At 63.0% G+C, this 57,671-nt stretch carries 51 protein-coding genes (2 of these 51 cut by a window edge); 32 read left to right on the forward strand and 19 right to left on the reverse strand.

What is annotated here, in order from left to right:
• Together VGH98_24865 and VGH98_24870 are read left to right on the forward strand one after the other, a co-directional pair.
• Nucleotides 1-1,443, forward strand: partial view of a SusC/RagA family TonB-linked outer membrane protein gene (locus VGH98_24865; protein ID HEY2379237.1) — the 3' portion only. The gene continues 1,821 nt to the left of window position 1, outside the view; the window shows 1,443 of its 3,264 coding nt (coding positions 1,822-3,264); its start codon lies beyond the left edge, outside the window; the stop codon is at nucleotides 1,441-1,443.
• Nucleotides 1,444-1,454: 11 nt separating this feature from the next.
• Nucleotides 1,455-3,347: a RagB/SusD family nutrient uptake outer membrane protein gene (locus VGH98_24870; GenBank protein ID HEY2379238.1), complete on the forward strand. Its 1,893-nt coding sequence runs from the start codon at nucleotides 1,455-1,457 to the stop codon at nucleotides 3,345-3,347.
• Nucleotides 3,348-3,368: 21 nt separating this feature from the next.
• On the opposite strand, the gene VGH98_24875 is transcribed toward VGH98_24870, so the two are convergent.
• Nucleotides 3,369-6,674 carry a VCBS repeat-containing protein gene (locus VGH98_24875; GenBank protein HEY2379239.1) on the reverse strand — a complete coding sequence of 1,102 codons (3,306 nt, stop codon included), beginning with the start codon at nucleotides 6,672-6,674 and terminating at the stop codon, nucleotides 3,369-3,371.
• A gap of 250 nt (nucleotides 6,675-6,924) precedes the next feature.
• On the opposite strand from VGH98_24875, the gene VGH98_24880 reads away from it, so the two are divergent.
• From VGH98_24880 to VGH98_24890, 3 genes are read left to right on the forward strand one after another with little or no spacing between them, the layout of a single operon-like run.
• Entirely contained in the window at nucleotides 6,925-8,286 is a 1,362-nt protein-coding gene (locus VGH98_24880; protein HEY2379240.1) for an asparagine synthase-related protein, read from the forward strand.
• Between the two features lie 2 nt (nucleotides 8,287-8,288).
• Nucleotides 8,289-9,254 (forward strand): hypothetical protein, encoded by a 966-nt coding sequence (locus tag VGH98_24885; protein ID HEY2379241.1) that lies wholly within the window; start codon nucleotides 8,289-8,291, stop codon nucleotides 9,252-9,254.
• Nucleotides 9,254-10,888: a tryptophan 7-halogenase gene (locus VGH98_24890; GenBank protein ID HEY2379242.1), complete on the forward strand. Its 1,635-nt coding sequence runs from the start codon at nucleotides 9,254-9,256 to the stop codon at nucleotides 10,886-10,888. Before VGH98_24885 ends, VGH98_24890 begins: the two co-directional genes overlap by 1 nt.
• Nucleotides 10,889-11,106: 218 nt before the next feature.
• On the opposite strand, the gene VGH98_24895 is transcribed toward VGH98_24890, so the two are convergent.
• Genes VGH98_24895 through VGH98_24905 form a run of 3 tightly spaced genes read right to left on the reverse strand, consistent with a single transcriptional unit; the run spans nucleotide 11,107 to nucleotide 15,152 of the window.
• Nucleotides 11,107-12,384, reverse strand: a complete 1,278-nt coding sequence (locus VGH98_24895) for a hypothetical protein (protein ID HEY2379243.1) — start codon at nucleotides 12,382-12,384, stop codon at nucleotides 11,107-11,109.
• A gap of 58 nt (nucleotides 12,385-12,442) precedes the next feature.
• Nucleotides 12,443-13,378 carry an RnfABCDGE type electron transport complex subunit D gene (locus tag VGH98_24900; protein HEY2379244.1) on the reverse strand — a complete coding sequence of 312 codons (936 nt, stop codon included), beginning with the start codon at nucleotides 13,376-13,378 and terminating at the stop codon, nucleotides 12,443-12,445.
• A 7-nt stretch (nucleotides 13,379-13,385) separates the two neighbouring features.
• Entirely contained in the window at nucleotides 13,386-15,152 is a 1,767-nt protein-coding gene (locus tag VGH98_24905) for a CRTAC1 family protein (GenBank protein ID HEY2379245.1), read from the reverse strand.
• A 156-nt stretch (nucleotides 15,153-15,308) separates the two neighbouring features.
• On the opposite strand from VGH98_24905, the gene VGH98_24910 reads away from it, so the two are divergent.
• Nucleotides 15,309-15,527 carry a hypothetical protein gene (locus tag VGH98_24910; GenBank protein ID HEY2379246.1) on the forward strand — a complete coding sequence of 73 codons (219 nt, stop codon included), beginning with the start codon at nucleotides 15,309-15,311 and terminating at the stop codon, nucleotides 15,525-15,527.
• Nucleotides 15,528-16,031: 504 nt separating this feature from the next.
• Here the strand turns inward: VGH98_24910 and VGH98_24915 are convergent.
• Complete coding sequence (locus VGH98_24915) at nucleotides 16,032-19,604, reverse strand: FG-GAP-like repeat-containing protein (protein HEY2379247.1); 3,573 nt, start codon at nucleotides 19,602-19,604, stop codon at nucleotides 16,032-16,034.
• 37 nt (nucleotides 19,605-19,641) lie between these two features.
• Nucleotides 19,642-20,400, reverse strand: coding sequence for an SDR family oxidoreductase (locus VGH98_24920; GenBank protein HEY2379248.1), 759 nt, complete (start codon nucleotides 20,398-20,400; stop codon nucleotides 19,642-19,644).
• A gap of 145 nt (nucleotides 20,401-20,545) precedes the next feature.
• Here VGH98_24920 and VGH98_24925 point away from each other — a divergent pair, with 145 nt between their 5' ends.
• From VGH98_24925 to VGH98_24940, 4 genes are all read left to right on the forward strand, one after another.
• Complete coding sequence (locus tag VGH98_24925; GenBank protein ID HEY2379249.1) at nucleotides 20,546-21,568, forward strand: hypothetical protein; 1,023 nt, start codon at nucleotides 20,546-20,548, stop codon at nucleotides 21,566-21,568.
• A 78-nt stretch (nucleotides 21,569-21,646) separates the two neighbouring features.
• Nucleotides 21,647-21,955 carry a hypothetical protein gene (locus tag VGH98_24930; protein ID HEY2379250.1) on the forward strand — a complete coding sequence of 103 codons (309 nt, stop codon included), beginning with the start codon at nucleotides 21,647-21,649 and terminating at the stop codon, nucleotides 21,953-21,955.
• A complete protein-coding gene (locus VGH98_24935; protein HEY2379251.1) occupies nucleotides 21,952-22,194 on the forward strand; it encodes a hypothetical protein in 243 nt (80 codons plus the stop codon). The genes VGH98_24930 and VGH98_24935 overlap by 4 nt, the downstream gene beginning before the upstream one ends.
• Nucleotides 22,195-22,227: 33 nt before the next feature.
• The gene (locus VGH98_24940) at nucleotides 22,228-22,530 is read left to right on the forward strand and encodes a hypothetical protein (protein HEY2379252.1); all 303 of its coding nucleotides are present in this window, start codon (nucleotides 22,228-22,230) and stop codon (nucleotides 22,528-22,530) included.
• Nucleotides 22,531-22,552: 22 nt separating this feature from the next.
• On the opposite strand, the gene VGH98_24945 is transcribed toward VGH98_24940, so the two are convergent.
• Together VGH98_24945 and VGH98_24950 are read right to left on the reverse strand one after the other, a co-directional pair.
• On the reverse strand, nucleotides 22,553-23,128 hold the full coding sequence (locus VGH98_24945; GenBank protein HEY2379253.1) for an HdeD family acid-resistance protein: 576 nt from the start codon (nucleotides 23,126-23,128) through the stop codon (nucleotides 22,553-22,555).
• A 27-nt stretch (nucleotides 23,129-23,155) separates the two neighbouring features.
• The gene (locus tag VGH98_24950) at nucleotides 23,156-23,551 is read right to left on the reverse strand and encodes a hypothetical protein (protein HEY2379254.1); all 396 of its coding nucleotides are present in this window, start codon (nucleotides 23,549-23,551) and stop codon (nucleotides 23,156-23,158) included.
• 174 nt (nucleotides 23,552-23,725) lie between these two features.
• Here VGH98_24950 and VGH98_24955 point away from each other — a divergent pair, with 174 nt between their 5' ends.
• The 3 genes from VGH98_24955 to VGH98_24965 are packed head-to-tail and all read left to right on the forward strand — an operon-like array spanning nucleotide 23,726 to nucleotide 26,920.
• Nucleotides 23,726-24,196, forward strand: coding sequence for a response regulator (locus tag VGH98_24955; protein HEY2379255.1), 471 nt, complete (start codon nucleotides 23,726-23,728; stop codon nucleotides 24,194-24,196).
• Between the two features lie 38 nt (nucleotides 24,197-24,234).
• A complete protein-coding gene (locus tag VGH98_24960; protein ID HEY2379256.1) occupies nucleotides 24,235-26,472 on the forward strand; it encodes an ATP-binding protein in 2,238 nt (745 codons plus the stop codon).
• 4 nt (nucleotides 26,473-26,476) lie between these two features.
• Nucleotides 26,477-26,920, forward strand: coding sequence for a DUF202 domain-containing protein (locus tag VGH98_24965; protein HEY2379257.1), 444 nt, complete (start codon nucleotides 26,477-26,479; stop codon nucleotides 26,918-26,920).
• An 18-nt stretch (nucleotides 26,921-26,938) separates the two neighbouring features.
• Here VGH98_24965 and VGH98_24970 read toward each other — a convergent pair whose 3' ends face one another.
• Entirely contained in the window at nucleotides 26,939-28,291 is a 1,353-nt protein-coding gene (locus VGH98_24970) for a DUF1254 domain-containing protein (GenBank protein ID HEY2379258.1), read from the reverse strand.
• A 128-nt stretch (nucleotides 28,292-28,419) separates the two neighbouring features.
• Nucleotides 28,420-29,727, reverse strand: a complete 1,308-nt coding sequence (locus VGH98_24975) for a hypothetical protein (GenBank protein HEY2379259.1) — start codon at nucleotides 29,725-29,727, stop codon at nucleotides 28,420-28,422.
• Nucleotides 29,728-30,043: 316 nt separating this feature from the next.
• Between VGH98_24975 and VGH98_24980 the strand changes: the two genes are divergently transcribed.
• Genes VGH98_24980 through glsA form a run of 3 tightly spaced genes read left to right on the forward strand, consistent with a single transcriptional unit; the run spans nucleotide 30,044 to nucleotide 33,518 of the window.
• Nucleotides 30,044-31,168, forward strand: a complete 1,125-nt coding sequence (locus tag VGH98_24980; protein ID HEY2379260.1) for an amidohydrolase family protein — start codon at nucleotides 30,044-30,046, stop codon at nucleotides 31,166-31,168.
• A 42-nt stretch (nucleotides 31,169-31,210) separates the two neighbouring features.
• A complete protein-coding gene (locus VGH98_24985) occupies nucleotides 31,211-32,494 on the forward strand; it encodes a DcaP family trimeric outer membrane transporter (GenBank protein HEY2379261.1) in 1,284 nt (427 codons plus the stop codon).
• Complete coding sequence (glsA, locus tag VGH98_24990; protein HEY2379262.1) at nucleotides 32,469-33,518, forward strand: glutaminase A; 1,050 nt, start codon at nucleotides 32,469-32,471, stop codon at nucleotides 33,516-33,518. The genes VGH98_24985 and glsA overlap by 26 nt, the downstream gene beginning before the upstream one ends.
• Before the next feature lie 72 nt (nucleotides 33,519-33,590).
• On the opposite strand, the gene VGH98_24995 is transcribed toward glsA, so the two are convergent.
• The 4 genes from VGH98_24995 to VGH98_25010 form a co-directional block, all read right to left on the reverse strand.
• Nucleotides 33,591-34,496 (reverse strand): hypothetical protein, encoded by a 906-nt coding sequence (locus VGH98_24995; protein ID HEY2379263.1) that lies wholly within the window; start codon nucleotides 34,494-34,496, stop codon nucleotides 33,591-33,593.
• Between the two features lie 15 nt (nucleotides 34,497-34,511).
• On the reverse strand, nucleotides 34,512-36,539 hold the full coding sequence (locus VGH98_25000; GenBank protein HEY2379264.1) for an ATP-binding protein: 2,028 nt from the start codon (nucleotides 36,537-36,539) through the stop codon (nucleotides 34,512-34,514).
• Between the two features lie 411 nt (nucleotides 36,540-36,950).
• The gene (locus VGH98_25005; GenBank protein HEY2379265.1) at nucleotides 36,951-37,745 is read right to left on the reverse strand and encodes a response regulator; all 795 of its coding nucleotides are present in this window, start codon (nucleotides 37,743-37,745) and stop codon (nucleotides 36,951-36,953) included.
• Nucleotides 37,735-38,559: a hypothetical protein gene (locus VGH98_25010; GenBank protein HEY2379266.1), complete on the reverse strand. Its 825-nt coding sequence runs from the start codon at nucleotides 38,557-38,559 to the stop codon at nucleotides 37,735-37,737. Before VGH98_25010 ends, VGH98_25005 begins: the two co-directional genes overlap by 11 nt.
• A gap of 249 nt (nucleotides 38,560-38,808) precedes the next feature.
• Here VGH98_25010 and VGH98_25015 point away from each other — a divergent pair, with 249 nt between their 5' ends.
• From VGH98_25015 to VGH98_25050, 8 genes are all read left to right on the forward strand, one after another.
• Entirely contained in the window at nucleotides 38,809-39,903 is a 1,095-nt protein-coding gene (locus VGH98_25015) for a GTP-binding protein (GenBank protein HEY2379267.1), read from the forward strand.
• On the forward strand, nucleotides 39,900-40,334 hold the full coding sequence (locus tag VGH98_25020; protein HEY2379268.1) for a DUF202 domain-containing protein: 435 nt from the start codon (nucleotides 39,900-39,902) through the stop codon (nucleotides 40,332-40,334). Before VGH98_25015 ends, VGH98_25020 begins: the two co-directional genes overlap by 4 nt.
• Nucleotides 40,335-40,534: 200 nt before the next feature.
• A complete protein-coding gene (locus VGH98_25025) occupies nucleotides 40,535-42,220 on the forward strand; it encodes an MASE1 domain-containing protein (GenBank protein HEY2379269.1) in 1,686 nt (561 codons plus the stop codon).
• Entirely contained in the window at nucleotides 42,189-42,824 is a 636-nt protein-coding gene (locus VGH98_25030) for a response regulator transcription factor (GenBank protein HEY2379270.1), read from the forward strand. The genes VGH98_25025 and VGH98_25030 overlap by 32 nt, the downstream gene beginning before the upstream one ends.
• 146 nt (nucleotides 42,825-42,970) lie before the next feature.
• The gene (locus VGH98_25035) at nucleotides 42,971-43,381 is read left to right on the forward strand and encodes a response regulator (protein ID HEY2379271.1); all 411 of its coding nucleotides are present in this window, start codon (nucleotides 42,971-42,973) and stop codon (nucleotides 43,379-43,381) included.
• A gap of 78 nt (nucleotides 43,382-43,459) precedes the next feature.
• Nucleotides 43,460-44,455 (forward strand): formylglycine-generating enzyme family protein, encoded by a 996-nt coding sequence (locus tag VGH98_25040; protein ID HEY2379272.1) that lies wholly within the window; start codon nucleotides 43,460-43,462, stop codon nucleotides 44,453-44,455.
• On the forward strand, nucleotides 44,430-45,080 hold the full coding sequence (locus VGH98_25045) for a hypothetical protein (GenBank protein ID HEY2379273.1): 651 nt from the start codon (nucleotides 44,430-44,432) through the stop codon (nucleotides 45,078-45,080). The genes VGH98_25040 and VGH98_25045 overlap by 26 nt, the downstream gene beginning before the upstream one ends.
• Nucleotides 45,081-45,239: 159 nt before the next feature.
• The gene (locus VGH98_25050; GenBank protein ID HEY2379274.1) at nucleotides 45,240-46,769 is read left to right on the forward strand and encodes an alpha/beta hydrolase; all 1,530 of its coding nucleotides are present in this window, start codon (nucleotides 45,240-45,242) and stop codon (nucleotides 46,767-46,769) included.
• Here VGH98_25050 and VGH98_25055 read toward each other — a convergent pair.
• Nucleotides 46,717-47,019: a DUF1622 domain-containing protein gene (locus VGH98_25055; protein ID HEY2379275.1), complete on the reverse strand. Its 303-nt coding sequence runs from the start codon at nucleotides 47,017-47,019 to the stop codon at nucleotides 46,717-46,719. The genes VGH98_25050 and VGH98_25055 overlap by 53 nt on opposite strands.
• A 46-nt stretch (nucleotides 47,020-47,065) precedes the next feature.
• On the opposite strand from VGH98_25055, the gene VGH98_25060 reads away from it, so the two are divergent.
• The gene (locus VGH98_25060; GenBank protein HEY2379276.1) at nucleotides 47,066-47,188 is read left to right on the forward strand and encodes a hypothetical protein; all 123 of its coding nucleotides are present in this window, start codon (nucleotides 47,066-47,068) and stop codon (nucleotides 47,186-47,188) included.
• A gap of 23 nt (nucleotides 47,189-47,211) precedes the next feature.
• Here VGH98_25060 and VGH98_25065 read toward each other — a convergent pair whose 3' ends face one another.
• On the reverse strand, nucleotides 47,212-48,345 hold the full coding sequence (locus tag VGH98_25065; GenBank protein HEY2379277.1) for a BamA/TamA family outer membrane protein: 1,134 nt from the start codon (nucleotides 48,343-48,345) through the stop codon (nucleotides 47,212-47,214).
• Nucleotides 48,346-48,522: 177 nt separating this feature from the next.
• Between VGH98_25065 and VGH98_25070 the strand changes: the two genes are divergently transcribed.
• Complete coding sequence (locus tag VGH98_25070) at nucleotides 48,523-49,449, forward strand: OmpA family protein (protein HEY2379278.1); 927 nt, start codon at nucleotides 48,523-48,525, stop codon at nucleotides 49,447-49,449.
• 65 nt (nucleotides 49,450-49,514) lie between these two features.
• Here the strand turns inward: VGH98_25070 and VGH98_25075 are convergent, their stop codons facing one another.
• Nucleotides 49,515-50,168, reverse strand: coding sequence for a DUF2490 domain-containing protein (locus tag VGH98_25075; GenBank protein HEY2379279.1), 654 nt, complete (start codon nucleotides 50,166-50,168; stop codon nucleotides 49,515-49,517).
• Nucleotides 50,169-50,177: 9 nt separating this feature from the next.
• Nucleotides 50,178-51,056 (reverse strand): hypothetical protein, encoded by an 879-nt coding sequence (locus VGH98_25080; GenBank protein ID HEY2379280.1) that lies wholly within the window; start codon nucleotides 51,054-51,056, stop codon nucleotides 50,178-50,180.
• A gap of 226 nt (nucleotides 51,057-51,282) precedes the next feature.
• On the opposite strand from VGH98_25080, the gene VGH98_25085 reads away from it, so the two are divergent.
• Both VGH98_25085 and VGH98_25090 read left to right on the forward strand, forming a co-directional pair.
• On the forward strand, nucleotides 51,283-51,921 hold the full coding sequence (locus tag VGH98_25085; protein ID HEY2379281.1) for a DUF4136 domain-containing protein: 639 nt from the start codon (nucleotides 51,283-51,285) through the stop codon (nucleotides 51,919-51,921).
• Nucleotides 51,918-52,532, forward strand: coding sequence for a hypothetical protein (locus tag VGH98_25090; protein HEY2379282.1), 615 nt, complete (start codon nucleotides 51,918-51,920; stop codon nucleotides 52,530-52,532). The genes VGH98_25085 and VGH98_25090 overlap by 4 nt, the downstream gene beginning before the upstream one ends.
• Nucleotides 52,533-52,639: 107 nt before the next feature.
• On the opposite strand, the gene VGH98_25095 is transcribed toward VGH98_25090, so the two are convergent.
• Complete coding sequence (locus VGH98_25095; protein ID HEY2379283.1) at nucleotides 52,640-53,209, reverse strand: hypothetical protein; 570 nt, start codon at nucleotides 53,207-53,209, stop codon at nucleotides 52,640-52,642.
• A 223-nt stretch (nucleotides 53,210-53,432) separates the two neighbouring features.
• Between VGH98_25095 and VGH98_25100 the strand changes: the two genes are divergently transcribed.
• The 4 genes from VGH98_25100 to VGH98_25115 all read left to right on the forward strand — a co-directional run.
• Nucleotides 53,433-53,885, forward strand: a complete 453-nt coding sequence (locus VGH98_25100) for a hypothetical protein (GenBank protein ID HEY2379284.1) — start codon at nucleotides 53,433-53,435, stop codon at nucleotides 53,883-53,885.
• A gap of 71 nt (nucleotides 53,886-53,956) precedes the next feature.
• Entirely contained in the window at nucleotides 53,957-55,483 is a 1,527-nt protein-coding gene (locus VGH98_25105; GenBank protein ID HEY2379285.1) for an arylsulfatase, read from the forward strand.
• Nucleotides 55,484-55,615: 132 nt separating this feature from the next.
• Nucleotides 55,616-56,665 carry an HAD family hydrolase gene (locus VGH98_25110; protein HEY2379286.1) on the forward strand — a complete coding sequence of 350 codons (1,050 nt, stop codon included), beginning with the start codon at nucleotides 55,616-55,618 and terminating at the stop codon, nucleotides 56,663-56,665.
• Nucleotides 56,666-56,906: 241 nt separating this feature from the next.
• Nucleotides 56,907-57,671, forward strand: partial view of a DUF2092 domain-containing protein gene (locus tag VGH98_25115; protein ID HEY2379287.1) — the 5' portion only. 54 nt of this gene lie beyond the right edge of the window; only the first 765 of its 819 coding nucleotides appear in the window; its start codon is at nucleotides 56,907-56,909; the stop codon falls past the right edge of the window.

A 57,671-nucleotide genomic window follows, 5' to 3' on the forward strand; every position in this document is an offset into this window, starting at 1 on the left:
AGCAACGGCGGCGAGTACGCGCTGCTTTCGTTCTTCGGCAAGGTCGGCTACAACTTCGCGGACCGCTACGTCGCGAGCGTCACCGTTAGGCGCGATGGTTCGTCCCGACTGGGCCAGCAGTGGGGAACCTTCCCCGCTTTCGGCCTCGGCTGGCACGTCACGAACGAGTCGTGGTTCCCGAAAGGCAACTTTATCTCCGACCTGAACATCCGGTACGGATACGGCGTTACCGGCAACCAGCTGATTCCGCCGGGACGCATCGTATCGCAGTTCGGCGGCAGCACGGGCGCCACGTTCTACGACATCGGCGGCACGAAGAACGGTATTGTGCCTGGCTACCGGATCACGTCGATCGGGGACCCGAACCTGAAGTGGGAAGAGGATCATTCGCGGAACATCGGCGCCGACATGTCGCTCCTCCAGAACAACCTGAATCTCATCGTCGACGTCTACCATCGCATCACGAACAACCTGCTCTTCAACCCGGCGCTCCCGGGCACCGCGGGGACCGCTGACGCCCCGATCGTGAACGTCGGCAGCATGCAGAACAACGGCGTCGAGTTTTCACTCACCCACACTGGTTCGTGGTGGAATGTCGGCTTCAACGGCAGCCATTACGCGAACAAGATCCTCAAGATTGCTGGCGACCAGACCTCCTTCGTCGGCCCGGTCGGCATCCGCTTCGGTAATCCGGTGATCAACGAGGTGGGTCATCCAATCGGCGCCTTCTACGGTTACGTCGCGCAGGGCTACTTCAGCGACGCGGCCGATGCCGCAGCGCACACCGCCGATCCCGTCACCGGAAAGTGCACCGCTTATTGCCAGACTGGAGCTGCGCCGGGGCGCATCAAGTTCGCGGATATCAATCACGACGGGAAAATCGATCTGAACGACCGTCAGGTGATCGGCAGCCCGGATCCTAGCTTCACGGGAGGTCTCGATCTCGGCGCCCACCGCGGCAACTTCGATATAAACGCCACCGTGTTTGGGACGTTCGGCAACAAGATCTTCGACGCACAGAAGCAATTCTACGTGTTCCGCAACTTCGACACGAACGTGCGCAAGGACTTGCTCGCCAACTCGTGGACGCCGACGAATCAGAACGCGAAGTACCCGATTCTCGACGTCAACGACAGCTACAGCTACGCGCTCAGCAGCTACTACGTCGAAAACGGTTCGTACGTCCGGCTGCGCACCTTGCAGATCGGCTACCACATCCCTGGGAACTCGCCGTTCGTCGGACGTATTCTCTCAGGCGGCCGCATCTATCTGCAAGCCGACAATCTGTTCACGATCACGGGCTACGAAGGTCTGGACCCGGCGCTTTCGGCACTGAACGTCACCGGCGCGGCCGGAGACGTACGCGATCAGTTCCGTGGCGTGGATCAGGGCACGTACCCGTCGAACAAGATTTTCTCCATCGGCATCAACACCACCTTCTAAGGCGCTGATACATGAATCTCACACCGAAATACCGACTGCTAGCGGTGGCGGGTTCCATGCTCGCCGGTGCGCTGGTGCTCTATGGTTGTAAGAACTTCCTCACGGACAACTCGACCCCACAGGCGACCGTAAGTGGCGAAACGCTCAAGACCAAGTCGGGCGTCGAGGGTACGCTCATCGCCGCGTACCGCTCCCTGGACTGTAACTATCAGACGGCCGCGTGGGGTTGCGCGGTGAGTAACTGGGTGTTCGGCAGCGTCGCGAGCGATGACGCGTACGAGGGTTCTCAGGCTGGAGACCAGCCGGGCGTCGAACAGATCGAGCTGTTTAACTGGAATGCGCCGGACGCCGAGGGCTACCTCGACGCGAAGTGGGTCTCGATGTACGACGGTATCGCACGCGCCAACGCGACGATTAACCTGCTCAAGGAAGTCACGGCAACGCCGGGCATCATCTCCGCGGCAGATGCGGCCGGGATCCGGGGCGAGGCGATGTTCTTGCGGGCGCACTACCACTTCGAGGCGTACCGCATGTGGGGGAACATTCCCTATTATCGAGACAATGACAACGACTTCCGAAAGCCTAACGAGACAAAGCAGCAAGTCGAAGCAGATTTGCTGAGGGATCTCGACTCGGCGATCGCGCTCCTTCCGGCAACGCCACGCAACGCCCAGATCGGTCGCGCCACGAGCTGGACGGCGATGGCTTACAAGGGTCGAGTCCAGATGTACAAGGGCGATTATGCTGGCGCCGTCACTACGCTCAAGGCCGTGCAAGCGAGCGGCGTATACAAACTCGAGACGAGCTTCGACCACGTCTGGACCGGTTTCAAGCAGTATCAGAACGGACCGGAGACGATCTTCGCCTATCAGGCATCGGCCAATGACGGAAATGGCGATGGCGAAAACTCGAACTTCGGCGAGCGATTGAATTTCCCGAGCGCCGGCAGCCCGTTCGGCTGCTGCGGTTTCCATCAGCCCTCGCAGAACCTGGTGAACTATTTCCAGGTAGACGCGACTGGACTGCCGCTCGCGCTCTCGAGCGCGACCTGGAACGCGAACAGCAACAACTTCAACGGTTCCAACAACACGGTGGCGGTCGATCCACGCATCGATTTCACCGTCGGCCGCGATGCCGTTCCGTTCAAGGATTGGGGCCTTCACGGCGCGGGTTGGGTGCGGTCGATTCCGCACGGCGGCTTCTACTCGGCGAAGAAGAACACACACGAGAACGCGAGCGGCGCGCAGAGCAACGTCGGCTGGACGAACACGCAATTGAACTCCGTCAACATTCATATCTTCCGCTACGGTGACCTGTTGCTGATGCTCGCCGAGGCTGAGGCGCAGACGGGTGACTTGGCTGGAGCGACGGCACTCGTGAATCAGATCCGTACACGTGCGGGCCAGACTGTTCAGGGCTGCGGCTTGCCGGTCGATGCTAAAGCTTCCGCTGCGGAAGTCGCGGCGTATCCGACGTGCGCCGGTCACTCCGAGCTCGTGGTGGCGGGTCCGCTAAGCGGCGGCGGCACGCTCGGTACGACGGTTGAGCCTTGGGCAACGTACCGAATCGGATTGTACCCGACGTTTACGAGCGCAGCGCAGGCGCTGGCAGCGATCCAGGCCGAGCGTCGCCTCGAGTTGGCGATGGAAGGCCAGCGGTTCTTCGATCTTCGCCGCTGGGCCATTGCTGACGTCACATTGAACGCCTACGTGAATGGCGTTGGCGGTGGTGCGGAGAAAAACCGAGTCCAAACGGTCCCGAGCACGCTCCAGTATGTGCAGCAGTTCGGGGGAGCCGTTCCCTACGTCAAAGGCAAGTACGATTTCTATCCGATTCCCGACCAGGAAATTCAGTTGAGCAAGTCGGGTGGGAAGGCTAACCTGACGCAGAATACTGGCTGGTAAGGAACTCAAGTAGGCGTTTACTCAATCGCCCGGCCTCTGCGGCCGGGCGATTGTTTTTTTATTGTTTCTAATCGCGAACGTCTGCAGCGAATCGCCCGTGTTGGCGATGATCAGCGCCTTACCCGTCGGGGTTCTGATCAGCGCCATTCCGGCGACGTCGAGTGGCGCGAGAAGGCCGCTCTGCCGCGTCGTCACCGGCGTGAAATGCCCTTTGCCGTCGCCGCGCAGCCATAACCCATCGCCGGCATCCGCACGGGGCGTGTTCGGCTCGGCGTCGTAGAGATTCCCGGCGAGCACGAGATCGAGCTGCCCGTCGCCATCGACATCGTCGACCACCATCGCCCGGATCGGCGCGATCTGCGCCAGGTTGGGAAGCGGCGCGGCCGTGAAATGCCCCTTGCCGTCGTTATGGAGATACATGCTGGCGAACGTGTCTGCCTCGTAATGCAGCGCCTCTTTGCGCTGATCCGGCGTGAACATCTTCGCGATCGTCGCGTCAGCGAAGGAGGCGTACGTCGGGAAGCGCAATGCAAGCTGATAGATCTCGCGGCCCAGGGGCGTCATTCCATCGAGCGAGTATTCCGCATCGCCGACTCGCTGTGTGAGCACAACCTGGGTCCGCCGGTTGCCCGTGAAATCGCCCGCGTAAACCCCAAAGGTCGTGTCCTTCGAAGTCGTGTACGTATAGTTGAGCCCCAGGTTGCCGGCAACGATGTCCGGTTTGCCATCGTGGTCGAAGTCGCCGACGGCAAGGCTGTACCACCAGCCGCGCGTCGGTGGCAACCCCGTCGATTTCGTGACGTCGGTGAATCGACGCCCATCGTTGTGAAAGAACTGGATCGGCATCCATTCGCCCGCCGTGACGAGGTCGAGTCGTCCGTCGCCGTCGAAGTCGACCCACGCAGCGTCGGTGATCATGCCGCCTGGATGCACGAGCTCGGGCACGAGCTGCTCCGTGACGTCCGTGAAGCGACCGCCATCGTTACGGAGGATGTAGCTTCTCGTCGGGTGCGGATAGTTGCGTGGCGTTAGGCGGCCGGCCACGAACAGATCGGGCTTGCCATCACCGTTGAAATCGCCAACGCGCACGACGCCCTTGCTCGTCAACATCGGCGGTAGCGCCTGCGCGTCGCGCTCGAATCGTCCGCCGCCTTTGTTGATGTAGAGGCGATCTTGGAGTAGCGGAGACTCCGCTGACAGCTGGTATCCGCCGCTCGTGACGTACAGATCGGGGAGCCCGTCGCCGTTGGCGTCGAAGAAGACGGCGCCCCAATCCTCGTAGGCCTTGTCCGCCTCCCACGGCTGCCCTGCGCTCGACTCGACGAAGCTGCCGTCCTTTTGCTGGAGAAAGAGCTTGCCCGGGATACCGGCGGCGCCGCCGATGAACACGTCGTCGAGGCCGTCCCCATTCACGTCCGCCGCGGCGACGGGCGGCCCGTGGTGCGAGAGCATGTACGGGAGCAACGGTTGAATCGTATAATCGATCATCGACACGGTCTGATGCTTGTACGCGATGGCGCGGCCAGAATCGACTGCCTGGAAAACGGTCTTTGATTCACCGCCAGACGTGCTGTGAGATTGACGCGCGCCCGCATCGGACTGCCTAACGACCACTTCGCGATCGACGCCGAGGTTCGTGAGTACCTGGCGCCGCCCGTCCGGCCACGCGACGTCGAGCGTGTCGACCCGTTGCGCCGCGCCGAGGCCGAAATGCGGCCGCGCGTCCACCGTCGACATGAAGCCGCGATACGGCGTCTCGTAGATGTATTGCTTCTGTGCGCCCGCCGACAGCGTCAACGTCGCACCGATACCGCCTCGATTCGGCGGCTCCCCCTCGAGCTTGACTCGGAGATAGTGATGTCGGTCGTCGTTAGGCGCAACGTTCTGATAAATGAAGGCTGGCGAGTCGACGTTGTTGATGACCAGATCGAGCCGGCCGTCGTTGTCCAGATCTGCGTACGCCGCGCCATACGAGAAGCTCGGCTGATCCATTCCCCACGCCTTGCTCTTGTCGGTGAACGTGAGGTCGCCGTTGTTGCGAAAGACGTAGTTTGGAAGATTGTAGCCGGGTAGCTGCGCGAGCAGCTCCAGCGCCTGCCGTGTGTTGCCGCGGCGCTTCGCTGGCACGGCGGCGCCGACATAGTCGAGATCGTTGACCGCCTTCGGGTATCCGTTCCCGATGAAGATGTCCTTGTAACCGTCGTTGTCGAAGTCGGCGAAGAGCGTGCTCCAGCTCCAATCGGTCGCCGAGACGCCAGCCAGGCGTGAGATCTCGCTGAAGAACGGAGCCTGCCCTGGGCGCAGCGAAGGGTCGCCCTTTGGCGTGACGCCGCTATTGAGCTGCAGCGAGTTCTGCGCGTAGTCGTCCCGAAATCCGCGCCCGCGCGAATCGAGCAGATTCCCGTAGCTCATGAAGCCGCTCATGCGCTTGCGGCGCGCGAGATCATGCGGGAGCATGTCCGCCTGCAGGATGTCGGGCCACCCGTCGTTGTTGAAATCGGCGGCGTCGACACCCATTCCGGATTGGCTCGTGTGGCGGAGCGATCGCGAGGCGGTGTTCGTGAACGTCCCGTTGCCATTGTTGATGTACAGCACGTCGTTAGGCATCCCGTCGTTCGACACGTAGATGTCCGGCCAGCCGTCGCCGTTGAAGTCGCTGACGACGACGCCGAGCCCGAATCCCACGTCCTCGAGAATGCCTGCTTCCTTCGAGACGTTGGTGAACGTCCCGTTGCAGTTGTTGCGATAGAGCTCGTTGTAGCTGCCCGGTGTCGTCCCGCGGACGCCGCTCGGCTGGCTACTCACGCCGCGCGTGAAATCCTTGGGCGAGTTGTTGAGGAGAAAGAGATCGAGGCAGCCATCGCCGTTGTAATCCAGCCAGGCCGCCTGCGTCGTGAAGTTCGTATCAGCGATGCCATACTTTGCCGCGGACTCGGTGAAGGTCCGATCGCCGTTATTGATGAAAAGGAGATTCGCGCGATCCGCTCCTTTCGACCACTCGGGCCCCGCGACGGAGACGTAGATATCCAGATAGCCATCGTTGTTGATGTCCACCATGCTGACGCCAGTTGCCCATCGATTGGTCTTCAGCCCGGCATGTTCGGTGATGTCCTCGAAGCGCATGTGACCCTTGTTCAGGTACAGGCGGCTCGAGACCTGGTTTCCGGCGAAGAAGATGTCCGGGAGACCGTCGTTGTCGATGTCGCCGATGGCCACGCCGGCGCCGTTGTAGACGTAGACGTCCGTCTGGACGTTCAGCGAATCGTTCGTCGTGATGGTGTTGGCGAACGTAATGCCGGTTTGGTCCGCCTTCAGGAGCTTGAACACCGGCCGCTCCCTCGGTCCACAATACGTTAGGCAGAGAAAGGCCCATGTGAACCGCAGAGGACGCAACAACCGCAGAAGCCGCAGAGGGAGAGACAAAGACCGAGGAGGCGTGAGCCGGTGCGAGAAGTGTTCCGGCCAAGGCTGGCCGAGCGCAAAGAGAAGCCCCATGCCACACCGCATGTCAAGGGACGAGAGCCGCTGTATTTTGTATGGTGCCTGATCGAGTGCTTGACCTTCGCGAGGGAGACGCATGAACCGACCGTTGCCTATTTCCCGCGTCATCAATCTGATCCCTGAAGCGTCGCAGCGTCTCTGGTCGATCGACGAGGCCGAGGCGCGTCGACGGCTCCTCGCGAGTGACCTCGGCAATGTCCTCGACATCGACGGATCGTTCGCGCTGGTGGCGCAAGACGGAGAGCGCGTCGTGCTCGCGCGAAGCCTCGACCGGCCCATGCGCTACTTCCTCGCGAAGGCGGTAGACGGCCCCGCGCTCATCGTCGCCGAACGGATCGACGAGATCGCGGCGCAGCTCTCGCATCATGGATGGTCCGACCAGTTCCATCCCAGTTACACCCGGATGGTCCCGGCGCACCATGTGACGACGCTACGACTCGTCGGTTGCCCGGATCCCAATCCCGTGCACCGGCGGTTCTTCGATCCGCCGCGCGGCACGCTGCCTAACGATCTCGATCTGATCGGCCGGCACTACGTCGAGGCGGTCTATGGGGAGCTGCGCCGCTGGCTCGCCGTGCAGAAAACCGGGGCGCCGATCGGCGTGCCGTTCTCGGGCGGCATCGACAGCGGCGCCGTGCTGCTGTGTCTCTACAAGCTGTTGCTCAACGAGGGAGAGTCTCCAGCGCGCCTCAAGGCCTTCACGCTCTCGGTAGACGGGGAAGGGCAGGACGCTCGTCAGGCGCGCGAGTTTCTCAGCCGGGCCAACCTCGAGATGCTCGGGGAAACGATCGAGGTCTCGTCGAACGTCCTCGATCCACTCCGCGCGGTGGCGGTGATCGAGGATTACAAGCCGCTCGACGTCGACTGCGCTGCCGTGAATCTCGCGCTGCTCGCTGGTGTTCGCGAGCGATATCCCGACTGGCAGCTACTCGTCGATGGCGATGGCGGCGACGAAAACCTCAAGGATTATCCGATCGAGGCGAATAGCGAGCTCACGATCCGGAGCGTCGTCAATAACCGCATGCTCTATCAGGAAGGGTGGGGAGTCGAATCGATCAAGCATTCGCTCACGTACTCCGGCGGTTATAGTCGTGGCTGCGTGCGGAGCTACGCATGTGCGCGTGCGTGTGGGTTCGAAGGGTTCAGTCCATACACCCGTCCGGCGGTCATTGCGGTTGCCGAAGCGATTCCGTTTGCCGAGTTGACGAAAGGCTCACACGAGCTGCTCTACGCGCTCAAGGGTGAAATCGTCTTTCGCGGCGTGCGGTCGGTGCTAGGGCTCGAGATGCCTGTCTTCGCGAAACGTCGCTTCCAGCATGGCTCGGTTTCGGCCGCACAAGCCGCGCGACTCTTCCCCGAGAACGAGATGCGCTATCGCTCGCATTTCGAGACCCTGCACCTTCACCGGACGACAGCAGCGCCGGTTGCGTCAGTGTGACGGTGCCGGCCACCACGGCGCGCGGCCAGTCTGCCGACGATCGCCGCATTCGAGCCCTTCGTCCGCCCAAGCCATACGTCGACCCCTTCGTCGCCCACGGCACGGCGATCGACGAGGAGCGACGGCCTAACGGCGGCGTCGAACGAGCGCTCACGATCTTTCTCGCGGGCGCCGAGTGCCCGTTCACGTGTTCGTTCTGCGATCTATGGAAGTGGACGACTAACGAGCCGACGCCAGTTGGCGCTCTGCCGACGCAGGTTGAGAGAGTACTCACGAGCCTCTCCCAGCCTCTTCCCGCGCGTCTCAAACTCTACAACGCCAGCAATTTCTTCGATCGTCGGGCCGTACCCCTCGAGGACCTGCCGCGCATTGCGTCGCTCGCGGCGCCGTTCACCGGCGTGACGGTCGAATCGCATGTCAGCACGATTGGCCCGTCGGCCGTTGCCTTTGCGCAGCAGTTGCCCGGCAAACTCGAAGTCGCCGTGGGACTGGAGACGGTTCATCCGCACGCCGCGGCGAAGCTCAACAAGCGTCTCGATCTTGCCCGATTCGACGGCGTCGCACGGTTTCTGATGGAGAACGACATCGATCTGCGCGTGTTCGTGCTCCTCGGTGCGCCGTACGTTCCGGTCGCCGAAAGCGTCGCCTGGACGGTGCGGTCCGTCGAGTACGCCGTGGAACGAGGCGCTGCCGTGGTCTGCATCATTCCCGTCCGCGGGGGCAACGGCGAGATGGAGCGGCTACAGTCGTTAGGCAAATTCACGCCGCCGACACTCTCGCACCTCGAGGACGCGCTCGACGAATGCGCGCGTTTCACCGACTCGGTTGTGACGGTGGACCTCTGGGACGTCGAGCGCTTACCCGCGTGCGCGAGCTGTCGTGCCGCGCGCATCGCTCGGCTCGGGCGAATGAATCTCAGTGGCCGGGCCGCGCCAAGGGTGTCTTGCGAGGTCTGCGGAACAAGCTGATGGACTCGTGCGAGATCGCGATCGTCGGGAGCGGCTTCGCCGGTTCGCTCCTGGCGCGCGTGCTCAGGGTGCTCGGCTACGATGTCGCGCTGTTCGAGCGCGGTGCTCATCCGCGATTCGCGATCGGTGAGTCGTCGACGCCGCTCGCCAATCTTTCACTCGAGCGACTGGGCTTTCGCTATGGCCTCCCCGACTGCCATCACATGGCGACGCACGGCCGCTGGCTCGCTCGCTACCCGGAAGTGCGTCGCGGCCTCAAGCGAGGATTCACGTTCTATCGGCATCATCCGGGCGAGTCGTTCGCAAATCGCGGATTGCAGTCGGAGCGTCTGCTCGTGGCGGCAAGTCCGAGCGACGACCTGTCGGATACTCATTGGCTACGTGCCGACGTCGATCACCACTTCGTGCGAGAGGCGGTTGCTTCCGGCGTCGATTATCGCGATCACGCTGACCTAACGAACGTCGACGTCGGGTTCGATGGCATTCGGCTCAGGGGAGAACGAAATGGTATCCCGTTCTCGTTGCGTGCGAATTTCATCGTCGACGCGTCCGGGCCTGGTGGATTCCTCGCGAGCCAGCTCGCCATTCCGTCCGGACTCGGAAAAACCGAGACGCGCGCGGCGCTCCTCTTCAGCCACTTTGATGACGTGGGTCTCATAGCCGACGCCGTGCCGGGCCTTCCTCGCGGTCCTTACGTGGACGATTGGGCGGCGGTCCATCATGTCATCGACGAAGGGTGGATGTATTCGCTCCGCTTCGATCACGGAACGACGAGTGCGGGCTTTCTCCTGTCGCCGCGCGGAATGGGGACGCTCGAGACGCGAGACGGAGAGACGCTATGGCGGGCGTTGTTGGCGCGCTACCCGACGATCGCCGCGCTCTTCGGCGACGCACGAGCCCTCATGCCAATGGCTTTTCGCCCCTTGATTCAGCATCGACTCACGCGCGCTGCCGGTGCTCGATGGGCACTCATGCCGCATGCGTTCGCCTTCGTCGATCCGCTGTTCTCGACGGGGATTGCCTGGAGCCTGCGCGCCGTCGAGCGACTTGGCGGTTTGTTCGAAGTTGCTAAACGCTCGGCGGGCATGCCCGACGCAACGGCCCTCGCGCGCTACGAGTCACTGCTCGCTGCCGAAGCCGACCAGATAGACCGGCTCGTCGCGGGGGCGTACGAGTCGATGGCGCACTTCGAGCTCTTCACCGCGCAGGCAATGCTCTATTTCGCCGCCGTCTCGTACGCGGAAGTCAGTCAGCGCATCATCCGCGACGACGCCGTTGCCTGGAAGGGTTTCCTCGGTGTCGGCGACACCGTTCTCGATGCGCTGCCATCGGAGAGTCTTCGCCGCCTCCGCGCAATCACGCGTGGCGAGGCGGACACTGGAAGTGTTGACGCACGCCGCGAATTCAGTGAGTGGATCGCGCAGGCCATCTCTCCGCGTAACGTCGCGGGTCTTGCGGATGGGGAGCGGAACAACCTCTATCCGGCCGACTTCGATATACTGCTCGCGCAGCACGCGCTCCTGGGCCTCACTCGGGACGAGCTCGTCGCTGCGCTTCCGGGGTTGCGAGGAACGTCGGGCGCGGCGCAGGGCGTTATGCATGGCGAGAACAGCAGCTGCCTTGCATTCCCCTGAACGCGAGAACTCCATTTGGCACGGCAGCCGTTCGGGATCTAGTCGCGCGATGGCCGTGTGCAGATCTGCACTTGTCCGCGTTGAAAGCAATTGATGCCTATGGTGGAACGGAACCATACCTTGCGCTACGCGCTCGACTTTTCGAAGTCTCGCCGCGAAAAGAGAGAGTCCGCCACCTAACGAAGGCAGCGGACTCACGAACGATTCGATGATGGCGATTAGGGATCGATCGCCTGCACCGGCGTGTTCACGCCGTAGATCGATGCCGACGGCTGACCAAGCTGCCCGTAGTAGTTATCGCCCCAGCAATAGACATGATTGTCGGTCCCGATCCCGCACGAGTGGTTCAGACCGACCGTGAGTGCACGATACGTATGACCGCCGGAGACCGGGACAATGGCCGTCGATCCCTGCGAGCTGCTGTTGCCGAGCTGTCCGAAGTCACCGAGACCCCAGCAAAATGCGGCGTTGGTCGCGTCGAGACCGCATCCGTGGTTCGAGCTCAGTGAGACGCCATGCAGCGGGCCAGTCGTCTGCGGCAGGAAGGTCGCGTTGCCCCAGAAACTCGCATTACCGAGCAAGCCAAACTGCCCCAGGTTGTTTGACAAGAGCACGTTGTGCCCGAAGCATTGTTCGGTCCCGTTCGACTGGTCCGCGCATGTTGTTCCGGCAGTAACCGCGACGTGGCTCGCGCCATCGATTACGTGAACCCAGGTGTAAGGCGTCGAGGACTGGAGGGCTGTCGTGTCCGTACCGAGCTGCCCGTACTTGTTCGAGCCCCAGCACAGCCAGTTGTTGTTGCCGATGTTTCCGCAGGCATGATCGTTTGCGACGGCCATGGCCGAGAAGTAGGAGCCGGTCGCCACTTGTGCCGGCGAGTACGAGCGGCCGGCGGGTCCCGGTGCGAGGGGAAACTGGCCCCAGCACAGCAGGATGCTTCCGTTGGTCGTGCCGCAAGTCGTCTCGCCGCCGGCTGCGAGTGAACCGAAGACGAACCCGCCGGGCACCATCAGCGGACTGGCCTGGTCGCCGCCGGTGCCTTTGCCGATCTGGCCATAGTAGTTGTACCCCCAGCACCACGCGGCGCCATTCGCGTCTGTCGCGCAGGTGTGCTGTGATCCCGCCGTGATGTGTGTCGCGCTGACGAAGCTCGCATTTGCCGGCGCCGTCACGAGCACTGGCTGTTTGGAGCATTGGCCATCACTCGAGAACGTGCCGCACTGCGTGTTCGTCGTCACGCCAAGCTGCCCATACCTGTTCCAGCCCCAACACGACACGGCCCCGCTTCGCTTTCTCACGCACGTGTGCTGATCACCGGCGGCGATTTCCATCAGGTCGCCGGGTCGGGGCAAAATGATATTGATGGGGGGCAGCGGCAGCGGGACGTACATGGCGCTCGGCGCCTTGGGCGCGAACAGATCCTTCTGGTCTTGACAGCCGACGACGGAAATGATGGCGGCTGCGGCGAGGGCGATGTAACAGAACGTCGTGCGCATAGGTGGCTCCGGTTCGGGTTTTCGCGAGCCACGCTATTTCGCTCCCGTCAGACGGAACTCACCGCGGCATCAGCGCCGGATCATGTTGTCGCAACACCTGACTGGTCGGCGCCTTAGCGGCTGTTGGCCGCTTCGGTGGATTTCGCCAGAGGTCGATCCATTTTGCGATTGGCCCGACGATCGCGAGCGCCAGGAACGCGGGTGCGGCGCTGAACGCCGTCGGCAGAGGCAGGCCGCGATCCGCCGCGTAGCGGATCAGCGTTTCCATAACTGCAATCAAGACGGCCACGATCACCTGTCTGCGACGCCCTTTGACCACCGTTCGCGGGTCCGTGATCATGAAGAACACGAATAGCTGATACATCGGCCCCGTGATTGGCGCTATCTCCGGCAGCACCGGCATTCCGAGCGCAGCCGCTCGAATGCTGCCGAGAACCAGGAAGCTTGCCAGGTACGTCAACGTGATGTGCAGGACGCCGACGCGAGCCGCAATGATGAGCCCGAAGGCCCAGATAATCGCGTTGGTCGCGAGATCATTCCCGAACTGGTGGCTCAGCACCGACACCCGATCTGGCGCGGTCAGCAACAGGACGGTGATCGCGAAGTTGGTCGGATTCCAGAGGTGATTGTCTCGATAGCGCAGAACGTACTTCGACGAGATCGCCAGGAATCCGCCGAGCGCGAACGGCCAGAGCGCGACGCCTTGCGGCTTGATGAGCAGCGTGAGACTGATGCCGCTGATGTACGCGCTCTGAAGATTGACGACCTTGCCACGATCGAACCAGGAGAGCACTGCCTCCGTCGCCAAGCACGTCGCGAGTGCGAGCGCGAGACGCTCGTATCCGCCGAACATGTGATATCGGAACTGCGCCGCGAGCAGGACGAGCGTGATGAGAAACGCGATGAGATATCGCGGATCGATCCGCCGTCCCTGCTCCCACGCGCGCGCGAACACGCTGGGCTCGGCCATCGTCGGATGAGTCGTGTCGCTCACGTCGGCGTCAGCGCTGCGGCTCGTTGACGGTGACGAAGCTATCTATAGAAGGGCGGCTCAATACCTGAACCGTCCCTGACGGCCACTGAATGACGACGCGATCGACCCAGTCGTGATGGCCGAGGCCGAAGTGAAGCCGACGATCATTCTGACTCGCGAAGCCCGAGCCGCCGTCAATGACCCGCCGCTGCACAAGCTCGCCCGCATCGAGCGTTACCTCGGCGCCGATCGCGCTGCGGTTGCTGTGGGTGGCGACGAGCTTGAACGCAATCCAATGGTTCGTGCTGTCAGGGTAGTCGCGATAGAGAATTGCCGGCTGATTCTGATTCGCCACGATGACGTCGACCGCGCCGCGATTGGAGAGGTCGGCGAGCGCGACCGCGCGGCCGTCGTATTCGTCGGTCGCGCCGACGGTCTTCGCAACGTCGACCCACCCTGCCACACCGCGATTGAGGTAAACGCGCGAGCGCTCGTACCCCGAAAGGCTGGCGTCGGCAAAGGCGGGCCAGGATTTGGCATCCTCGAACAGCTTGCCGTTCGCACCGGCGATCTTCGACATCGCGTACCAGTAGCTTTTCTGCCGGTCGGCGGAGATGAAACCGTTCGCGACGAACAGCTCGTTCGCGCCGTCGTTGTTCAAATCCCCGAACTGCGCGCCCCACGCCCATCCCGCGTCCGCAAGCTGGCCGTCGGCGACGTTCTTGAAGCGACCCAACTCTGACATCTGATTGAGCCGCAGGTTGTTGTTTTGAAAGAGGTAGCCGCGCTCGGAGATATTTGTTACAAACGCGTCGAGCCGTCCGCGATTGAAGGCGTCGCCTAACGCGACCGCCATCCCACTCTTCGATTCACTCTCCAGTCCCGCGTTGGACAGCACAAAGCGGCGCCCGTGGTCGTTTAGATAGAGCTCCTCCGGTCCGTAGTCGTTTGCAACATAGAGGTCCGGCCAGCCATCGCCATTGAAGTCGGCCGCCGCCGCCGCCAGCGTCCAGCGCGAGCCGCGCACCCCCATCTTGTCCGTCACGTCCTCGAATTTGCCGTTGCCGACGTTGTGAAAGAGGAGATTGCCGCCGCCGTTCGTCGCGAACTCGAAGCTGTTGTGCATGATGCGCGTCGTCGTCAGGTGCCAGAGATCGACGTCGCGCCGGAAGTAGCCGGTGACGAAAAGATCGAGCTTGCCATCGCGATCGTAGTCGATCCAGATCGCGCCGTTGCTGTTCACCCAACGCTTGAGTCCCGCTGCCTCGGTGACGTCCTTGAAATGCTTGCCGTCCAGGTTTTTGAAGAGCGCGAGGTAGCCGTAGCGATAGACGAGGACGTCTTCGCGGCCGTCGTTGTCGTAGTCGCCCCAGACGCTGCCCATCGACACGCCTTCGCCGGGGCGATTGAGATCGGCCAGGCCCGCGCTGGCGGCGACTTCCTCGAAGGTTCCGTCGTGCTTGTTGCGATAGAGCGCGTTCGGCTCGCCGAAGCGGCTGTTGGTGAAGTAGAGATCGGGCCACCCATCGCCGTCGAAGTCGGCGACCGAGACCGAGGCGCCCAGCGCGGCGACGTGGGGCTCGACGTTGGCGATCTGAGGATCGAAGACCGGCCGGTGGTGGACGAAATCGATACCGGCGGCCTTGGTTTCGTCGCGCAGTACGAACCCTGGGTGCGCCGCGTCCGCTGGGATACGCAAAGGCCCACGATCCAGACGCATGGCGAGGAGGATCGCGGCGAAGAAGGGGACGGCGATAATTGCGCGACGCGCGGCGTGGGGTGGGCGGCGGGGCACGTGTAGACGGTAGCTTCGGGGGAGGGTTAGCGAAAGCCGATATTGCCGACTCCCAAACGGCGCTACGTCCCAAACGGCGGCATGGGCGGACGGTGTTCGCGCCCTTCGGGACTTAGGGCGCTTCGATTCTCTCCGTTCCGATCCGCGCGACTCCTGTTGACGCAGGACGCCGACGTGTTCACCGAGGTCGATCGCTCGCTCAGGTGCGATCGCATCGTGGAGCTTCGCGAGCGCGACGCGGCCGCTCGCGTGCGCCGCACCTCCGACAAAAGAGGCGAACGTTTCACCTTTGAAGGTGAACCTTCCAACTTCGAAGGTGAACGTTCCACCTTCGAAGGTGACCGCGGCAAAAACTCCCGAGCCGTCGCCAGATAGGCAGTATCACCTGCCAAATCGTGAGGCGCCCGCGACAACTCGGAACGCGACCGGGACAAAAGCGAAGTCGCCGGTAGTAACTCCAATGGCGACGCACGCAAAACCGAAGGCGACGCGTGATCAGAGCGAGTGCACCGCGGCAATGTAGGACACGACCGCGACAAAGTTGGCAGTCACCCTGATTTGTTGGCAGGCGACGCCCGCATTTCACGACACGACCGTGACTTCACACGACACGCCCGAAGCAAAACACGACACGCCCGAAGCAAAACACGACACGCCCGCGGCAAACACGACACGACCGCGATTTCTCCGCGGAATCACGAGGCGCTTCGGCGGATGGACTAGCGACTTTCGCTCACGCCGTGTTCCTCTTAGTGGAGGGGCACGTCGTCGTGTACGACGCCGGCGGTGAGGTCCCCCGAGTCTTCGCCGCGCGCAGCGAAGGCGGGTGGATCAAATAACGGGACTTGGCGCCTTTCGGCACTTCGCGCCCTTCGAGATTTAGCGCTTCTCGGGATCTCGCGCTCTCCGGACGACACGTGTGTCGTACTCACGCAAGTACGCGTCGTGCATCGAGTCCGACGGGTATGTGTCTCCAGCCGCCCCGGGATACGACTTGTTGGCGTGGAACGGCAGCGGCTCTACGCTCGTTCCAAACGCGGTATTGAGATCGGAGTCCTTGATCCACCCGTCGGTGTAGAGCAGGAAATCGCGCGTCCAGCCAGCGGGCAACGAGGACTCCGAGCTGGCATCGAACTGAATCGTTGCCTCGTCACCCGCGCCCATGATCACGTACATGTCGTCCGGCTTGCGCAGCAGTGGCAGCACGTCGCCGAAGCGTGTGAACGCGCCGTCGATCGGCCGCCAGGGCGACGTCTTCGAAACGTCGTCATAGGCGAACCAGTACGGTCCGTAGCGGCCGCCTTTGCGATACATGCGTGAGAACCCGCGGAAGTGCAAATCCGCCGACACCGGCTCGAGCTTCGTCACCTTCATCGGGGTGGTCTTCGCATCGCCGGCGACGAAGGCCTGGTCCCAATAGATCTGCATGTTCGTGCGAATGCGCACGTGATGATCGGCGGTCGGGAATTTCCCTGAGAGATCGATGATGAGCGTTTTGTCCTTCCCCGACGGAAATCCGATATCGGGAATCGCCGTCCGCCAGCGTCCCTTCGCGTCTCGCACCTCGAGCGAGGGCGAGGCGACCTTGATCGCTGACTGCTGCGAGAGCGCGACGTTGATGCTCGCGTCCGTCGGGTAGATCCAGCCGCGGAGGAAGAGGAAGGTCCCCGGGCTGCCCCCGTCGTCACCGAGATCGAGAATCAGATCGTGCGGCGCGACGACACCCTGATACCGTGTGGGCTCGAGATTCGACACGTAGACGTCGTCCGCTGCGAGCAGCGCGGGAAGGACGTCATTCCCGCGATCGTCCACCGCCGAGCGCGGTGCCCGTTCGCCTTGCCTAACGACCTCGTACAGTCGCAATGTGACCGGTCTCGGTGGAACGAACCGCTCGTCGACGAAGACGTCCACGGAGTCCGGATGATCGACCGCGACGAGCTCGATCTGATCGGCGTAGGCCGTCTCCCATAGCTCCTCGGTGAGCTGCAAGACGTAGCGGCCGTTGCGCGGCACGAGCGCGTCGCCGGGAATGCGCACGTATTCCTGCGACGCGCCCGCCGGTGCGAAGGCGCTCGTGCCCGCCATCAGGCCGAGTGGCATGCCTAACGCGCTTCGCCACATCGCGTCGGTTACGAATCGAAAGCGCGTGCCGTCCCACGTGTACGCCAGCGCGCAGGAGCCCTTGAGCAGTTCGCTCTCGACGACGTCCTGGTCCGAGCCTGGAACATAGATCGTCTGCGGCACACCGTTAGGCCATTCGACACGCAGAACGTCCGCCTTGAGATGCGGGCCGAGCCCGAAGTGCGTGACGCGTCCCGTAGCGACGCGCGTCTGGTAGATGTCGCCGGCGCGAAGCTCCAGCCGCGAGCCGATGCCGAAGTCGTTGTTCTTGCCGCTTCCCGTGCGCAGCGCTTTGAGCGCGACGTCGACTGCCAAATTGTGATTCCCGCCGTCATTGCGGAGGAGATGCGTCGTGCCACCAGCGCTCGCGATGAGTAGATCCTCATCGCCATCTTCGTCGACGTCGGTAACGGCGATTGCAGCGCCTCCCTGCGCGCGCACGGCGGGCGGAATCAACGACGAACGATCGAGGAAACGTCCCGTGCCATCGTTTCGGAGCAGATAGACGCCCGGGCCGCTCTTGGCGCCGACGGGCGTGCCGACGACCAGGAGATCGAGCCAGCCGTCATTGTCGTAGTCGACGAACGTCGCGGCGGCGCCGGCGAGCCCGCTGAGCGCGCCGAGTGTCGATGCGGAGCGTGCGTCGCGTCGGAAGGTGCCATTCCCGTTGTTGAGCCAGAGCGTGGCCTCACCACCGTTCGCGTCGGCGAAGAAGAGATCGAGATAGCCGTCGTTGTTGTAGTCGCCGACGGCGACCGCTCCCGAGCCGCTACTCGTGACTCCGCTCGACGCGGTCGCGTCGCTGAACCGCTGCGGGCCGCCGTTGTGCAGTAACGCATCAGTCCCGTTGGCATTGGCAATGACCAGGTCGAGCCGGCCGTCGCCGTCGAAATCTGCAAATGCTATATCACGGGCGTCACTGGTTCCCGCCAGCCCGAAGCTCGCCGTCGCGTCGGTGAAAGTGCCGTCGGCATTGTTGCGATACACCGTGCGTTGTCCGTTCCCCGTGAGCAGCAGGTCGAGATCCCCGTCGTGATCCAGATCGGCGAAGATTCCTTTGCGAGCGCCATGCACCTCGCCAACGGCGGCCTTCGAGGTCACATCCTCGAACGTGCCGTTGCCGTGGTTACGGAAGAGATGTCCTCGGCCTTCGCCGCCGATGACGAACAGGTCGAGCCACCCGTCGTTGTCGTAGTCGGCGAAGGCCGCGAAGGTCGCGCCTTCTGGAAGGGAAATGCCCGAATTCACTGTCGCGTCTCGCGCAAAGCCGCCACGAACGCGGAAGAGATGCGCGACTGACTTGCGCTGATCCGGCGACCACACCGACATGAAGAAATCGTCGGTTCCGTCGCCGTCGATGTCACCCACGGCGAGCGCCACCGGTGCTCCCGCCGCCGACGGCGCGCCCATATTGGGATTGTCGCGACGTTCGGCGTCGAGAAGTCCGGAATTGTCCGTCACGTCGGTGAACTGCACCGAATCGAGCACGGCGCGCGTGCGGATGCCTCGGAGACTGATGAGCGATGCCGGATTGAAGGTGAGCACCGGCCTTCCGGGCACGGGTCCCTCCACACCCTTCACCTGCTCGCGCGCTGCCTGGTACGGCTGTGTCGTTTCCATGAGGCTCGTGAGGCGGTCGAGCGGTCCGCGTACCTCCGCCAGCTTGTGCGCGCGAAGCAGTTGAATCGCGCTGTCGAGGTAGACCCGGGCTTCGGCCGGCGGCTCGGGCGGAACGCGTCGAATGTCCTCGAGCTGCCTAACGGCGCTATCGGCTTCGCTCCGCTGGACCTGCACGTTCAACAGCTCGAGCCTGACGGCCAGGTTCGCGGGCGCGACGGCAAGGACTTCCTTCAGGAGTTGCTCATGCCGTGCGAGTGCCGCGCTATCGGTCCCCGTCTCGAGCTCGGCGAGCGCGTAGAGAATGCGCGCACTGTTGGCCGAGTCGCGTTGGAGCTTCTCGAGAATCGTTCGTGCCGCCGCTGGACGTCCTTGCAGCGAGGCGAGCGTCGCCTGCATCAGCCCGATGTCGGTGCTCCCCGGATCCAGCTCGCGCGCGCGATTGAGCGCCTTATCAGCCTCGTTGTACCGCCCCGATTCGAGATAGGTGAGACCGAGGTTGGCGTAGCCGAGTGGGTCGGCGGGAGCGAGCTCGACGAGCTTCTTGAAGGTACTTTCCGCTTCACCGAGCTGATTGCGTTGGAGATAGCTGGTGCCGAGCATGCGCGTCGAGTACAGCTCCTCGACCGGAACCGGTTTGGACCGGCACGCGAAGACCGCTACTACTCCGAGGCAGACGGCAGAAGCGGCCCGGCGCCAGACTCTCTCATTCATTCGCGGTGGAATCACCGGGTCGCTGAAGCCTGTCCGATCAAGGATTGAAGTCGCGGAGCTCGAACACGGGTTCGGCCCCGAATATGTCCGATAGCAAGTACTCAATGAGCCGCCCACCGGTGCGGTCGGCGCTCGGCAACGCCTTGTCGCGATGCATGGCGACGAAACGCGGTCGGTCGGGGAAGCGTTCATCGGTGCTCGAGCGAATCTCGGCCTGCATCTCGGTATCGACGACGCCTGGGGCGACGCTCGAGACAAGAAGCCCAGGGGTGCGATCGAGCGCGACGCAGCGCGCATGGTGATCGAGTCCGGCTTTCGTCGCGCAATAGATGCTCCACCCGGCGTACGCTTTCCGCGCCGCACCACTCGAGACATGCAGGACTCGTCGCTCCCGCGCGTCCGACGTGGCATCGACGAAGGCCGCGGACAGCACGAGCGCGGCGCCCAGATTGACCGCGACTGCCCGCGAGACTTTCTCGAGCTCCTGCGTCTCGAGCGGCCCCATTGGCTGGAGCACGCCAGCGTTGTTCACGAGGAGGGGCGTCTCGGCATCCGCGAAGAATTGTTCGAGCGGCTCGCCGGCCAACCAGCGGAGGAGCGCCGGCGCGTCACCGACGTCGAGCGGCAGTTCGGTCAGGGTGTCCGGGAAGCGACCTGCGAGACGGGCATTCTCGTGTCGGGAAACACCGAGCACGCGTGCACCGCGCGCGAGCAGATGCTCGGCGACCGCTTCACCGATGCCGCGCGAGTGGCCCGTCACGACCGCCGCGGCTTCGTTGGCATTGACTATTGGCACGAGGAGAAGATAAGCCCAAGGGCGTCGCTCTGAAGAGCGGTCGTTCGCTTCGCTCTGGATGACCCAGGACTTGCGCCCTCCTGTGATCCGCGTTCTTATGGCGCCATCGGTGTTGCCTTCAGCGCGCCATTCTCCGAGGTCGTATATGAGAAAAGTCGCAATTCTGAGCGTGGTCGTTCTCCTCGCGGCCTGCGCCGATACGCCTAGCATCGTCGAGCCGGACCGCAGCATCCCCTCGTTGTCGTTGTCGAGAGCGGACGCTCCAGGCCAGCCTCACGTTCTGCGCACCAAGGACGGAGCGAACGAGCTTCGATTCGCGTCGAGCCCGAACGGCAGCAAGGGGACAATCCGCTACCACGGTGGCCCCGTGCTCACGTCGGCGACGAACGTCGTCGCCATCTACTGGTCCGCCAATACGATCTACACGGGCGGACCGAAGCCGGGCTCGTTCAACACGTCGAGGACATCCGGCGACGGATCACTCGTCGGCCTGTTCCTGCGCAATCTCGGCGGATCGCCGTACTTCAACATCAACTCGACGTACTCCGACGGCACGGGCCGGCACATCGCCAACGTCGTGAACTACACGGGCTACTGGGCCAACACCCAGTCGCCGCTCCTGCCAAGTGGCACGCAGACCGTTAGCGATCAGCAGATGCTCGACATGCTGAGCTACGGATTCCAGCACGGATATCTCGTCTACGATCCACATACGCTTTACGCAATCCTCACCGAAGGGCCGGTCAACCTGGGCGGCGGCTTCGGCACGAGCTACTGCGCGTATCACTGGTACGGCACGGTGACGACGGACAATCGCGGCACGCAGCAGACGGCGCTCTACGCGGCGATGCCCGACGACTACGCCTATCCGAGCGCTTGCTCGATGTTCGCGTCGACGCCATCGCCTAACGGAGATCCGCACGCCGACGCCGTCGTGAATACGCTCGCGCACGAGACGGAGGAGACGACGACGGACATGTTCGGCACGGCGTGGTGGGATGGGCGCGGCTATGAGAACGCCGACAAGTGCGCCTGGACGTTCGGCGCCGTGTCGCAGTCATCCGGCGGCGCGCCGTACAACATGACGCTCGGCGGGAAGAACTTCCTCATTCAGCGGAACTGGGTGAATGCGAGCTCCGGCAGCGGCTACTGCGCAACATCGTTCTAGTCTGGTCGTTAGTCGCAAGCTCGTAAAGATTGCGGCGGTACCCTTCCGCGCGGGCGGAGAGATAATCATAATCGCGACATGAAAGACTCGCACGCGACGTTGCGCGATCAAGTTCTAAAGCGCGTACTCAAAGGAGCTGGCGAGACCGAGCAATCGCTGCGGCAAGCTGCGGCAGCTGGTACGGGGCTCCCACCCGACTTGCAGCACCTCGTCGACAAGATTCAGGAGCACGCATACAAAGTGACCGACGAGGACGTGGCACGATTGCAGCAGGCGTACGACGACGATCAACTATTCGAGATCATCGTCAGCGCCGCGTTAGGCGCGTCGCGCAAGCGGCTGCTCGCCGGCCTCGCCGCTCTAGACAGCACGAAGGACGAGCCGTGAGACTCAAACGCGTCCATCGCGGTCATTCGCTCCCCGACAAACTCAGGCTCGCCGCCATGCGCCTCATGGCCGGACACGCGCCGGGCGTCGTGCGGACACTCCTCTACCGCAAGGATTTCTTCGGCCGGTCGTTCTCGGCGCTCACCCAGCAGGTCATGCGCGGACCGTCGGTCTGGTCCGTGGGCGAGCGCGAGATCTTTGCGGCCTTCGTCTCGCGCCGCAACCAGTGCGTTTTTTGAACGAACGCTCACTCCGCGGTCGCGGAGGCAGCGTTGGGCGACGGCGTAACCGCGCTCGTCCTGGCCGACTACAACACGGCGCCGATCAATGAAAAGCTCCGTGCGATGATCGCGCTTCTCGAGAAATTCACGCTCGCACCCGAGGCGCTCTCGCCGGGTGACATCCGGCCCGTGCTCGCGGCTGGTGTCACGCGCGAGGCGATTGTCGACGCATTCTACGTTGCGTTCCTGTTCAACACCTACGATCGCCTCGCCGATACGTTAGGCTGGGAGCTGCCCTCGGATCTCTACTATCCGAAGGCAGGCCAGTTCCTCCTCAAGCACGGCTACAACTAGAAGCGTTTCACCGACGCGCTCGTCAGGCGTGGGCGAGCTGCCGCCTGAATCCACGCACCTTGAACGCGAGCATGACGAGTAGAATGCCGAAGGCAACGGCGTAGGCGGCGATCACCCAGAGCACGGTGAGCGCGCCCGCGCCGGGCCGGGCCATCAGGAAAGCGCCAAACGCCACGGATGCGAGACCGGCAAGGATCAGCCGCCACTCGCCGTGCACTTCCTTGCGTACGCGAATCGCAACGATGATCTCGAGCACGCCGGTCGTGATCGCCCAGATCGCGATGTAGAACAAGAGGGCGAATGCCGTGACGCCGGGATTCAGGAACGTCATGATACCGACGCCGATCCCAATGAGACCACCGAGGAGAAGCACCCACCAGTATTCTTGCTCCTTGCGGCCGGAGACTGCCGCCGACACGGCGAGCATGCCGTCGATGAGTGCGTATGCTCCGAAGAGCAGCACAAGGGCGGTGAGTGAGATGCCAGGCCGCGTCCAGGTCAGAATACCAAAAGCGATGGCGGCGAGCCCTCGCAGCAGGAGAAACGTCCAGCCGCGGGAGAGCATGTCGCTGATTCGTGATTCAATTACTCCGTCCATTGCGTCCTCCGTCTAGTGAACCGCAAGTCAGCGCACGACGATCCTGGCGCCTGTTCCGCTCGCAATCGAGCACGGGCTCCCAGGCGATGCGAAAAGGCCGCAGTCGAACCAGCCTCGCTCGGAGACCGTCTTGATCCAATGCCAGCCGATTCCGTTAGGCACGGTTGGTCCAAAATGCGACGTGCTCATCGCTCCGCCGGCGTCGTCCAGGAGCTCGAAGAGCGCTTCCAACCCACCAATCGTTTGACCGGCCGGGAGCAGATTGCCACTGCGAGCGTCCCGCATTGTCACCGTCCACGACAGCTTCCCGGGCGTCGGCCAGGCGACGACGCGCTTGTGGGTCGTGCAGCTTGCCGGGCACTCGCCAAGAGCGCAGTCGATGCGGTCGTTTTCGGTGCGGCGGACGAGTACGGTCGCGTGCATGGGTTCAGGTTACTCGAGCACGGACGCGCGGCCCATTGGACGAATGGCTCGGGTCTGCCGAATCCAGCCCCGTCAGACGTCGTGTAACGACGCCGTTACCCTAAAGTCCAATGGTTCGGCCTTTGGTGTTTGAAAAATTTGGGCGTGGCCGCGTTCGTCAGGGGAGGCCTTTGCGTGTTGTCGTCTGAAAAAGTCGCGATGTCGCGCTCGACGGCCCAGTCGGAAGCATGGGTCGCTGTCGTCGACGATGACGCATCCATCCGGTGTTCTTTGGCCCGTGTGTTTCGAGTGGGCGGAATCCATGTCGAGACTTTCGCCTCCGCGGAAGAGTTTCTCGAATGCACCACGGCCGACGAGCCGCGGTGTATCGTGCTCGACGTTCATCTTGGCGCTCTCAGCGGCTTCGAGCTGCAGGACCGTCTTACGGAGCTGGGCTGGTCCACGCCGATCATCTTCATCACAGCTCACGAGGAGATTCCGTCCTCGCGCCTGGAGCGACGTGCTGGCGCATGCGGGTACCTGCGCAAGCCGTTCGATACGGACGCTCTCCTCGCGCTGGTTCGGCCGTTTCTCTGTCGCGAGACGATGTCGTGTGTCGAATCGGTGAGTGCGCCCGAGATGGTGTTTGCTGAGCGGTCGCGTTAGGTCGCAACACCGCCACGAGTCTCCCTGACTCTCTGTCCGTGCGATTCACTCTTCGCGCTTTCGTTTGCGTTGTTGTAGCGCTCCAGTCGAGTGTCGCGCTGCCGGCGGCGATCCACGCACAGCCGCCTCATGGTCCGGTGCACGTCCTCGTGTTATTCGGGGTACCTCCCGAAGCGCCGCTGATTTCTGTTTTCGCGCAAGGCCTCCGCCGCACCGTACGTGACGATATCCCAGCGCCGGTCGAGTTCTACGAAGAGTATCTCGACCTCGATCGCTTCCCGAGGCGGGCTCCGCAGCTTGCGCCATTCATCGCCGACAAATATGACGCACTCCCGATCGATGCCGTCGTCGCGGTGGGTGCCGATGCGCTGCGTTTCGCGATGGCACGCCTCGGCCGCCTCACCGCGTACTCCTGGATTGGCGACGGAATTGTCGGCGGGGCCGTTATCCATCATGACGTGGAAGGCGTCAATACCGGCCACCTCGTTACACGTGTAATCCAGCGGCCGCTCGGTGAGGCGTTGCCAAAGCCGACGGCTGCTACGCTCACGTTCGCGGCGGACGCGCGTGCCTTGAAGCGGTGGGGACTCTCGGAATCCCACCTCCCACCGAATACCGAGGTGCTGTACCTCACACCAACGGTCTGGGAGCGTTATCGCGCGGCAATCCTTGCTTCGTTAGGCCTGATCATCGCAGAGACCGCGCTGATCGCGCTCCTGCTCGCGGAGGGGCATCGGCGTCGCCGTGCGCAGCTCGCGATCGAAGATCAGAACGCGTGGGAACAGACGATGGCCGACCTGACCACCGATGCCGTGCGGCACGCGCCACAGGAGGCGCCACGCGCGCTTGAGGATGCGCTCGCTCGGGTCGCCCGCTATGCGGGCGCTAGCCGTGCGCTGGTCGTTCAATATGGAGACGATCCGGCGCGATCGCCGACGATATTCAGGTGGCCGCACACGGCCGTCGCCGCCGAATCGGAGAACGGCGCGGCCGGGTTGAGAATCCCGCTCGAGGCAGATGACACGGGGATCGGCATGCTCGAGCTCCATCGCGACGGCGTTAGGCAGGAGTGGTCGCCGCGACTCGTTGGACGACTGGAAGCGGCCGCCGAGCTGATGGCCGGCGCCATCGCGCGAGCGCGCGCGGCGCGGGTCATTCGCCAGGGCGAGCAGCTCAATCGGGCGGTCCTCGCGTCGCTCTCGACGCAGATCGCCATTCTTGATGCGAGCGGAACGATCATTCGCGTCAACGATGCGTGGCGCCACGTCGCCTTCACTGCCGGCGCCGGTGTCGACCGCGCTGCCTTTCTCGGACGGAACTATCTCGACGAGTGTCTCCGCGCTGCGGAGCGTGGCTGTCGTGAGGCCCGTGATGTCCGGCAGGGAATCGAAGCTGTGCTCGACGGAGGCACCTGGCACTTCCGCCACGAGTATACGTCCGCGGCGCCCGAGGAACGCTGGTACGAGCTGCGCGTCGACCGTCTCGAGTATGAGGACGGAGGGGCGATCATCACACATATCGACATCACCGATCGACGACTGGCCGAGATCAAGGCCGAAGAGACTCGGCGTCAGCTCGCGCATCTCGGGCGCGTCGCGATGGTGGGTGAGCTTGCCGCTGCCGTTTCGCACGAACTGCGTCAGCCACTCGCCGCGATCCGCGCCAACGCCGAAGCGGGAGTGCTTCTCCTTTCGAGAGCGCAGCCCGACGTGTGCGAGGCGATCGATATCTTCAGGGACATCGTCGACGACGACGTGCGCGCCGCGAATGTGATCGATCATATTCGGATGTTGTTGCGCAAGGACGCGCCGGCGAAGGGCGCGGTCGATCTGAACGAAGTTTGTAGGCAAGCGGTGCATCTGCTCAAGCGTGACGCGCTGCTCCGACGCACGCGGCTCGAGCTGTCGCTCGAGTCGCCGCTCGCGCCCATTGCCGGTGATCCGGTCCAGCTGCAGCAAGTCGTGCTGAACCTTGCCTTGAACGCACTGGACTCCGCGTCGACCTCGACCGACGATCCCGCCGTCACCGTCAGCACGGCGACGCACGGCGGCGAAGTGGAGATCTCGGTTCGCGACACCGGACCGGGCTTGGCGCCGGGCGTCGAACAGCATCTCTTCGAATCGTTCTTCTCCACGAAGAAACAAGGGCTCGGCATGGGCCTGGTCATCGTGCGATCGATCGTCGAGCGCCACCACGGACGAGTGCGCGCCGAGAATGGCGTGACGCCGGGCGGCGGCCGCGGCGCGGTGTTCCGCGTCCTCCTGCCGATCTCGTAGACTTATGGCCGCGAGTTCCGACGAGATCTCGGTCGAGCTGTCGGCGCGCCGAACGGGGATGTCATTTCAGCGGACGCGCATGAGCGCGGACCGCACGCTGATGAGCGTGATCCGAACATCGCTGTCACTGATCGGCTTCGGCTTCACGATTTATCAGTTCTTTCAACACCTGCGCGCTGAGAACGTGCTCACCGGCGCACATGCAGCGCGCAACTTCGGCGTGGCGCTGGTCTACCTCGGCGTCCTGATGATCCTCGCTGGCATTGCCTTTCACATTCAGTTCATGCTCGCGCTTCGGAATCAGCGCACCGAGATGACGAAGAGCGGGCTCATTCACGGCCAGAGCCGATTTCCCGTTTCGTACACGCTCATCGTCGCGTTCGTACTGCTCCTGCTCGGCCTTGCCGCGATCGCGAGTGTCTCGTTCAGGGTCGGGCCGTTTCAATAGGAGCGACGAGTCGCGGCTTTACGCGACTCGTCGCAGCAGCAGCGGCTTCGTCCACTTGCTGTTGTACGCCTCGGGCTTCGGCAGATAGAGGCGCAACACAAGCATGAACGGACCTTTGGGTGCGGGAAGCCAATTCGCTTCCCTATCTCTCGACGGTTGCTCGTGTTGCACGTAGATGGTCAGCCCGCCGTCGCGGTCGCGCTGCAGCTCCGGTAGCATCGGCGAATTGATCAGATATCGGTTGATCGGATTCTCGACGAGGAGGCGCGAGGGCACGGAGTACATCGTGAGCGACCAGAAGGCGTTTGCCGGTGGAAACTGACCCGGCGGAAAGCGTAGGGTGTAATGATTGCTCGAGGCGTCGAGCTTCGCGCCGCTCGAATCGATCAGATAGACAGGAGAGAACGCCTCCTCCTTCGAGTTCCCGTAGATGCCATCGACCGCGCCGAGCATACGGTAGAGATAAATGTTCTTGAGGTAGGCACGCGTGCCGAATAGATCAGCACTGGTCAACTCGCCGGTGGCCAATTGTCGGCCGAGAAGGCGACACGCATGCCACGCGTCGATCATGCCCTCCTGCATGGCCTTGCGCACGTCCGATGTGAGCGTCGTCGGTGAAAACTGTAGATGCGCGCCGACGCCAATCTCGCCCAATCGCCCGCTGAGCTCAGTTTCCGACGGATGCGTCGGACAGAACTGCAGGACGAAATTCAAAATGTTAAAGAACTCTAACGAAGCGCGCTCGCCCGGTGCCGTGAGTGGCGTGATGAAGTCGATCGGCGGCGCTTGTGGAGGGGCTCGCCGGCCAAGGAACTGCGACAAGGCCTGCACTTTGTATCCCGACTGGACACGCTTGACGTTGTCGATGTCGCCTGGACGAAAGAGCTGTGTCCGATAGAGAACGAACGCAAGCTGTGTTTCGCACTGGATGACCGACCTGATGTTGGCCGGCTTCTCACCCTTCCATCCCGGTCCGGCGAGGAGATAGCTCCCTCCATCGTTGCCCGTGGTGCGCGTGCCGATGTACGCGAAGTTGAAGGTGTACGCGTCGACGAATTGCGCGGAGAAGTAGCGATTCGATTCGATCGGCGCAAACGTGAGAACGAGCGGCTCGGTGCGGAGGTCGGCGCCAAGAAACGAGTACGGCGTGTCCGAGTTCGGCGTCTGCACCGCCGTGTCGTCGGGCGTGTACACGCGCGCGGTATGTACGAGCTGATTCCAGAGGCCTTTGTACTCCGGATCGCTGCGATTCTCGAAATACGCATACTGAATGCGGTAATTGTCGACGAGTGGAAACCCGTAAACGTAGGCCTCTTTCGCTATCCCTCGTGCCTCGGCCGAGGTGAGCTTGAGCTGGAGCTGCGTCGCCATATCGTGTGCTCCGTTCGGTCGAGGTGTCGGGACCGACGGGAGACGAAAGGGTACAGCGCGATCACGGCCTGAAACATTAGACCTTGGTCCGGGACGCGAGTGATTCGTTGCCTAACGCGGCCGGTTCATCACAACAGAATGTCCGTACCAAGCGAGAAGGTGGTGCCCGTCTGCCCGGCGGTGTAGTAGCCGAAGAACGAGCCCGTTGGTGAGCGGACGACGTGGATGTAGTGCGCGTTGAGCCGCCAGGATCGGTTGCGATAGGGGTAGTAGCTGACGCCAGCGCACAGCTCCCACGGCTGTCGCTTGAACTGGTCGAACACGTAACCCCCAGCGGCATACACGTTGACGGTTCGCGGAATCACCATGCGACCCAGTTCGGCCATGAAGCCATTGTCGTAAATGGACGATTGGGGCAGGGGACCGTCGGCGAGAAAATCCTTCAGCCAGCGGAAGTAGTACTCGCTCATGAGAGTCCAGCCGCGAAACTTTGCGCTGGCGTCGGCCGAGACATAGTTGTACGTCAATTTCTGAACGGTGACGCCGGGCGCCAGCGCGCCCGTCTCGAACGCATTCACCCCGTCCGAGAGGCGAATCTGCGTCGTAAAGGGGGGCGCCGCATTGTCCGAGGCACGATCCTCACGTGCAACGGCGGCGCTGACACCGAATTGCGTTGCCACCTTACTATGAAACTCCAAGTCGCCGAAGCCGGCACGCGGCCCGAACTCGCCGGTCGTCGGCTGCCAGCGCAGATCAGCGCTGTACGTGAGCTCCGGCAAGTCGACGCTCTGCGGAACGCCGAGCTGACTGATGTTGTTGTTCATGGAGAGTGTGTACGTGAGGCGCGGCAGCACGTACCCGGTCATCCACACGCCTGAGGAGAATCCACCGCGGAAGAACTCCTCGGCCATCTGGCGGTCGGAACCCGCAAAGAATGGCCACTGACCCATTATCGAGCGCGCCGTCAGGTTCGGACCCATGCCGAGGCCAAAGACGAACGCCGGCGACGCCATGTATTGCAGGTTGCCGAACAAGAGCGTTTGCTGCGTCGTCGGCAGCGACCAGAGTGTGATGTTGTACCGAAACTTCGGATCGAAGAAAAAGCCGGTGATCCAGGCGAAGGTGCGCTGCCAATTGAGATCATTGCGACGGTTCACCGGTCGGACTCGTCCGAGATGATCAGTAAATGAATTGCCGGCTGGATACTGATTCATGTATCGGAACAATCCGTACATGCTGAGGTTCAGGCTGCCGCGCTGGGTCTTGACGATGTCGAAGCCGGCGCCTGGCGTGAACTCGCCGGCGGTCGTGTTGGGGAACCTGAGCGTCGTGTCGACCTTGTAGGGCAGCGCCTCCGTTTCTTGCGCCGAGGTGGCGCGGAGCGGTGCAAACGCGAACAGCGGAGCGGCGGCGGCGAGTACGAGTGCCAAGCGCATGAGCGGTCCGATTCGGGACGAACGACGCGCACCGTGAAGGCGGCTGCGTGTCGAGATCAACAGATCAATTCGCCGAGAGCAGACTAGGGCGCCATCACGCGCGCTCCCATAGGCCTTTGGTCCCAGTCGAGCGCGGCCATGCCGGTACTCGTTAGGCGGTACACTGGCGCGCAAATCCCTTTGGTCCAATAGGCATGCCCGGCGCGCGCGCGCTAGCCTGCCGGGAACCGTAACACCCTGCTCAGCGCCGGGTGATCATCGCACGTATTCTGCCTAGACTCGTTAGGTGATCCCGACATACCGATATCGCCGCGTCATGCGGCCAATGCATCACACGACGCCGCGCTCGTTCACGACGGGCGTCTGGCGCGCGGGCGTGCTCGCCCTTGTCGCCGGCGGACTGGTGACCGCGCCTCCGCTTGTCGCGCAACAGCTGGCGTCCATCGACACCACCTACGAGTTCAACGACTCGCATTTCCACCTCACGAACTATGTCCAGCGGGGGCCGGATCTGTACTCGTTTCTCGCCATCATGGGGCATCGGGTCGGCCACAGCGCGCTATTCGGAATTCCGCTGCAGCAGCAATGGTCGGCGCGCATCGACGGCAACAACGGGCCGACGTACTACCTCAATACCGACGCGCCGCTCTACTACTACAGCTTCACCGACGCGCAGATCGCGATGGAGTACAAGGCGCTGTCGCCGACGGACCAGGCGCGCTTCGACCCGATGATCACCGGGTTCAATCCCACCGATCTGTACGCACCGGAGCACATCCGCCGTGTGCTCGAGCTCTTTCCGGGCGTGTTCACCGGAATCGGCGAATTCACGATTCACAAGGAGTTCGTGTCGGCGAAAGTCGCCGGTGGCGCGGCGAGCCTGCTCGATCCTGCGCTCGACAGCGTACTGTCGTTCGCGGGAGAGGTCGGCCTCCTCGTGCTCATACATAACGACGTCGACGTGCCGTTCGCCAAGCCCGGATCGCCACCGGCGTATCTGGAGCAGATGCGCGCGCTGCTGCTGCGGCATCCGAACACCACAATCATCTGGGCGCATACGGGCGTCGGCAGGGTCGTGCGGCCGGTCGTCGGCCACGTCGCGATGCTGGAGTCACTGCTCAATGATCCGCGGTTGAGCAGCCTCTACTTCGACATCTCGTGGGACGAAGTGGCGAAGTACCTGGTCGCGAGCGACACGACCATTGCCGTATCCGCCGCGCTCGTGAATCGCCATCCCGATCGCTTCCTGTTCGGAACGGACGTCGTCGCGCCGTCAAACGCGCAGATGTACTACCGCGTGTACGACATCTATCGGCCGTTTCTCGACCGACTCACGCCGTCCGCGCGCGCCCAGCTGCTGCGCGAAAACTACGAGCGGCTTTTTGGCGCGGCGCGCAAGCGGGTGCGCGCCTGGGAGGCCGCGCACGACCGACAGCGGTAATACTCACCCTAACGAGGCAGGTGACGTTCCATGTCTATACCGATGAAACGAGCGCTGAGTATCGCGTCGCTCCTGTTGGCGCTGGCGCTCCGCATCTCGTCCGGCCAGACGGTGAAAACCCAGTCGTCCAAGCCCGAGTCGTCCAAGGTCCAGGCCGACACGGGCACGCGGATCGAGGTGTACGGCTTCGCGATGGCCGACGCCATCGGCGACTTCCGCACGAATGATCCGAACTGGTTCGACACGAACCGTCCGTCGAAGCTGCCCGCGTTCCAGGATCAGTTTGGCCACAACGGCCACACCTGGTTGAGCGCGCGCCAGTCCACATTCGGCGCGAAGGCGACGATTCCGACCGGGACGAAAGACATCAAGGTCGTCTTCGATTGGGATCTCTTTGGCGTGGGCGTCGACGCCGGGCAGACCACGATTCGACCACGACACATGTACGGTCAGTGGGGCGCCTTCGGCGGCGGACAGCTCGAGAGTCCGTTCATGGACCTCAACGTGTTTCCGAACATTCTGGAATACTGGGGGCCTAACGGGATGTTGTTCTACCGGAATGTTCAGGTGTTTTGGGAGCCGATCCACAAGGAGAATGGGACGCAGGCCCTCATCGCACTCGAACGTCCGGGTGCCAGCGGCGACGCGGGCCTCGTCGCCGATCGTATCGAGTTGCAGAACATCGCGCCTCGATTCCCCGCACCCGACATTTCGGCGGCATACCGCCTTGGCACGAAATGGGGGTATGCAAGGCTGTCCGCGATCGTGCGCTGGATCCGATGGGACGACCTCCTCCCTAACGATGCGTTCGACTTGAATGGAGGCGTCACGGGATGGGGCGTCTCGCTCAGCGGCGCCGTGAACGCTGGAGCGCACGACGTCCTTCATCTCCAGATCGTCGAAGGCGCCGGGGTTGAAAACTATTTCAACGACGCGCCGGTCGACGTCGGTGTCAAACGAAACGTCGGGAATACCGTCACGCCCGTCACCGGTCAGGCCCTGAACGATCTCGGCTTCACCGGCTATCTCGATCACAAATGGACCAAGCAGCTCTCGAGCGCGATCGGATACTCGCGCGTGAACATCGACAACAGCGACCTGCAGACGACACAGGCGTTCCGCACCGGTCAGTACGCGAGCGTCAACCTGCTCTGGTCGCCGATACCGAGCTTCCTCACCGGCGGCGAATTCCAGTGGGCGCATCGGACCAACAATGGCAACGGCTTCGCCCCCAACGATTACCGGTTGCAGTTTTCCGTGAAATACAGCTACTCACAGAAGTTCGGAGGAGGAGTCGGACATGAGCCCACTCGCGCACAAGACTGAGCACGTCATTCGGCGCCTCACCGTCCTCGCAGCGCTGCTCGCAGTTGCCCCACGAGTTGGCTATGCGCAGAACGCGGTGGATTACCAGCGGGCTGTCAATGCCGCTTACGAGAAGTACAAGAGCCTCAAGGACGGCAAGAACGCGGACTACATTCCCGCGCTCGCGAAAGTCAACCCGGACCTCTTCGGCATCGCGCTCGTCACACCTGATGGCAAGGTCTACACGGCGGGTGACGTGACATCAGAAGTCTCGATTCAGTCGGTCTCGAAGGTGTTCACGATGGCGCACGTCTTCGAGCAATCCGGCGAGAAGGCAATCGAGGACAACACTGGCGTCGACGCAACGGGACGGCCGTTCAACTCGATCATCGCAATCGAGGAGCACAAAGGCCATGAGATGAATCCGCTGGTCAACGCTGGTGCGATCACGACGACGAGCATGATCGACGGCTCGAGTTACGATGCGGTGTGGACGACGATCATCAATACGCTCGACGATTTCGCCGGCCGGCAGCTGCACGTCAACGACGAAGTGTACAAATCGGAAGCGGCGACGAATCAGCGCAATCAAGCGATCGCGCAGCTCATGTTTGCGTACGGCCACATCAAGGCGAATCCACAGCAGGCTACCGACCTGTACACCAAGCAGTGTTCAGTAAATGTGAACGCGAAGGATCTCGCGACGATGGCGGCGACCCTCGCCAACGGTGGGCGCAATCCCATCACGACCAAACAGGTCATCGAGTTCAAGCACGTCGCACCGACGCTTGCGGTCATGGCCACTGCGGGATTGTACGACGATTCGGGAAAATGGCTGTTCGCAACCGGGCTGCCCGCGAAGAGCGGCGTCGGCGGCGGTTTGATCGCCGTCTCGCCGGGCAAGTTCGGGATCGCCGTCGTGTCACCACCGCTCGATGAGGCAGGGAACAGCGTGCGTGGCCAGCGTGCAATCATCGATATCTCCAACGCGCTGGGCGGCAATCCGTACGTGACGCCTCCGGGAGGAGCAGTAGCGAAGAAGTAGTGCCACCTGAAAGAGCCATGGTGCTGCCGGACAGCGCCATGGCTCGACCAACCTACGTTACGCCTCGGCGTGTTATTGCGAAGCGGGCGGCGCGAGCAGCGGGGTCTCGGGTGCGATCGGCGGCGTCAATGCCAGGTCACCGAGCCGTTGTCGCTGCCTTCGGTGCCAATACGCGTACGGCAGGGTGAGCAGCGTGCCGATGAGTAAACTGGCAGCAACCGCCGGCAACACGAGATCACCGTCGAAGTTGAAACGCGCGATCAGCAGGGCGAGAGCGGGATGTCGGGCACCGGTCATGATCGCGAGCACGGAGCGATCCGACGCGTCGCGTCCAGCGGCGAGATGACCGATCAGCAACGCGCCGGCCGAGCTGACGGCGATCGCGGCCGTGGTACCAACGCCCAGACGGTGAAGACCGCGTACGATGTCGCCGGCAAACGAGAGCAGGACGGCGAGCAACAGGACGTCGGCTACGACAATCAACGCTCCGCTCGCCCGCGTCATCACTTCGGGAGCAACACGGCGGAGGATGATCGCAAGCACGAACGGGAGCAGAAAGAGAATCGCGACGAGACGTACGACGGCGCCGGGCGCGAGTAGCGTGTTGCTGAGAAACAGTTCACTCGCGATGGCGAGCCAGATCGGTATCGTCGCGATCGAGAGCAGCGATCCGAGCAGCGTCGACGCCAGCACGAACTCTGCGCGTCCATTCGGCCTCAGTTCCTTCTGTGCGACGAGTGACGTGCCCGGTGATATCGCGAGCAGCGTCGCGCCAAGGATTACGGACCCTGGCGCTCCCAGCGTCGAGAGCACACTCATCGTGAAGAGTGGGAGCAGCACGTCCATCGCGATGAATGCACGAAGCAACAGACGCGGTCGGCAGGCAAAGTAGCGGACGTCGCGCGGCCGTCCCCGCAGTGCAAGTCCTAGCACGAGGGCGACGATGCTGGTTTCCAGAAGGACGGCGCTGGGCTGCATTCGACACTCCCCCGCTCATGATTCCAATGGCTGGCCGACAGTCGCGAAGATCGAGGGAACGCTCGAGGGCTCTGTCGGCAGCGGCGTCGGCGTGCCAGGGACAGTGGCGTGCAATACGTTAGGCATCGGCAGCGCCTCGACATCGGCGCGCGGCAGCCGCACGCAGAACGACGAGCCCTGCTTGAGCACACTTTCAACGTTGATCGTGCCGCCGTGCGCCTCGACGATCGCCTTGACGATCGCGAGGCCAAGGCCGAGCCCGCGCGTATCGCTGCGCGACGCCTGCCAGAATCGATCGAAGAGATGCGGAATCTGATCCTGGGGAATGCCTGGTCCAGAGTCGCGAACCGACGCGTGAATGCCATCCGCATGAACGTCGACGTCGATCCTCACCTGTCCGCCATCGGGCGTGAACTTCACGGCATTGGCAACGAGGTTCGAGAACGCCTGGGCGAGTCGGTCTCGATCGCCGAGGACCATCGGCACCTGTGCGAGTCCCCCGCGCGTCAAGGTCATGTGGCGTGCGCGAACGACGACCTGGAACATGTCGACGACATCGTCCACGACATCCACCAGATTCACATGATTCCGTTGCACCGGCAGCGGACCGGACTCGAGACGGGTGACATCGAGCAGATCGCGAATGAGCCGATTCATCGAATCGGCGGCGTGCTTGAGCGTCGCGAGCTGCGTCCGCTCCGTGTCGTGGCCATGCTCGTCGGTGAGCTCGAGCAGCAGATCGGCGCTGCCGAGAATCGCCATCAGCGGATTTCGCAGATCGTGTGACACGATCGAGACCACGGCGTCGCGTGTGCGAACGGCGGACTCCGCCTCGGAGCGTGCACGGCGCTCACTGTCGAGCGCTTCGGCCCGGTGCAACGCGACCGCCGCCAGGTCGCCGAGCGCACGACCAAAGCGTAATGACGATTCTCTAAATTGCCGCCGTCCGCCGGCCGACGCGACACCTAACGAGCCGATCACGCTGCCGTCGTGCCGCAGCGGCACGACGAGCAACGACCCGGATCGCCGCGCGTCGACCCCGGTACGCCGCGCCTCGCGTGAAGGACGAACTTCCGTCGTGTAAATCCGCGGATGATCGGCGTTGGTGCCGTCGTTGAGCCACGCCGGCATGCGCGCGCGGGTTCCCGCGACGGGCGTGCAAGTGCCGCGGCCGGCAATCGTCACGAGATCGCCGTCGATCGCCCGGGCCAGGTAGGCGCCGCCGATTCGGCTCGAGTTGAGCGCCGCCGAGACGGTGAGCTCGGCCACTTCGTTGACCGTGAACGCGCCACTCAATGAGCTGGCGAGGCGCCGGAGCGACGCTTCCTCTTCGGCGCGTCGCTTGAGCACGAGCCGGAGATGGCGATCGCGCAGCGTGAGCACGAGCACGGCGGCCGAGGCAACGCATCCGACCAGTACGAAGGCAATCGCAAGCTCCAGCTCGAGCGATTCGTCGCCATCGATCTGCGCGCGGCGCGATTGCATGGCGCGCGCAATTGCCGAATCGACGCGCACCGTGGCGAGGAGCAGGCCCTCATAGCTCATCCCATGCTGCACCGTCTGTCGCAGCACGTCATCCGCCGTTTTGGTCTCCGTGAGCGCCGCAAACTGGCGCCACCGGTCGACGGTCTCGCGCACGCCACCCACCGAGTTGCGAGCGGCGGGTCCCATCTCATGGAGCGTTGCGTTCAGTCGCGCGAGCAGGGAATCGTCGCGCGCGGATGCCTTCTGAAAATCGGCCAACAGCGAGCGATCGCGCGAGATCGTGAATCGCTGCGACAAGGCCAACTCACGCGCCAAGCCGAGGCGCAGTTCACCAAGAAGCAACCGCCCCGGTTCGCCAACCGCACGAATATCGTCGCGCATGTAGCTCGTCCGCTGCTGCAGCACGAGCGGTGCGATGGCGAGACCCGCCAGAGAGAGAATGACGAGCGTGAGCGGCAGCCATGACAGGTGGCGCGTGCTTGTTCTTACGAGACCGGTGTGTTCACGGCCGTCCCGCGACTTTCGGCTGATCGAGTGCGCCACGTGTGGGTTCGCCATGGCCTCCTCCCCGTACTGCCCTGCGGAGAGGTTGTCATAATCACCGTGGTGCGGCACAGTGGACCAAAGACCGTGCCAATCGCATCCAACGCCGGCGGCGTTATGTAGCGAAAGTCCAATGGCTGGTTCACGCGGAGTGTGAAGCTTTGTGAAGTATGCCGACACTACACGCTCCGTTGTATCCAGCCCCACCCTCGCCCGCGGTGAAGATGGCAGAGGCGCCAATCACGCGGTTGCGCAGTCTCATGAGGGGTGTGCTCGCGTGCGAGCCGTGGGAGTGCTCACCACTTGCCGGCGAGTTGCAGCGCATCGTGCGCGCGGCCGCCGCTGAATTGCGCGATTGTGGCAATAGACCGGAACAGATGGTCATTGCCCTGAAGCGCGCCACGGCGCGTGGCGCGCTACGCGCGACTACGACGCGGGAAGACGATCTCCACTATCGGATGATCCTGTGGAGCGTACGCGAGTACTTTCACTGTGACTCGTAAGGCCGTCTGAAGCAGCCGTCGCCTGACCGAGGGCGGCGGCCATGATGTCGAGCACCCGCGGACGTTGTATGACGCGGTGGTCTGGCGTCACGATGCTCGTTGGTGCGTCCGCTGCGAGGAGATAGTCGACGATCCGCACCAGCTCGGCCACGGAGTGCGCGCCGAGTTTCGTCATGGCGCGTGCGCGATGCACTTTCACTGTCTTTTCGGTCGTCCCAATGATGGCGGCGATCTGCTTGTTGAGTCGTCCCGAGGTGACGAGCGCGCAAACCTCTGCCTCACGAGCGGTGACGGTCTCGAGCGCCGCCCAGAGCACGGCGAGGTGACGCCGTCCCGCGCGTTGCTTGGCGTCGCGCTCGGTGGCGCTGCTCACCGTCGACAGCAGCACGTGATCATCGAGCGGCTTCTCGAGCAGGTCGAAGGCGCCGAGTTTCATCGCCTTGACCGCCGCATCGAGATCGGCGCTGCCCGTAATGAACACCGCCGGGGTCTCGAGCCCCGCGGCGCGCGACTCGCGGAGCATCGTTAGGCCGTCGAGATCGGGAATCTTGATGTCGATCACGAGGCACGCGGGCTCCATCGCGTCCTGTTCGGCGAGATAGCCCTGAGCCGTCGTGAACGTTCGAACGCGATACCCGCCGGTGATGAGCACTCGCTGAACGGCTCGGCAGATGCGTTCGTCGTCGTCGACGACGACGATAAGTGGCTCAGTCTCCATGGCTCCCCTCCGCTAAATGAAGCGTGCGCGTCGGCGCCGCCGGAATAATGATGGCGAGCGTCAGATGCTCCTCGTGCAGGCTCAGGTTGACGTGGCCCCGGAGGTACTCGACGAGCGTCGTGATGAGCGTATGCAACCCTTGAAAACCGGGCGACGCAGAGAGCGAGAGGGGAAGCCCGGTGAATCGCAGTTCAGCGTAATCCACTACCAATTGCGTCTCGACGACGATGGTGTCCGGCGTGGCTGGCTCGCTGTCGCCGATGATCAGCGCTCGCCGAAGAATACTGAGCAACGCGAGTCGTAACCGCGCCAACCCGCCCGTGACCAGCGGCGAGTGCGGCGCGTAGCATTCCTCCACGCGAAAATGCCAGTTCGGATGGAAGCCGCGGGCCGTGACGACAAGGTCGCTCGCCAATTCGTTGAGCGTGACAGCCGCGACCTCGGTCGTGGCGCTCGCGCGCTGCTTGACACGAGAGATGAGCTCGATCATGTCGTGCTCCGTGCCGAGACAATCGCTCAGTGCGTCAAGCGCGGCCGACACGCTCGGCGTCGGTTGCTGCAGCAATTTCACGGCGCTTTGCAGATTCATCCTGAGCGATGTGAGCGGCTGCCGCAGATCGTGCGAGAGCTCGGCCATCACGCGATCGAGCGTGTCGTCCGCGTGCACAGGCTGCACGGACACCTGAAACTCTTGCAGCCTCTCACGATTTGCTTCGGCGAGCGCGTTTCGCAGTGGCACGACGGACTCCGATGGCGATGCCGCGGACGAACCAACGCGGCGGCGAATTGTCGGTGGATTGTTGCGTAGTCCCATACGGTCCTCGTCTCTTGCATCACGCCAGGTGCGCCGCGCGCGTCTACGCAACACGGTTGGCATTTCCAAAGCATTCGCGAACGCAGCGTCCTTGCGATTGGACCAAGGACCCATTCATGAGGGTCCTCCTCTCTCGCGCGATCAAATCGTCGGTGCGCAGCTGGGCTCTAAGGCCAATTGAGCAACGGATTGTCGGCGCGAGAATGTTCCTGACCGATCACTGAGCAGCGGTGTGATCGAGGAGGCACAATGAATCGATTCGTGCTCGCGCGTGGTGGTGTTCAACGAATCCCACTCACCATCGTCGGCGGTCCCGAGGGAACAGGGAAAACTACTCTACTACGAAGACTCTTAACCCACAACGATGGGCGTCGCATAGCGGTCGTGCTCGATCATCCGAGCGCGCTCGCCTTGGACCCTTCGCGCATCGCCCGCGCCGACGACAACGCGCTCATTCTGACAAACGGCTCAGCGTGCTTGTCGGTTGACGGTGATATCGGAACCGCGCTTTCGACGCTCCACACTCGTCACGCGACTGCACTTCCCGATCACGTCGTCGTCGAAGCCTCGCCATCGGCGAACCCCGTCCGCACGTCCGGCTATGCTTTCTTGCCGGGATTCCGGCCTGGGGGCAGCGTCGTCGTCGTCAGCGCGCCCGACGTGCTGCGCGCGAAGGAGAACGATTTCGAGGTGGACGGCACGCTCGACGCGCAGCTCCAGTATGCCGAGCTGCTGGTGCTCAATCAGGTGGATCGCGTGACGACGCCAGAACGACAGATCGTGCGACGCTGGCTCCTCCAGCGCACCGTTCGCGCGCGACTCGTGGAGAGCGAGCAATGCATTCTCCCGGCGGCGATGATTCTCGGCACAACGCTAGATCACGTGCCGATGCACGCGATTCACGCGGAATGGACGCCGAGCGTCGCAATCGACTCGGAAGCCCGCCGATTCCGGATCGTCCAGCCCCGAAACGAGGAGGACTATCGGGCCTGGGTATTGACGACCCGTGACTCGATCGATTCAAGTGCATTCAAGGGTTGGGTGAGCTCACTACCCGATAACATTCTGCGCGGCGATGGCGTCCTTCGCATTCGAGGTGAGCCAAGTCACCGATTTCAGTTTCATCGCTGTGGTTTACGGTGGTCTCTCTCTCGCGAGGAGCCTTGGGGCGACAGTGCCGAGCAACCGCTCAGTTGGGTGTCCCTTGTCGGCTTTGCGTCCGCGTCCAAGAGTGAGGCAAATGCCGCGGAAGGCCTAACAACAGTTGGCCCCGCTGAGCCCCGCCACTTTCAACCGCCGCTGCAGCGGTCCAAGAGATCGCGTCCCGCAGGAGAGGTCTCATGAGTGCCGCTGCCCACGAACGCCGCCGCAGGGGTGACGCCGCCGATGAAGCGCGGAAGGATCCGTCGATCCGTCACTATCAGGCGTCGGAGCATCTCTCCAACGAGCGCACGCATCTGGCCTACGTGAGAACGGCCATCTCCTTGATAAGTCTCGGCATTACGGTGAACCGCTTCAGCATCTATCTCATCGAGAATGGAGGACCGGACGCCGACCGCCGGCCACTCGGATTGCTACGCGACACGAAGCAGATCGGGTTGGGCATGGTCCTGTTCGGCTTCCTCCTCATGGTCTTGTCGCTGCACCGGTACCTGCGGGTCGATCGGGCGATCGATCGCCTCGACTACAAGCCGGAGCGCTTTTTCGTGGAAGGGCTAACGCTGAGCGCTCTGTTCATCGGCGCGCTGAGCATCATCTGGCTGTTCCTGCGATGAGGCGCCACATTAAAGTTTGTTCATCCAAGCGCGCGACCCCGGAAAAATACGGGTTGAGGAGATCGGGAAAAGGAAGTACACTCGTCGAAGACGACGCGGTCCGCTCGCTTCGCCTTCCGCGGCCTGGTTTGACAAGGGGCGCGACTGGCGGCCACCGCATGCGACAGGAAGCCGGAGTGCAAACGCATACGAGGGCGCATTTGACTGCGTATTCCCGCATCCTGCCATTGCAGGACGTGGTGCTCGAGACAACGGCCCCGACCGTCGCGGTTCCGCGGCCGGCGGCGCTCGTCGCGCGCGTAATCGCGGTGGCGATCGCGTACTATCTGGGCGCGTGGATCGGCTTTCTTTTCCAGAGTCCCTCGGTGCCACAGTCGGTGTTGTGGTTGCCGAATTCGATCCTCCTCGCGGCCCTCTGTGTCTCGCCCCCGTCCAGCTGGCCATTTCTGCTGCTTGCCTCCTTTCCCGCGCAGCTCGTTGTCGGCTGGCAGAATCACTCGCCGCTCGTAACGATGTCGTTACTGTTCGTCACGAATTGCGCCGACGCAGCGCTCGGCGCGACGATCTGGCGGTTCGTGTCGCCGGGCGAGTGGCGCATCGAAGGCCTGCGGACGATGCTCGCTTTTCTGCTGCTCAGCGCGACCATCCCCACGCTGCTCCTGTCTTTCGCCGACGCAGGGATCACTGTCGCTACCGGTTGGAGTAACGATTACTGGCTCGTCTACGAAACGCGGGCCCGCGCAAATGTCCTGACAAACGTGGTCTTCGTGCCGACGGTGCTCGCCGTTCTCGGGATGGGTCGCGAGTCACTGGTTGCGTCCCTTCGCGCGCGCTGGTTCGAGGGCACGCTGCTCTTCACCGGCCTCCTCGCGATGGCGGCCTTCGCGTTCTCGCGCCCGACGGAGTCGATCAGCGGCGCGGCCGTAGTCTATTTGCCGCTCGTCTTTCTGCTCTGGTCCGCGGTCCGCTTTGGCGTTGGCGTCACGGGCGCCAGTCTGCTCGCGCTGGCGTACCTCACGACGTGGATGGCGATGCATGGCATTGGCCACCTCGCCGAGCACGAACCGAGCGCTGTCGTGCCGGCGTTGCAATTCCAGTTGTTGGCGATCGCGGTGCCGATGCTCTGTCTCTGCGCCGTCGTCCAGGACCGTGAGCGCGCGTCCCGCGCGCTCGGCGCGAGTCAGCGCGCGCTGCATCAGAGCCTCGCGCAGATCCGGAACCTCGCCGGTCGTCTCCTCACCGCGACTGAGGTTGAGCGAACGCGAATTGCCCGCGAGCTGCACGACGACGTCAGCCAACAGCTCGCCGCGCTCGGGATCGGCCTCAGCGCGCTCAAACGACACCTCCCTAACGACTCCACGGTTCGAGAGGAAGTGACTCTCCTGCAGGGTCAGGCAATGCGCGCGGCCGATGATCTGCGCGCGCTCTCCCACGAGCTGCATCCGGCGGCGTTGCGCCACGCCGGCCTGGTCCCGGCGATGAGGGAGCTCTGCGCGCAGTATGGCCGCGGTGACTCGATGCGCGCCGTCCTTGCCGCCAAGCCACGTGAGATCAGCGTCCCGCACGACGTCGCCCTCTGCGTTTATCGCGTGACGCAGGAGGCGCTTCGCAACGCGGCCCGCCATTCGGGTGCGCACGGCGCACTCGTCACGCTTCAGACTTCCGAAGAGGCGCTCGAGCTGCATATTGCCGATGACGGACGGGGCTTCGACGAAGGGGCCGCACGTCGCCGCGGCGGCCTCGGCCTAACGAGTATCGACGAACGTGTGCGCCTTGTCGGCGGCACCGTCCAGGTCGATACCTCGCCAGGTCTTGGCACCCGCATTTCCGTCCGTGTCCCGAACGGAGACCCTCATGGACCGGCCCACGCTGCTGCTCGCGGATGACCACGTCATCGTTGCCGATGGCCTCCGCAGCCTGCTGAAGGACGAATTCGAGCTCGTTGGAAGCGTCGCTGATGGCTTCGCCCTCGTCGAACTGGCGAACAAGTTGCGGCCCGACGTTGTCGTCACCGATCTCGCGATGCCTGGGCTCGGCGCGCTCGAGGTGCTGCGCGAATTTCACGTGCTCGAGATTCCCTCGCGGGTCATCGTGCTTACCATGCACGCCGATGCCCACCTCGCGACCGAGGCGTTTCGCCTCGGCGCGTGGGGCTATGTGCTGAAGAATTCCGCCGGTGAGGAGCTCATCACGGCAATCCATAAGGTGCTCGATGGTCGCGCGTATCTCACACCGCTCATTACGAAGGATGTAATGGTCGCGATCAATACGGCGGCGTCGACGAATCATTCGGCTCGGCCGACGATGCGGCAGCGTCAGGTGCTTCGCCTCATTGCCGAAGGGAAACGGATGAAGGAGATCGCCGCGATCTTGCGTTTGTCGCCGCGTACGGTCGAGAGCCACAAGTATGAGATGATGCAGACGCTGGGTGTGCGGAGCACGGCGGAGCTGATTCAGTATGCGATACGAAACCCTGATCAGGGGCCATGACGTTAGGCATTGCTCGGAGTATTTCGGATGGCCGGCACGTAAGTATCCCATGTTCGGGCACTCACATTCCCGGATAGCGAGCGCGTCGCGAGCGCTGTAGCGTAGCGAGCGAGAGAAGGAACTCGGTTGAGAGGAGTACCGTCGCCGTGCGTCGAAGCCGCATTCTCGTAGTCGATGATTACGTTCCCGTCGCGCATGCGATCGCGCAGCTGTTGCGTCTTTCCGGTCACGCCGTCATGACGGCGTTTGCCGCGGACGAAGTCATGAATGCTGCGCGCGCTTTCCATCCGGAGGTCGTACTACTCGACATCGGGCTTCGCGGACCGGACGATGGCGTCGCCGTCGCCAATTGGCTGCGCGACGAGCCCAGTTTCGACAGTACGCTCCTGGTCGCCCTGACTGGACGATGCGACGGCGAAGATGACGCGCGCATCGCCACCGCTGGTTTCGATTACCACCTCGTGAAGCCCGTGAGCTTCGACGAGCTCGAAGCGATCATCGAGACCGCACCCGAGCGTTGTGCGCCGGGACCAAAGGGCAATAGCATCGCCGGCTGAACACCCCGATCCTCATCGCGATTCGTCGACGCGTCTACTGATGCGTCGAACAGCGATGTCATCGAATCGGGGAGATGTATGTCCAGTGCCACCGCCGCTCCAGCCATCGCGCCTGACGGGCCGCCGCCGTCGCCGCCGGCAGCCGACATGGTGTGGATTCCCTCTGGCGAGTGCGTGATCGGATCCGACGCGCATTATCCGGAGGAACGACCGGCACACCGCGCCACGGTCGACGGATTCTGGATCGACCGATATCCCGTCACCAACGAACGATTCGCGCGATTCGTCGACGAAACCGGCTACGTCACCTTCGCCGAGCTGCCGCCGAACGCCGCCGAGTATCCGGGTGCGCGTCCCGAAATGCTCAGTCCAGGATCGCTCGTATTCACGAAACCGCATCATCCCGTGGATATGAGCCAGATCGCCAACTGGTGGGCGTTCCTGCTCGGCGCGGATTGGCGTCATCCGCAGGGACCCGACAGCTCGCTCGATGGGCTCGCGAAGCATCCCGTCGTTCACGTCGCCTACATCGACGTCGAATCCTACGCGACCTGGGTCGGCAAGCAGATTCCGACCGAGGTGGAATGGGAGTACGCCGCGCGCGGAGGACTCGACAATGCCGTGTACGCCTGGGGCAACGAATTCCTGCCTAACGGCACATTCATGGCGAACACGTGGCAAGGCCGCTTCCCGTACGAGAACCTCCTCGCCGACGGCTTCGAGGGAACCTCACCGGTGGGCCACTTCCCGCCTAGCGGTTACGGCCTGCACGACATGATCGGCAACGTGTGGGAGTGGACCGCCGACTGGTATCGCCTCTCGCGCACGCCGGCGGGATCCGACTGTTGCGGCCCGAGCGCCGCCGCCGCGAGCGTCGATCGCTGCTTGCCCGGAATTCGCATTCCGCGCAAAGTGCTCAAGGGCGGCTCGCATCTGTGCGCGCCGAATTACTGCCGGCGGTATCGGCCCGCCGCGCGCTACCCACAGCCGATCGATACGTCGACGAGCCATGTCGGCTTCCGCTTGATCGCCCGCACGTCCTCAGGTCGTGAGAAGGCGGAGCCGCTTCCCTAGCTGGCGCACTTTCCTGACGTCGTGGCACTGGAGCAGCGACAACGGTGCCGCGTTGCTGCTCGCCGTGGCCGCTCTTGCGACCGCGTGGAGCAGCTATCAGGCGTCGGTGTGGGGCGGCGTCCAGGCGGCGCAATACACACTCTCTTCGGTATTGCGCGGCAAAGCCGCATCCGCAAGCAACGAGGCCGCGCGCTTGCGACTCATGGACGCGCTCCTGTTCATGAAGTGGCTCGAGGCATCTGCCGATCAACGGCCGCACCTGGTCGCGCTCTACGAGGCGCACTTTCGATCGGACTTTCGAGTCGCGTTCGATGCGTGGGCAAAGGACAGCACGCGTCCCGAGAATAGCACGCCATTCGAGCGCGGAGAATATCACTCGAGCAAAGCAGACGACGGCGAACGCTACGACGCCGCCGCGAATAGAGCACTGCAGCAGGGCCAGCATGCGAACGACGTGTCGGACCAGTACGTTTTCGAAACGGTAATCTTGGCCACGGTGCTGTTCTTTGCTGGTGCCGTGCGTCCGCTCGTTGGACCAAAGTTACGTACCTTCATGCTGCTCGTTGCGACACTGTTGTGCCTTACGGCGCTGATCCGGGTCGTGACGACTCCCGTCATACGTTAGGCGACACCCCGCAGCACGGCGCGCGGCGAACGCGATGCGTCGTGGGCTCTAGGGCCAATGGAGCCTGGGTCTGGAGTGCCGTCATCATCCAACAATAGCCTTGCGGCTGCCCGGCTTTCGGGCGGCGCGGGCTGTTGACCTTGTTGCACGAGGTGCAGGATGAGCGCGGAAGAATTCGGCATTCACGTCATGCGTCGAGGATGGCTGATGTCGTTGCTTGCGGCGAGCGTCGCCGCCGGTCCCCAACGAGTCACAGCAACCGACCCAGCGTTCGTTCCGGGGCCTTGCCCCGCGCGTACGCGCGCCATCGCCGGCGTCGACACCTCGTGGGTTCGTTGCGGCACCGTCACTGTTCCGCAAGATCGGAACAATCCCAACGCAAGAAAGTTGGCGCCGGTCGTGTTACCCGTCGTCGTGTACGAGTCGCCGAGTGCGCGTTCAAAAACGCCACTCGTCTTTCTCGCCGGCGGCCCCGGAGAGCCCGCCATTGACGTCGTTACGGAGGTTTTCCTGCCGTCGCCCGTGGGTCAGCTCACGCTACGAGAGCGGCCAATCATTGCCTTCAACCAGCGTGGGATTGGGGACACTGGCATCGCATTGCCGGCGCTCGGCACGCTCTCCTATCACTGGCGCGCGACGCGCGAGGAGTCCATCGAAACGCTCGTCGACTCCGCGAAGAAAATTGCTGCGCGACTGCACGCCGAAGGAGTCCAGCCGGCCAACTTTACGACGCTCCACGCGCTCGAGGACACGCGGGACGTCGTGCGAGCGCTCGGCTACGAGCACATGGTGCTCTTCGCGACCTCCTATGGAACCAAGGTCGCCCTGCAGCTCATGCGCGTGCACCCGGAAATGGTCGAGGCGACCATTCTCGACGGCGTCGCCCCGCCGCAAAGCATCACCTCGTTCGACCCGGCCGTGCTCAACGATCGCCGGCGCGCGGTAGCCGAGCGATTGATCGACGACTGCGAAAAGAGCTCTACCTGCAGCTCCGAGTACCGCGAGCTCCGCAAGATGGCGAGCGCACTCGATCGGAACGACGCTCCGCCAGTGCACATCGTCGTCCACCTGCCATCGGGCGGAGGTTGGTTCGATCTGGATCTTCGCGGCCGCGATCTCCTGAGCGCCGTCGGCGCGTACGCCGGGACGGAGTTCGCCCGCGCGATGCCGCAAGTGCTCGAGGAGTTGGCACACGGCGACACCGTTAGGCGAACGATGTCACCCGAGCTCGTGCTCCACGTCGTCCATGAAACGGCGCTCGCGCGCACCGCCGGACCGAACTACCCCGTCATCTATCACATCGTGCTCTGCGGCGACATTCCGTCCGGCGTGCTCCAGGCTGGGGGCCGCGCGGTATGCGACGCGCTCGGTGTACCGTTCAGCGGCGTCGACGCGATCAATCCGGTCACGAGCGACATCCCGACGCTGATGTTGTCGTCGACCTACGACGCGCAAACGCCACCGGATATGGCGGACGAGGCGGCGCGAACGCTGTCGCACAACTATCGCGTTCTCTTCGGCGGCGTCGGACATCTAGCCTATGCGCGACCGGTGAGCGCGTCGTGTGTGGCGGTCATCGCGCAGGCATTTCTCCTCGACCCCGTGCACGAGCCGCCCGATCCGTGTTCGAAGTCTCTCATTCCATCGTTCCTGCCTCGATCAGCCGATCTGAAGCTGGTTCCTCGCTGATCGATAGCTCGTCGCGCATTTCCCGGGCAAGGAAGAAATTGAGCGCGGTCCGAATCGTCGCGATCGCGCCAAGGATGCCCAACTGATCCCAGGTCGGCGAGAGCGCCGTCTGCAGGACGTCGGACGCAAGCCGGAGCTCGAGTGCCAGCGCCAGATAGCGCGCGAAGTCGAGTCTGAGCGCGGTGAATCGGTGGCGTTCGCCGTTGGCCTTGCGTCCACTTTCCGCCAGCCCGACACGGCGCGTAATCATCCGACCATCAGCATGACGGCCGCGCTGTGGATAACGGGAGGAGCCGATGCGAGTGTCGATGAGTCCGATGGTGAACGAGTACGTCGTGCGTGGTTTCGTGGCACTGGCGCTCGTGCTCTTCCGCGTCAAGCTCGGATCGCTCGTGCCGCGAAAGATCCGGCGTCGTTGAGGTGTGAGTAAGTACTCACATCCTCAGTACGCGTCTCCGAGGCGAAGGTAGAACGTGCCTCCATTGCGACCCCAGGCACCATCGGCGCCGATCTTGACGTGCCAGGACTCAAAAAGCAGGTAACGCACGCCGACGCCGCCAGCTGGCAGCAACTGGTTCATCGCGACGGCTGAGAACGATGGCGCCACCGCGCCGACGCCGCCGAATGCCACCGCTCCAAAACGATCGACGATCGGAATACGAAACTCGGCTTGCGCCGTGAACATGGTCTTGTCGCGATACTGGCCGCCAGCATAACCGCGAAGGTCCGAGTTCACGCCGTAGAGACAGTACTCCCAAACCGGAGCGTCCGATCCCACACTACAACCCTGCAGCCGCATCGCGAGCACGGCATCGTACGACGAGAGTGCAACGTATTGATTGATCCAGCCACGATACCAGTTCCATTGCGGAGTCGAGCCGAGCCAGCCGCGGGAGAACATTGCCTGGACTTCCCCGAGCGTTCCGTTCGTCGGGTCGTCGGCCTTATTCCGCGTATCGTACGTGCCCTCGGCACCTAACGCGGAAAGCGAATAGCTATTGTCCGATTGCGCGAGCAGCGCAACGGTATCGGTCGCGCTCAACGCCTCGAGCTTTCTCAGCGACGTGCCCACGCCGCGATGCACATAACGAGGCCCGATGTAAAACCGCCCGATGAGCCGGCCGAGGTACTCGAGCATCTGCGAATCGCCGTTCTGGGAGATGTCGACGGATCTGTTGGCGTTGCCCTGCTCGAAGCCGACGCCGAAGAAGTCGTAATTCAAGCCGAAGTACAGGAACCCGATTGCGCCGGTCCGGGCGCCGCCCTGGAAGTAGACGCGGCTGCCGATGTCGGCGAGCCAGCTTTGCGTATCGCTATAAAGACCTCCAACGCCCACGACCGATTGCGGCGAGGCGGAGTCGACGTTGAAGAGCAGCGCCCCGACTGCGCCGATGCCGAAGCCGAGCTGCGGCGACGAGCGCACGACCGGAATGCCGACGAAGCCGCCGTTGCGCAAACCAGGAGTCATCGGCGAGCGAGCGTCGGTCGGCAGCTCGATGCCGGGCGTGGGATCCTGCGCCATCGCGACTCGGCTCGACGCGACGAGTGCGATGAGCAAACTGTAACGTTTGATCATGTCGGAGCCTATGGCCCCGTGCCGGACACGGGCGAGTGGACCTTTGGCTAACGCCTCGTCAGGTTGCGGGAACGCGGGGTCGCGTCAGGCTGGCCCGCCGTGTGACCAATAGTCCAATGTCAACACGTCGGTGGCGCCGAGACTTTTCGGTCGCAAGCAGTTTCCAGGGAGGCAACGATGAAAACCAACGCGCGGGCCGTCACGAACGTAGTGCGTTCCCATCTGTCACCACTCGTTCTCGCGGCACTCGCCTTCGGGCTGCCGGCGGCGGCGCAAGAGCCGCAACCGCAGCCGCTACCGCCAATGGTCGTGCACGCCGACGGCGAGAAGGCGAAGTTCTCGGGGATTGTGCTCGACAAGAAAGGCGACACCATTCGCCTCCGTGAGGGGAATGTCGGATTGCACACGATCCTACTCACGGATGACACTCGCATCTCGACGCCGAGCGGATTGTTCAAGATGAGTCGCAAGAAGCGCGACGACTCCGCGATCATGCCGGGGCTGATGATGCAGGTCGAGGGTCGCGGCAGCGCCGACGGTACGCTGGTCGCCGACGAGATCCACTTCTCGACACGGTCGATGAAGGTTGCCCAACAGATCAATGTCGGCTCGGAGGTGACACGGAGCCAGGTGGCGGCCAACACCGACAGCATCGAGAGGGTAAAGCGACGACTGGCGGACAGTATTACGCACGTGAACGCCAGAGTTACCAATCTTGATAACTACGAGGAGAGGATCTCCTTGGTCGTCAACTTCCCGACGAACGTCTCGGATCTCGCCGACGGCGCCAGAGGCGTACTCGACGACATGGTGAACCGCGCGGCCGGCTTGAAGGGCTATATCATCGAGGTGAAGGGCTACGCCGACACGAGCGGAACGCCAGCCTACAATCTCCAACTGAGCACGGCGCGGGCGGTCTCCGTGGTGCGCTACCTGTCGGAGCAGAAGGACATTCCGCTGCGGCGGATCTTGAATCCGACCGGATATGGATCGGCGCAGGCAATCGCGAACAACAGCACGCCTGACGGCCGAGCCATGAACCGTCGTGCAACGGTGCGGGTGCTCGTAAGCAAGGGCCTCGCAAACAACAACGGCGGTCGTTAACACCGGTCCACACGGAGAAACACAAGAGGGCGAGCGCGAGTGGTTGGCGCGCTCGCCTTGTCGCATCAGTAGAGGAGTCCCAGGCGAGACCAGATCGCATTGACGTGTCGCGGCGAACCGAAGCGGTTGTCCTGACGCGCGTACGAGAGGTCGAACACCCAGTGCGGCACGATCGTGATCGCCGAGCCGAACCGGTAGGCAGTGCGCGAAAGTGCGTGGTAGCGCGAATCCCAATACACTTCGTACGTCGCGTAAGGCACGAGCTCGCGCTTGTGTGGTAGATCGAGGTGTTCCTCGACCTGGACGCGGTCGCGCCACCGCTGCGATGGCTCGCTGCCGATCCACCGCAGCTCGAGTCGCGTGCGATTGCGGAAACGCACACGCCCTTTGGTCGAGGGAAAATCCACTTCGGCGAGCGCACGGTCCTCCGGTGCACTCGAGCCCCCGAGCGAGCGGATGGTTCGGAAGCCAACGCGCGCGAATCCCCACGGGATCTTGAGATCATCAACATGAAGCCCGAGCGTCAGCTGGCGGTCGGTCGTTTCGAGGCCTCGCGTATCCTGCGCCAGCCCAAACAGGCGCCACTGTCCCGACGGCGCCGTCCAGTACAGGTCGACCTCGCGCCACCATTCGTCTTGGGTCGACTGCGCAGGAGCACTCGCCGCCGAGAGACAGGCCACAACGATGGTGAGTGCAGCAAATAATGCCCGCTGTGCCATGGCGCGAGATCAGCGCAGCGCCATGATTGGTCGATGGCGCTCTTCCGCGTGGCGCTTGCTCCACTTCAGGTACGGCGTCGTGACGATCACGCTCACGAGCAGGTAGAGGATCACGGCGGCGGGTACGAGCTTCTCGTTAGGGAAGTTTGCTGTCGCGATCGTCAGGGCGATCGCGGGATGACGCGTTGCGCTTGCGAGCGCGAGGACCATGCGATCGTTGTCCGTGGGACCACCGAGGAGGTGCCCGGCGCCAAGTCCGACGAGCACGAACGCGATCATGATGAGCAGAGTCCCGTCACCGATCAGTGCGGCGAGCGCCGGCAACAACTTGAAGAGAAGGGGAAGGGCACACAGCACCAGCACGGTAAAGCCAGCCTTGACGACTTGGCTCGCCACGCGATGAGCGAACCGCGGCCACAATCGCCTGATTTCGATGCCGATGAATAGCGGTGCCAGCACAGTCATCAGCGCGACGTTGCTCACCGCGGCCACGGACGCGTGCAACGGGACGGAGAAGATGTTCTGAATGATCGCGACGGCGATCGGGATGATCACGATCGAGCCAATAGCGGACGCCACGAGCAAGCCGATCGTGTACGAGGCTTCACCACCTGCTTGAATCGATCGTTTGGGCCAGATGGGCGGTACCGGCGACACCGACAGCGCAATGAGGGCAATCTTGACGGGCGCGTCGAGGTCGAAGGTGCGTGCGAGAAGAATCGCGAAGATCGGCATGATGAGCAGCATCGCGATCATCGAGCTCGCGAGTCGCGCAGGCTCGCGAAAGAGCGACGTCGCATCACCTCGCGCCGTGCTCAGGGCGAGGCCGAGCACGGTTATGATGATGCTAAGCTTTGTTCCCAGGAGGATGAGCTGAGCGAGCGGCACGATGCGCCTCGAATAAGGAGAACGGCCAGGCGCGACCAGCTATCGACGGCCGCAACGTGGCCTTCGTTCGAGCATCGCGCCTAACGAGGTAGCCCAACCATTGGACAAAGGAGCGCTGTCCGAAAGTCCAATGGTGGGATCTGGGGAATATTCGCCTCGTCCCCACCTTCATTTCAGTGGTCGTTCGGCCAACACCCTCTCCGCCGGCCGCGGAGTAGTGTGCGTCATGCGGCCACTCGCGAGTCTCACCGTTCTAGCGCTCGTCGCCGTCGCAACGAGCTGCTACCCCGATCAAATCACGAGCACAACGCAGCTCGCATCGATCACCACACTCGTCGACAGTCAGGCGCCCTTACGCAATGCACGCACTTTTGCGCTGCCCGACACGATCATTCATTCAATGTCACTGAACGGCACCGGCACCGGCACGATCACGCACGCTGGTGACGCCGAGATCATTGCGACGATTCGCTCCGGCCTCCTTGCGTTCGGTTGGCAGGAGGTGACGAACGTTGCCGTGCAGCGACCCGATGTCGTCGTGCTCACCGCGGTGCTCGAACAAACCAACACCGGCGTGTTCTACCCGGATTGGTGGGCAAACTGGGGCTGGTGGCCGGGCTGGCCTGTGAGCTACGGGGCGGACTGGGTATGGACATCGCCAGTCGACGCCGTCGCGTTCACCTACCAGACAGGCACGCTACTCATTGCGATGCTCGATGTCGAGCACGGGAATACCTCGACCAAACGCGTGCCTTTGCTCTGGGCGGCCGGCGTGAGTGGCGTCTTGACGCCGTCCAGCTTCAACGGCGCGCTCGCCGGAATTGATCAGGCGTTCGCTCAATCGCCCTACCTGGAGCGCCGATGATTCGCATACTCGTAACACCAATGGTTGCGGTGGCCTTCGTCGCGTCGCCACTGACCGCGCAGGACCATCAGCGCCTCCTCACCGCGACCGAGTACAGCGTCGCGGTGCCGCTCGGAGACACGCCGGCGTACGGGTCCGGCGGCAGCTGGACTGGTGCCGCCTATGAAGCGCGGTGGATGAGTCATCCACACACTTCGATCGGCGCGCTCATCGGCTTCAACGAATTTCATCGCCGCGAGTCTGGTACGTTCAATTTCCCGAGTGGCGCGGCAACGGGCGATCAGTATCGCGATCTGATCGTCATTCCGCTGCTCGTGACCGGTGCCTGGTACTTCAACTCCAACCCGGACGATCCACGCTGGTACATCGGCGGTGGCGGTGGGCTGCAGTACACCGATCAATTCTTTCAGTTTGGTCTCGACCAGCGCCACGAGCGCAACTGGAACGCCGTCATCGTTCCCGAGATCGGGCTCACCTTCTCGGCCTGGTACGCAACGGGCGGGATCGTCAGCCTCCGATACCATCTCCCCTCGGAGAGCAGCGCCTTCCTCGGCAGCAGCCAGCGACGCTTTCCCTACGTGAGTCTGTCGCTCGGCTTTGGCTATCGATAACAAAGGCGTTAGGGGCTAGAGCTGTCGGGACTAGGGTTAGGCGGCGAAGATCGCGCCAGATTCCCTAGCCCTACACCTCTAGTCCCTAACGCCTAGCCACACATCCCTCATCTGACGATTCCGTCCTTCTTCATGTTGTTGACGGCGAAATTCACCGAGAAATCCGCAAGCTTGTTCGCGTTCTTTGGATCGATCGTTTGACTGCGTCCCATCCAGATCAACTTGTCGTTCTTCACCGAGTACACCGTCGTCTCCACCGAGTAAACCTGCTGGGTCGTGTAATACACGGGATCGTAGGCAGTGCCCCAATAGCCCCAGTAGCCATAGAAGTCCGTCCCGGTCGGCGTGACCTCGGTTGTCATGCCGACGAGGCGCATAACGACGGCCCCATCGAATCCCTGTTGCGCGAGACGCGAACGAACTGCGTCGATGTGCGTCAACTCGGAATCGGGAATCACCCGATACGACGGGAGGCCGCCGGGGATTCGCGCCGCCAGCTTTTCCTCCACCATGCGCCGCATACCCGCGTCCTTGGTCATGAAGACGGCCAATGATTTCGTCAGCGGATACGGCGGCGTGCCCGGCTCCTTCCACGTCGCGACTAACTGCGTCGAGTTGGAACAGGCACTTACAAGGCCGGTGGCGGCCACGAGCAGTGCAATGGTCGTACGTGACATCGAATTCCTCCTCTCTGAATCGCAGCTCCAGTGCTCATGTCGGATCGAGCTCGGACTCGGGAGCGTATTCACTGATGAGGGTCCCGCGCACGTAGACCTTGGTCGCATCTCTAACAAGAGGTAGCCGTTACGTGGTCCAGCGGGCATCTTTGGTGTTCCTGCCCCCTCTCTCGCGCTCGCGCCGCGCCGCCGCCGGCCTGTCGCCCCTCTCCCACCGCAGAAGATGTTTCGCATCCGCGTGTTCTCGCCGCCACTCGTGCTCGACGAGCCGCGAGCCGTTGGCGAGCTCGTGATCGGTGACGTTCGCCGACACTTCGCACTCGACCTTCGCTACTGGCAGGTCGTCGACTATGAACGGCAGTGGAAGGCAGGCCTCGAGCGTCTGGTTCGCGGCGCGAATTCGTCGGCGTTGATGACCGCATATCGAGGGACCGACGACGGACCACACGTCATGTGGGCGCTGTGGAAAGAAGCGGGTTTCGTATATGTGCAACCCCATTGTGTTCTATCCACAGAGCTCGGTGCCCCATTCGATCCAGCCGAGCCCTACGCACACGTTGCCGCGCGAATTCCAGTGAGCGAGCAGGCGCTGCCGATGTCCGAGTGGCGCGTTGAGCTCGAGCACCTTGTCGCGAGTATGATGCAGATCCGCTGGCCCCCCCCTTTCGGCCAATAGCTCGCCCTTTTTGCCCTCGCCAAATCTGACAGGCGGTTCATTCTGGGCCGCACGTCGGGAGGAGGAACGCAATGGCGAAGGAAAGCGGTGGGTCCGGTCGCAAGCCGAATATTCTCATCATTTGGGGCGATGACATCGGCTGGTTCAACGTCAGTGCGTACAACCATGGGATCATGGGGTATCGCACGCCCAACATCGATCGGGTCGCGAAGGAAGGCTGCCTGTTCACCGATTGGTACGGCCAGCAGAGCTGCACCGCAGGGCGCGCTGCCTTTATCACGGGTCAGAACCCGATCCGTACGGGCCTGACGAAGGTCGGACTCCCGGGAGCGAAGCTCGGCCTCCAGCCGGAAGATCCGACGATCGCCGAGCTCCTCAAGCCGTTAGGCTACACGACGGGCCAGTTCGGCAAGAACCACCTCGGCGATCGCGACGAGTTTCTGCCGACGGTTCATGGGTTCGATGAGTTCTTCGGAAATCTCTATCACCTGAATGCCGAGCAGGAACCCCAGTGCCCTGACTATCCGAAGAATCCGGAATTCAGGAAGAAGTACGGACCGCGCGGCGTGATGCATAGTTGGGCCAATCCCGATGGAACACAGAAGATCGAGAACACGGGCCCGCTCGATACCACGCGCATGCAGACGATCGACGAGGAGTTTCTCGACGCGAGTCTGAAGTTCATCGACAAGGCGCACGCAGACGGAAAGCCCTTCTTCGTGTGGTGGAATTCGACGCGCATGCACGTCTTCACCCACCTGAAAAAGGAGTCAGAGGGTAAGACCGGCCTCGGTGTGTATCCGGACGGCATGGTGGAGCACGATGGCCATGTCGGCCAGTTGCTCGACAAGCTCGACGCGTTAGGCATCGCCGATAACACGATCGTCATGTACTCGACCGACAACGGCGCCGAGTGCATGACCTGGCCCGACGGTGGAGCGACGCCCTTCCGCGGTGAGAAGGACACCAACTACGAAGGCGGATGGCGAGTGCCCTGCGCGATCCGCTGGCCTGGCGTATTTGAGCCGGGGAGCGTCTCGAACGACATCTTCTCGCATATGGACATGCTTCCGACGCTGCTCGGTGCTGCCGGCGAGCCGGAAATCGTCGAGAAGTTGAAGCACGGTCACGTGACAGGCAACAAGACCTTCAAGGTCTGGATCGACGGCTACAACATGATTCCCTTCTGGAAGGGCGAGGCCAAAACGAATCCACGCCGCGGCATCATGTACTGGAGCGATGACGGAGATCTCATGGCGCTGCGCGTCGATCAATGGAAGTTGCACTTCCTCGAGCAGCGTGGAATCGGCATTGGGGTATGGCAGGACCCGTTCGTCAGGCTGCGGACTCCGAAGCTCTTCAACCTGCTAAGCGATCCCTTCGAGCGGGGCGAAGAGGGCGTCTTCTACGGCAAGTGGATGGCCGATCGCATGTTCATGTTCGTGCCGGCTCAGCAAATCGTCGGAGAATTCCTGAAGAGCTTCGTGGAGTTTCCGCCACGACAGAAGCCGGCCAGCTTCAGCATCGACGACGCGCTCGAGCACGCGCGCGAGACCGAGAGGCAGCTCGAGACCGCGAACGGCGGCGGCGTGAAATAGCGCAACTCGCAGCGCTACCATCGTTGATATTTCTCGCGCGATGCGCTCTCGCGGAACCCGCGTTCCTGCTTGGCTCGTCGCCACGATGGTGGCGCTGCTTGCGCTGCTCGCCGGACCGATTCTGCCCTGACAATGCGTCGGTCGTCGCCAAAGAAGAGCTACGAATTCGCGCGCCTCGTCGCGTGCGCAATCGCGCTGCTCGGCGTAGGGCTTGGCCCCCCGCACCTTCGCGCGCGAACGACGGGAAATGATCCACTCCCGAGTTGGACCGACGATGCCACGAAGCGAATGATCTTCGGCTTCGTTCAGAGCGTCACGAACGCAACGGGCCAGGAATTCGTCCCCGTCGCAAGCCGGATCGCCGTGTTCGACAACGACGGCACACTCTGGTGCGAGCAGCCGATGTATGTCGAGGTCGTCTTCTCCTTCGCCCGCGTCGAGAAGCTGGTCGCCGCTCATCCGGAGCTGCGCAATCGCGAGCCATACAGAATGGTGGTCGACAGGGACACGCAGGCGCTCGTCGCACGGGGAGACAAGGGAATCGGCGAGGTCGTCGCTGCCACTCACAGTGGAATGACGGCGATCCAGTTCGATTCGATCGCGGGCAGTTGGCTCGCATCGGCGTGGCATCCCCGCTTCAACCGCCACTACACAGATCTCGCCTACCAACCGATGCTCGAGCTGCTCGCGTACCTTCGCGCAAATGGATTCAGGACCTTCGTTGTCTCGGGCGGCGGCGCCGATTTCATGCGCGTCTACGCGCCGGGACTGTACGGCCTGCAGCCGGATCAGGTGATTGGTACGACCGGAAAGCTCGCCTTCGAGCTGCGCGATGGGAAAGCCGAATTGCGCAAGCTCCCCGACGTCGATCCGCTCGATGACGGCCCTGGCAAACCGGTCGGCATTCATCAATACATCGGCCAGCAGCCGATTCTCGCCTTTGGCAATTCGGACGGCGATCTGCAAATGCTCCAGTACGCGGATGAGGGGGGAAAGACGGGTTCGGGACCTCATCCACGACTGATGCTTCTCCTTCACCATGACGACGCTGTTCGAGAATACGCATACGACCGAAACTCGAAGGTCGGGCATCTCGACAAGGCGTTGGATGCTGCGCGCCAGCGCGGCTGGATTGTCGTGAGCATGAAAGTCGATTGGAAGACGGTGTTCAAGAGTCCATAATCTCGACGTGTAGGCCCTAGGTCCAATGCCCAGGCCGACCAAAGTTCATGACTTTATGATCGACCGTTGCGGACACGTAGTCGATACGGCGCTCGTACGAGTAGCGGAGGGGGAACCGCCGATCCGGCGGACATGGAGGGGCTGCTCGTACGAGCTCGCCGACACTTCGATGTATGCAACACTTTAGAGGATACGAAAGGGCCGTTGCGGCTGACTGTCGATGCTGTTGCGGGAGGAGGCGATGGACGGCGTGCCGTGCACCAACGCGATCTCGAGGTACGCTAGTCAGGCAGCAATGGTGGCGGCGTGCCTAACGTTGGCCGCGAGCAAGTCCACGGCACAGGCAGCCTCCAACTCCAAATCGGCCGTTGACACGGGCACCGTGAAGGCGCTTCGAAAGATGGGCGCTTACTTGCGGGGCCTCCAGCACTTCGGCGTGTCTGGGCAAACGATGCGCGATCTCGTCCTCAACGATGGCCAGAAGGTCGAAATTGAGGGCACCTTGAACTACGTCGTCAGGGCGCCGGACCGCTTCCGTGGCCAAATCAACACGGACCGCAAGCAGCGTCAGATCATATATGATGGGAAGACACTCACCGTATACGCGCCGCGCATGCACTACTACGCGACCGTACCGGCGCCGAGCACGATCTCGGCGACGATCGATACGGCGCGTGTTCGTTATGGAATCGACTTTCCAATCGCCGATCTGTTCCTCTGGGGCACGCCGCGCGATGGCGTCAAGGACCTCACGTCCGCGCAGTACATCGGGCCGTCGCACGTCGGCGGCAACGAGACGGATCAGTATGCGCTCCGTCAGCGCGGCGTGGATTGGCAGCTCTGGATTGCGCGCGGCGCAATGCCGGTACCGGTGAAGCTCGTGATTACGACAACGAGCGAACCCTCCGAACCGCGCTATGCAGCAACGCTCGAGTGGGATTTGTCGCCAGCCGTCGGTGATGCAGTGTTTGCGTTCGTGCCGCCACGAGACGCCTCGCGGATCACG

The sequence above is a fragment of the Gemmatimonadaceae bacterium genome, from assembly GCA_036496605.1.
In the GTDB taxonomy this organism is placed as follows: domain Bacteria; phylum Gemmatimonadota; class Gemmatimonadetes; order Gemmatimonadales; family Gemmatimonadaceae; genus AG2.

Coding starts and splice junctions, on each gene's coding strand:
- VGH98_24870 (HEY2379238.1), top strand. CDS start 1,455: ATGAATCTCACACCGAAATACCGACTGCTAGCGGTGGCGGGTTCCATG.
- VGH98_24880 (HEY2379240.1), top strand. CDS start 6,925: ATGAACCGACCGTTGCCTATTTCCCGCGTCATCAATCTGATCCCTGAA.
- VGH98_24890 (HEY2379242.1), top strand. CDS start 9,254: ATGGACTCGTGCGAGATCGCGATCGTCGGGAGCGGCTTCGCCGGTTCG.
- VGH98_24895 (HEY2379243.1), bottom strand. CDS start 12,384: ATGCGCACGACGTTCTGTTACATCGCCCTCGCCGCAGCCGCCATCATT.
- VGH98_24915 (HEY2379247.1), bottom strand. CDS start 19,604: ATGAATGAGAGAGTCTGGCGCCGGGCCGCTTCTGCCGTCTGCCTCGGA.
- VGH98_24925 (HEY2379249.1), top strand. CDS start 20,546: ATGAGAAAAGTCGCAATTCTGAGCGTGGTCGTTCTCCTCGCGGCCTGC.
- VGH98_24930 (HEY2379250.1), top strand. CDS start 21,647: ATGAAAGACTCGCACGCGACGTTGCGCGATCAAGTTCTAAAGCGCGTA.
- VGH98_24945 (HEY2379253.1), bottom strand. CDS start 23,128: ATGGACGGAGTAATTGAATCACGAATCAGCGACATGCTCTCCCGCGGC.
- VGH98_24950 (HEY2379254.1), bottom strand. CDS start 23,551: ATGCACGCGACCGTACTCGTCCGCCGCACCGAAAACGACCGCATCGAC.
- VGH98_24965 (HEY2379257.1), top strand. CDS start 26,477: ATGGCCGCGAGTTCCGACGAGATCTCGGTCGAGCTGTCGGCGCGCCGA.
- VGH98_24970 (HEY2379258.1), bottom strand. CDS start 28,291: ATGGCGACGCAGCTCCAGCTCAAGCTCACCTCGGCCGAGGCACGAGGG.
- VGH98_24975 (HEY2379259.1), bottom strand. CDS start 29,727: ATGCGCTTGGCACTCGTACTCGCCGCCGCCGCTCCGCTGTTCGCGTTT.
- VGH98_24980 (HEY2379260.1), top strand. CDS start 30,044: ATGCGGCCAATGCATCACACGACGCCGCGCTCGTTCACGACGGGCGTC.
- VGH98_24985 (HEY2379261.1), top strand. CDS start 31,211: ATGAAACGAGCGCTGAGTATCGCGTCGCTCCTGTTGGCGCTGGCGCTC.
- glsA (HEY2379262.1), top strand. CDS start 32,469: ATGAGCCCACTCGCGCACAAGACTGAGCACGTCATTCGGCGCCTCACC.
- VGH98_24995 (HEY2379263.1), bottom strand. CDS start 34,496: ATGCAGCCCAGCGCCGTCCTTCTGGAAACCAGCATCGTCGCCCTCGTG.
- VGH98_25000 (HEY2379264.1), bottom strand. CDS start 36,539: ATGGCGAACCCACACGTGGCGCACTCGATCAGCCGAAAGTCGCGGGAC.
- VGH98_25005 (HEY2379265.1), bottom strand. CDS start 37,745: ATGGAGACTGAGCCACTTATCGTCGTCGTCGACGACGACGAACGCATC.
- VGH98_25010 (HEY2379266.1), bottom strand. CDS start 38,559: ATGGGACTACGCAACAATCCACCGACAATTCGCCGCCGCGTTGGTTCG.
- VGH98_25015 (HEY2379267.1), top strand. CDS start 38,809: ATGAATCGATTCGTGCTCGCGCGTGGTGGTGTTCAACGAATCCCACTC.
- VGH98_25020 (HEY2379268.1), top strand. CDS start 39,900: ATGAGTGCCGCTGCCCACGAACGCCGCCGCAGGGGTGACGCCGCCGAT.
- VGH98_25030 (HEY2379270.1), top strand. CDS start 42,189: ATGGACCGGCCCACGCTGCTGCTCGCGGATGACCACGTCATCGTTGCC.
- VGH98_25040 (HEY2379272.1), top strand. CDS start 43,460: ATGTCCAGTGCCACCGCCGCTCCAGCCATCGCGCCTGACGGGCCGCCG.
- VGH98_25050 (HEY2379274.1), top strand. CDS start 45,240: ATGAGCGCGGAAGAATTCGGCATTCACGTCATGCGTCGAGGATGGCTG.
- VGH98_25055 (HEY2379275.1), bottom strand. CDS start 47,019: ATGATTACGCGCCGTGTCGGGCTGGCGGAAAGTGGACGCAAGGCCAAC.
- VGH98_25060 (HEY2379276.1), top strand. CDS start 47,066: ATGCGAGTGTCGATGAGTCCGATGGTGAACGAGTACGTCGTGCGTGGT.
- VGH98_25065 (HEY2379277.1), bottom strand. CDS start 48,345: ATGATCAAACGTTACAGTTTGCTCATCGCACTCGTCGCGTCGAGCCGA.
- VGH98_25070 (HEY2379278.1), top strand. CDS start 48,523: ATGAAAACCAACGCGCGGGCCGTCACGAACGTAGTGCGTTCCCATCTG.
- VGH98_25075 (HEY2379279.1), bottom strand. CDS start 50,168: ATGGCACAGCGGGCATTATTTGCTGCACTCACCATCGTTGTGGCCTGT.
- VGH98_25085 (HEY2379281.1), top strand. CDS start 51,283: ATGCGGCCACTCGCGAGTCTCACCGTTCTAGCGCTCGTCGCCGTCGCA.
- VGH98_25090 (HEY2379282.1), top strand. CDS start 51,918: ATGATTCGCATACTCGTAACACCAATGGTTGCGGTGGCCTTCGTCGCG.
- VGH98_25095 (HEY2379283.1), bottom strand. CDS start 53,209: ATGTCACGTACGACCATTGCACTGCTCGTGGCCGCCACCGGCCTTGTA.
- VGH98_25100 (HEY2379284.1), top strand. CDS start 53,433: ATGTTTCGCATCCGCGTGTTCTCGCCGCCACTCGTGCTCGACGAGCCG.
- VGH98_25105 (HEY2379285.1), top strand. CDS start 53,957: ATGGCGAAGGAAAGCGGTGGGTCCGGTCGCAAGCCGAATATTCTCATC.
- VGH98_25110 (HEY2379286.1), top strand. CDS start 55,616: ATGCGTCGGTCGTCGCCAAAGAAGAGCTACGAATTCGCGCGCCTCGTC.